At 62.3% G+C, this 53888-nt stretch carries 61 protein-coding genes, 1 tRNA gene and 3 pseudogenes (1 of these 65 only partly in view); 36 read left to right on the top strand and 29 right to left on the bottom strand.

The window, feature by feature from the left end; genetic code table 11:
- Positions 1-302 precede the first annotated feature (302 nt).
- Positions 303-935 carry a dihydrofolate reductase family protein gene (locus J3R84_RS09685; RefSeq protein WP_025427532.1) on the top strand — a complete coding sequence of 211 codons (633 nt, stop codon included), beginning with the start codon at positions 303-305 and terminating at the stop codon, positions 933-935.
- Between the two features lie 217 nt (positions 936-1152).
- On the opposite strand, the gene J3R84_RS09680 is transcribed toward J3R84_RS09685, so the two are convergent.
- From J3R84_RS09680 to J3R84_RS09670, 3 genes are all read right to left on the bottom strand, one after another.
- Positions 1153-2010: a sigma-70 family RNA polymerase sigma factor gene (locus J3R84_RS09680; RefSeq protein ID WP_025427531.1), complete on the bottom strand. Its 858-nt coding sequence runs from the start codon at positions 2008-2010 to the stop codon at positions 1153-1155.
- The gene (locus J3R84_RS09675; RefSeq protein ID WP_025427530.1) at positions 2010-2480 is read right to left on the bottom strand and encodes a carboxymuconolactone decarboxylase family protein; all 471 of its coding nucleotides are present in this window, start codon (positions 2478-2480) and stop codon (positions 2010-2012) included. The genes J3R84_RS09680 and J3R84_RS09675 overlap by 1 nt, the downstream gene beginning before the upstream one ends.
- A 311-nt stretch (positions 2481-2791) precedes the next feature.
- A complete protein-coding gene (locus J3R84_RS09670; RefSeq protein WP_025427529.1) occupies positions 2792-3049 on the bottom strand; it encodes a hypothetical protein in 258 nt (85 codons plus the stop codon).
- A 139-nt stretch (positions 3050-3188) separates the two neighbouring features.
- Here J3R84_RS09670 and J3R84_RS09665 point away from each other — a divergent pair, with 139 nt between their 5' ends.
- From J3R84_RS09665 to J3R84_RS09655, 3 genes are read left to right on the top strand one after another with little or no spacing between them, the layout of a single operon-like run.
- Positions 3189-4169 carry an ABC transporter substrate-binding protein gene (locus J3R84_RS09665; protein ID WP_025427528.1) on the top strand — a complete coding sequence of 327 codons (981 nt, stop codon included), beginning with the start codon at positions 3189-3191 and terminating at the stop codon, positions 4167-4169.
- Positions 4170-4198: 29 nt separating this feature from the next.
- Complete coding sequence (locus tag J3R84_RS09660; RefSeq protein WP_107027167.1) at positions 4199-5980, top strand: ABC transporter permease; 1782 nt, start codon at positions 4199-4201, stop codon at positions 5978-5980.
- Complete coding sequence (locus J3R84_RS09655; RefSeq protein ID WP_203528153.1) at positions 5968-6993, top strand: ABC transporter ATP-binding protein; 1026 nt, start codon at positions 5968-5970, stop codon at positions 6991-6993. Before J3R84_RS09660 ends, J3R84_RS09655 begins: the two co-directional genes overlap by 13 nt.
- A gap of 73 nt (positions 6994-7066) precedes the next feature.
- Here J3R84_RS09655 and J3R84_RS09650 read toward each other — a convergent pair whose 3' ends face one another.
- Positions 7067-7363: a hypothetical protein gene (locus tag J3R84_RS09650; RefSeq protein ID WP_025427525.1), complete on the bottom strand. Its 297-nt coding sequence runs from the start codon at positions 7361-7363 to the stop codon at positions 7067-7069.
- A gap of 218 nt (positions 7364-7581) precedes the next feature.
- Between J3R84_RS09650 and J3R84_RS09645 the strand changes: the two genes are divergently transcribed.
- Positions 7582-8190 carry a glutathione S-transferase family protein gene (locus J3R84_RS09645; protein WP_057206215.1) on the top strand — a complete coding sequence of 203 codons (609 nt, stop codon included), beginning with the start codon at positions 7582-7584 and terminating at the stop codon, positions 8188-8190.
- A gap of 256 nt (positions 8191-8446) precedes the next feature.
- Here J3R84_RS09645 and J3R84_RS09640 read toward each other — a convergent pair whose 3' ends face one another.
- Positions 8447-9271: an IS3 family transposase gene (locus J3R84_RS09640; RefSeq protein WP_239637576.1), complete on the bottom strand. Its 825-nt coding sequence runs from the start codon at positions 9269-9271 to the stop codon at positions 8447-8449.
- 108 nt (positions 9272-9379) lie between these two features.
- Positions 9380-9628: a transposase gene (locus J3R84_RS38710; RefSeq protein ID WP_309141652.1), complete on the bottom strand. Its 249-nt coding sequence runs from the start codon at positions 9626-9628 to the stop codon at positions 9380-9382.
- 419 nt (positions 9629-10047) lie between these two features.
- On the opposite strand from J3R84_RS38710, the gene ftsZ reads away from it, so the two are divergent.
- Positions 10048-11097 carry a cell division protein FtsZ gene (gene ftsZ, locus J3R84_RS09630; RefSeq protein WP_025427522.1) on the top strand — a complete coding sequence of 350 codons (1050 nt, stop codon included), beginning with the start codon at positions 10048-10050 and terminating at the stop codon, positions 11095-11097.
- Between the two features lie 119 nt (positions 11098-11216).
- Positions 11217-12017 (top strand): nucleotidyltransferase domain-containing protein, encoded by an 801-nt coding sequence (locus tag J3R84_RS09625; RefSeq protein WP_025427521.1) that lies wholly within the window; start codon positions 11217-11219, stop codon positions 12015-12017.
- 131 nt (positions 12018-12148) lie between these two features.
- On the opposite strand, the gene J3R84_RS09620 is transcribed toward J3R84_RS09625, so the two are convergent.
- From J3R84_RS09620 to J3R84_RS09610, 3 genes are all read right to left on the bottom strand, one after another.
- The gene (locus J3R84_RS09620; RefSeq protein ID WP_203528151.1) at positions 12149-12460 is read right to left on the bottom strand and encodes a hypothetical protein; all 312 of its coding nucleotides are present in this window, start codon (positions 12458-12460) and stop codon (positions 12149-12151) included.
- 48 nt (positions 12461-12508) lie between these two features.
- On the bottom strand, positions 12509-14392 hold the full coding sequence (locus J3R84_RS09615; RefSeq protein WP_203528149.1) for a mechanosensitive ion channel family protein: 1884 nt from the start codon (positions 14390-14392) through the stop codon (positions 12509-12511).
- A gap of 161 nt (positions 14393-14553) precedes the next feature.
- Positions 14554-15327, bottom strand: a complete 774-nt coding sequence (locus tag J3R84_RS09610; protein ID WP_025427519.1) for an SDR family oxidoreductase — start codon at positions 15325-15327, stop codon at positions 14554-14556.
- 137 nt (positions 15328-15464) lie between these two features.
- Here J3R84_RS09610 and J3R84_RS09605 point away from each other — a divergent pair.
- The 8 genes and pseudogenes from J3R84_RS09605 to J3R84_RS09570 all read left to right on the top strand — a co-directional run bounded on the left by J3R84_RS09605 (position 15465) and on the right by J3R84_RS09570 (position 24341).
- Positions 15465-16365 (top strand): annotated as a pseudogene (locus J3R84_RS09605) (LysR family transcriptional regulator).
- 336 nt (positions 16366-16701) lie between these two features.
- Positions 16702-17184 carry a transcription elongation factor GreA gene (gene greA, locus J3R84_RS09600; protein ID WP_025427518.1) on the top strand — a complete coding sequence of 161 codons (483 nt, stop codon included), beginning with the start codon at positions 16702-16704 and terminating at the stop codon, positions 17182-17184.
- 199 nt (positions 17185-17383) lie between these two features.
- Positions 17384-17680, top strand: a complete 297-nt coding sequence (locus J3R84_RS09595) for a hypothetical protein (protein ID WP_225906314.1) — start codon at positions 17384-17386, stop codon at positions 17678-17680.
- 476 nt (positions 17681-18156) lie between these two features.
- A complete protein-coding gene (locus tag J3R84_RS09590) occupies positions 18157-20547 on the top strand; it encodes an arylsulfatase (protein WP_203528226.1) in 2391 nt (796 codons plus the stop codon).
- Between the two features lie 69 nt (positions 20548-20616).
- Entirely contained in the window at positions 20617-22050 is a 1434-nt protein-coding gene (locus J3R84_RS09585; RefSeq protein ID WP_025427516.1) for an FAD-binding oxidoreductase, read from the top strand.
- Between the two features lie 152 nt (positions 22051-22202).
- On the top strand, positions 22203-22529 hold the full coding sequence (locus J3R84_RS09580) for a hypothetical protein (RefSeq protein WP_144239152.1): 327 nt from the start codon (positions 22203-22205) through the stop codon (positions 22527-22529).
- Complete coding sequence (locus J3R84_RS09575; protein WP_025427515.1) at positions 22498-23604, top strand: endonuclease/exonuclease/phosphatase family protein; 1107 nt, start codon at positions 22498-22500, stop codon at positions 23602-23604. The genes J3R84_RS09580 and J3R84_RS09575 overlap by 32 nt, the downstream gene beginning before the upstream one ends.
- A 2-nt stretch (positions 23605-23606) precedes the next feature.
- On the top strand, positions 23607-24341 hold the full coding sequence (locus tag J3R84_RS09570) for an NUDIX hydrolase (RefSeq protein WP_025427514.1): 735 nt from the start codon (positions 23607-23609) through the stop codon (positions 24339-24341).
- Positions 24342-24582: 241 nt separating this feature from the next.
- Here the strand turns inward: J3R84_RS09570 and J3R84_RS09565 are convergent, their stop codons facing one another.
- Positions 24583-25113, bottom strand: coding sequence for a GNAT family N-acetyltransferase (locus tag J3R84_RS09565; RefSeq protein WP_025427513.1), 531 nt, complete (start codon positions 25111-25113; stop codon positions 24583-24585).
- Positions 25114-25205: 92 nt separating this feature from the next.
- Positions 25206-25538 (bottom strand): hypothetical protein, encoded by a 333-nt coding sequence (locus J3R84_RS09560; RefSeq protein WP_025427512.1) that lies wholly within the window; start codon positions 25536-25538, stop codon positions 25206-25208.
- Between the two features lie 173 nt (positions 25539-25711).
- Here J3R84_RS09560 and J3R84_RS09555 point away from each other — a divergent pair, with 173 nt between their 5' ends.
- Positions 25712-25960: a hypothetical protein gene (locus J3R84_RS09555; RefSeq protein WP_025427511.1), complete on the top strand. Its 249-nt coding sequence runs from the start codon at positions 25712-25714 to the stop codon at positions 25958-25960.
- Positions 25961-26113: 153 nt separating this feature from the next.
- Here J3R84_RS09555 and J3R84_RS09550 read toward each other — a convergent pair whose 3' ends face one another.
- From J3R84_RS09550 to J3R84_RS09540, 3 genes are read right to left on the bottom strand one after another with little or no spacing between them, the layout of a single operon-like run.
- On the bottom strand, positions 26114-26650 hold the full coding sequence (locus J3R84_RS09550) for a GFA family protein (protein ID WP_025427510.1): 537 nt from the start codon (positions 26648-26650) through the stop codon (positions 26114-26116).
- A gap of 12 nt (positions 26651-26662) precedes the next feature.
- Entirely contained in the window at positions 26663-27283 is a 621-nt protein-coding gene (locus tag J3R84_RS09545; protein WP_038576209.1) for a TetR/AcrR family transcriptional regulator, read from the bottom strand.
- 48 nt (positions 27284-27331) lie between these two features.
- The gene (locus J3R84_RS09540) at positions 27332-28036 is read right to left on the bottom strand and encodes a DUF930 domain-containing protein (protein ID WP_025427509.1); all 705 of its coding nucleotides are present in this window, start codon (positions 28034-28036) and stop codon (positions 27332-27334) included.
- Between the two features lie 564 nt (positions 28037-28600).
- Here J3R84_RS09540 and J3R84_RS09535 point away from each other — a divergent pair.
- Both J3R84_RS09535 and J3R84_RS09530 read left to right on the top strand, forming a co-directional pair.
- Positions 28601-29518 (top strand): PhzF family phenazine biosynthesis protein, encoded by a 918-nt coding sequence (locus J3R84_RS09535; protein WP_025427508.1) that lies wholly within the window; start codon positions 28601-28603, stop codon positions 29516-29518.
- Between the two features lie 444 nt (positions 29519-29962).
- Positions 29963-30038: transfer RNA gene (locus J3R84_RS09530), tRNA-Lys, on the top strand.
- 87 nt (positions 30039-30125) lie between these two features.
- On the opposite strand, the pseudogene J3R84_RS09525 reads toward J3R84_RS09530, so the two are convergent.
- From J3R84_RS09525 to J3R84_RS09510, 4 genes and pseudogenes are all read right to left on the bottom strand, one after another.
- A pseudogene (locus J3R84_RS09525) lies at positions 30126-30440 on the bottom strand (site-specific integrase); the annotation flags it as partial.
- A gap of 55 nt (positions 30441-30495) precedes the next feature.
- The gene (locus tag J3R84_RS09520) at positions 30496-30690 is read right to left on the bottom strand and encodes a hypothetical protein (protein WP_025427506.1); all 195 of its coding nucleotides are present in this window, start codon (positions 30688-30690) and stop codon (positions 30496-30498) included.
- 145 nt (positions 30691-30835) lie between these two features.
- Positions 30836-31117 (bottom strand): hypothetical protein, encoded by a 282-nt coding sequence (locus tag J3R84_RS09515; protein WP_025427505.1) that lies wholly within the window; start codon positions 31115-31117, stop codon positions 30836-30838.
- Between the two features lie 55 nt (positions 31118-31172).
- Entirely contained in the window at positions 31173-31370 is a 198-nt protein-coding gene (locus J3R84_RS09510) for a hypothetical protein (RefSeq protein WP_025427504.1), read from the bottom strand.
- Between the two features lie 348 nt (positions 31371-31718).
- Between J3R84_RS09510 and J3R84_RS09505 the strand changes: the two genes are divergently transcribed.
- The 5 genes from J3R84_RS09505 to J3R84_RS09485 all read left to right on the top strand — a co-directional run bounded on the left by J3R84_RS09505 (position 31719) and on the right by J3R84_RS09485 (position 36728).
- Positions 31719-32330 (top strand): hypothetical protein, encoded by a 612-nt coding sequence (locus J3R84_RS09505; RefSeq protein ID WP_025427503.1) that lies wholly within the window; start codon positions 31719-31721, stop codon positions 32328-32330.
- Between the two features lie 878 nt (positions 32331-33208).
- Positions 33209-34726, top strand: a complete 1518-nt coding sequence (locus J3R84_RS09500; RefSeq protein ID WP_057206224.1) for a DUF1254 domain-containing protein — start codon at positions 33209-33211, stop codon at positions 34724-34726.
- A gap of 174 nt (positions 34727-34900) precedes the next feature.
- Complete coding sequence (locus tag J3R84_RS09495; protein ID WP_025427500.1) at positions 34901-35221, top strand: hypothetical protein; 321 nt, start codon at positions 34901-34903, stop codon at positions 35219-35221.
- Between the two features lie 459 nt (positions 35222-35680).
- Positions 35681-36271 (top strand): DUF6596 domain-containing protein, encoded by a 591-nt coding sequence (locus J3R84_RS09490; protein WP_354006114.1) that lies wholly within the window; start codon positions 35681-35683, stop codon positions 36269-36271.
- 94 nt (positions 36272-36365) lie between these two features.
- Positions 36366-36728, top strand: coding sequence for an SPW repeat protein (locus tag J3R84_RS09485; RefSeq protein ID WP_025427498.1), 363 nt, complete (start codon positions 36366-36368; stop codon positions 36726-36728).
- Between the two features lie 445 nt (positions 36729-37173).
- Here the strand turns inward: J3R84_RS09485 and J3R84_RS09480 are convergent, their stop codons facing one another.
- Complete coding sequence (locus J3R84_RS09480; RefSeq protein WP_025427497.1) at positions 37174-37836, bottom strand: hypothetical protein; 663 nt, start codon at positions 37834-37836, stop codon at positions 37174-37176.
- Between the two features lie 237 nt (positions 37837-38073).
- On the opposite strand from J3R84_RS09480, the gene J3R84_RS09475 reads away from it, so the two are divergent.
- Together J3R84_RS09475 and J3R84_RS09470 are read left to right on the top strand one after the other, a co-directional pair.
- On the top strand, positions 38074-38247 hold the full coding sequence (locus J3R84_RS09475; RefSeq protein ID WP_025427496.1) for a DUF1328 domain-containing protein: 174 nt from the start codon (positions 38074-38076) through the stop codon (positions 38245-38247).
- 83 nt (positions 38248-38330) lie between these two features.
- Positions 38331-38732 carry a hypothetical protein gene (locus tag J3R84_RS09470; protein ID WP_025427495.1) on the top strand — a complete coding sequence of 134 codons (402 nt, stop codon included), beginning with the start codon at positions 38331-38333 and terminating at the stop codon, positions 38730-38732.
- 375 nt (positions 38733-39107) lie between these two features.
- On the opposite strand, the gene J3R84_RS09465 is transcribed toward J3R84_RS09470, so the two are convergent.
- On the bottom strand, positions 39108-39596 hold the full coding sequence (locus J3R84_RS09465) for a hypothetical protein (protein WP_128090504.1): 489 nt from the start codon (positions 39594-39596) through the stop codon (positions 39108-39110).
- A 168-nt stretch (positions 39597-39764) separates the two neighbouring features.
- On the opposite strand from J3R84_RS09465, the gene J3R84_RS09460 reads away from it, so the two are divergent.
- Complete coding sequence (locus tag J3R84_RS09460) at positions 39765-39917, top strand: hypothetical protein (RefSeq protein WP_025427493.1); 153 nt, start codon at positions 39765-39767, stop codon at positions 39915-39917.
- A gap of 129 nt (positions 39918-40046) precedes the next feature.
- On the opposite strand, the gene J3R84_RS09455 is transcribed toward J3R84_RS09460, so the two are convergent.
- The 6 genes from J3R84_RS09455 to J3R84_RS09430 all read right to left on the bottom strand — a co-directional run bounded on the left by J3R84_RS09455 (position 40047) and on the right by J3R84_RS09430 (position 43280).
- Positions 40047-40451, bottom strand: a complete 405-nt coding sequence (locus tag J3R84_RS09455; RefSeq protein ID WP_025427492.1) for a heme-copper oxidase family protein — start codon at positions 40449-40451, stop codon at positions 40047-40049.
- 100 nt (positions 40452-40551) lie between these two features.
- Positions 40552-41172, bottom strand: coding sequence for a cysteine peptidase family C39 domain-containing protein (locus tag J3R84_RS09450; protein ID WP_025427491.1), 621 nt, complete (start codon positions 41170-41172; stop codon positions 40552-40554).
- 34 nt (positions 41173-41206) lie between these two features.
- Positions 41207-41845: a putative immunity protein gene (locus J3R84_RS09445; protein WP_200951447.1), complete on the bottom strand. Its 639-nt coding sequence runs from the start codon at positions 41843-41845 to the stop codon at positions 41207-41209.
- Positions 41846-41960: 115 nt separating this feature from the next.
- Entirely contained in the window at positions 41961-42380 is a 420-nt protein-coding gene (locus J3R84_RS09440; protein ID WP_025427489.1) for a GNAT family N-acetyltransferase, read from the bottom strand.
- Positions 42381-42636: 256 nt separating this feature from the next.
- Positions 42637-42843 carry a hypothetical protein gene (locus J3R84_RS09435; protein ID WP_025427488.1) on the bottom strand — a complete coding sequence of 69 codons (207 nt, stop codon included), beginning with the start codon at positions 42841-42843 and terminating at the stop codon, positions 42637-42639.
- Positions 42843-43280, bottom strand: a complete 438-nt coding sequence (locus J3R84_RS09430) for a hypothetical protein (protein ID WP_025427487.1) — start codon at positions 43278-43280, stop codon at positions 42843-42845. The genes J3R84_RS09435 and J3R84_RS09430 overlap by 1 nt, the downstream gene beginning before the upstream one ends.
- A gap of 248 nt (positions 43281-43528) precedes the next feature.
- On the opposite strand from J3R84_RS09430, the gene J3R84_RS09425 reads away from it, so the two are divergent.
- Positions 43529-43777, top strand: a complete 249-nt coding sequence (locus J3R84_RS09425) for a hypothetical protein (protein ID WP_025427486.1) — start codon at positions 43529-43531, stop codon at positions 43775-43777.
- A gap of 455 nt (positions 43778-44232) precedes the next feature.
- Here the strand turns inward: J3R84_RS09425 and J3R84_RS09420 are convergent, their stop codons facing one another.
- Entirely contained in the window at positions 44233-44922 is a 690-nt protein-coding gene (locus tag J3R84_RS09420; protein ID WP_025427485.1) for a S24 family peptidase, read from the bottom strand.
- Positions 44923-45165: 243 nt separating this feature from the next.
- Between J3R84_RS09420 and J3R84_RS09415 the strand changes: the two are divergent.
- The 7 genes and pseudogenes from J3R84_RS09415 to J3R84_RS09385 form a co-directional block, all read left to right on the top strand.
- Positions 45166-45432 (top strand): annotated as a pseudogene (locus J3R84_RS09415) (LexA family protein); the annotation flags it as partial.
- A 4-nt stretch (positions 45433-45436) separates the two neighbouring features.
- Entirely contained in the window at positions 45437-45814 is a 378-nt protein-coding gene (locus tag J3R84_RS09410) for a hypothetical protein (protein ID WP_025427482.1), read from the top strand.
- A 1193-nt stretch (positions 45815-47007) separates the two neighbouring features.
- Positions 47008-47661, top strand: a complete 654-nt coding sequence (locus J3R84_RS09405; protein WP_025427481.1) for a hypothetical protein — start codon at positions 47008-47010, stop codon at positions 47659-47661.
- Positions 47600-48268, top strand: coding sequence for a hypothetical protein (locus tag J3R84_RS09400; protein WP_225906313.1), 669 nt, complete (start codon positions 47600-47602; stop codon positions 48266-48268). The genes J3R84_RS09405 and J3R84_RS09400 overlap by 62 nt, the downstream gene beginning before the upstream one ends.
- Positions 48258-48842, top strand: coding sequence for a helix-turn-helix domain-containing protein (locus J3R84_RS09395; RefSeq protein ID WP_025427479.1), 585 nt, complete (start codon positions 48258-48260; stop codon positions 48840-48842). The genes J3R84_RS09400 and J3R84_RS09395 overlap by 11 nt, the downstream gene beginning before the upstream one ends.
- Positions 48843-49137: 295 nt before the next feature.
- Entirely contained in the window at positions 49138-49671 is a 534-nt protein-coding gene (locus J3R84_RS09390) for a hypothetical protein (RefSeq protein ID WP_371412248.1), read from the top strand.
- A gap of 525 nt (positions 49672-50196) precedes the next feature.
- Positions 50197-51528: a metal-dependent hydrolase family protein gene (locus J3R84_RS09385; protein WP_038577126.1), complete on the top strand. Its 1332-nt coding sequence runs from the start codon at positions 50197-50199 to the stop codon at positions 51526-51528.
- A 220-nt stretch (positions 51529-51748) separates the two neighbouring features.
- Here J3R84_RS09385 and J3R84_RS09380 read toward each other — a convergent pair whose 3' ends face one another.
- Positions 51749-52171: a YciI family protein gene (locus J3R84_RS09380; protein ID WP_025427476.1), complete on the bottom strand. Its 423-nt coding sequence runs from the start codon at positions 52169-52171 to the stop codon at positions 51749-51751.
- Between the two features lie 410 nt (positions 52172-52581).
- Between J3R84_RS09380 and J3R84_RS09375 the strand changes: the two genes are divergently transcribed.
- Both J3R84_RS09375 and J3R84_RS09370 read left to right on the top strand, forming a co-directional pair.
- Positions 52582-53130: a BA14K family protein gene (locus J3R84_RS09375; protein ID WP_025427475.1), complete on the top strand. Its 549-nt coding sequence runs from the start codon at positions 52582-52584 to the stop codon at positions 53128-53130.
- Between the two features lie 307 nt (positions 53131-53437).
- Positions 53438-53758 (top strand): DUF4440 domain-containing protein, encoded by a 321-nt coding sequence (locus J3R84_RS09370; RefSeq protein ID WP_025427474.1) that lies wholly within the window; start codon positions 53438-53440, stop codon positions 53756-53758.
- A gap of 120 nt (positions 53759-53878) precedes the next feature.
- Here J3R84_RS09370 and J3R84_RS38475 read toward each other — a convergent pair whose 3' ends face one another.
- On the bottom strand, positions 53879-53888 hold the end of the coding sequence (locus J3R84_RS38475; protein WP_255569852.1) for a hypothetical protein. It continues 125 nt past the right edge of the window; the window shows 10 of its 135 coding nt (coding positions 126-135); its start codon lies beyond the right edge, outside the window; the stop codon is at positions 53879-53881.

Genomic DNA, 53888 nt, shown 5'->3' with positions numbered 1-53888 from the left:
GTCGCGATCTTTCAGATTCGCCTTCTGCGCTTTAAGCCCTTGTTTTTACGCATTTCCTGACGGGAAATCGTTTCGCCCTTCCTGGGAGCCGCTAACGGGCCACGGGACAATGGCGGCGTGGGTGACCGAGGCGCGGCAACAGGAACCATACCGGTTGCGCTCAACCGGTAATTCCGATCGTCCTGCGCAGGCCGAAGAAGCGACACGGAGTTGGTCGAGATTTTTTCGGCTTGGCGAATGCGAATTGTCGGAACCGATTGATCTCGCCCGTCCTTGGGTCGGACCAGCGTGAGGAAGAAGCAATGAGAGAGTTGATCCTGAAGATGTCCGTGTCGCTCGATGGCTTTGTCGGCGGGCCCGAGGGCGAAATCGAATGGGTGTTCAGCGGCGATCAAGAGGCCATTGCCTGGTCGGTGGAGACGGTGGGGAACGCCAGCCTACACATCATGGGCAGCCGCACCTTTAAGGACATGGCGGCATTTTGGCCGACCTCCACACAGGTATTCGCGCCGCCGATGAACCGGATTCCGAAGGCCGTCTTCTCAAAACAAGGGCCGGCGGTCCTGAAAGCGGCTGAAGCGACCAGGGCGCTCGAAGATGCCCGGACCGACGCGGGAAGCACGCATTCGGGGAAGCTGCAGCCCGGCGCGGACAGTTGGAGTGAGGCCTATGTGGCGAGCGGCGATCTGGCCGACGAGATCGCCAGGTTGAAGTCCCGGGACGGCAAGCCGATCCTCGCCCACGGCGGCGCCGCCTTCGCGCGCAGTCTCATCGCGAAAGGTCTGGTCGATCAATACGCCCTGCTGGTGCATCCGGTGGTGCTCGGCAGGGGTTTGCCGATCTTCTCTGACGTCGCCCCGCCAAAGCGCCTCAAGCTGATCAGCTCAACAGCGTTTCCGGGGGGCTCGGTGGCGCAGATTTATCGGCCGGCGTGACCACGTCCGAGCATGCGATCCACAACTCCTACTGCATGTTTTTATCCTTAGATCCTATTCGATTTAAGGACAAAAACATGCAGCAATTCAAAGTGCTACAGCGACCTAAGACGCGCGGCGCTGTAGAACGTTTCCGATTTAGACGAAAACGCTCTATCTCTCTGTTTTTTAGCATTTCCTGACGGAAAGCCGCTTCGCGCTTTTCCTGGAAATGCTCTTAGTGCAGATGCCCCAGCTTGTCGGGATTGCGCACGATGTAGATCGCCACGACCTTACCGTCCTCGATCTCTAGTGCTGTCGACTGCAGTTCGCCGTCGGCTTCGCGAGTGACGAAGCCGGGCAGGCCGTTGATGAAGCCGGAGCGCACGAGCGTCGAGATCTGCGTGCGGAAGGCGACCGCCAGTTTTTCGTGCACGCCGAGAACCGCCTCGAAGCCGAGGATGGGGCGCATCGCTGCGGGGCGCTTGCCGCCGCCGTCGGCGTGGATGCTGACATCGGAGGCGAGCATGGCGCCGAGCGTCTTCAGGTCGCCGCTGCGCGAGGCGGTGAAGAAGGCTTCGGCAAGTTCGACGCCGCGCGCCTGCTCGACATGGAAGCGGGGCCGCGCCTCGCGGACATGGGTGCGGGCGCGGGCGGCGAGCTGGCGGCAGGCGGCCGGGTCGCGCTCGATCGTCGCGGCGACTTCCTCGAAGCTGAGGCCGAAGACGTCGTGCAGCAGGAAGGCGGCGCGCTCGAGCGGCGACAGGCGCTCCAGAGCGAGCATCAGGGGCAGGGTGACGTCCTCTTCCGGTTCCTCCTCGACGACGGGGTCGGGAAGCCAGGGGCCGACATAAGTCTCGCGCTGGCGCCGCGCCGACTTCAGCTGGTCGAGACAGAGCCGGGTGACGGTGCTTCGCAGGAACGCTTCGGGCTCGCGCACCGCGGAGCGGTCGGCCCCCATCCAGCGGATGAAGGCCTCCTGCACTATGTCCTCGGCGTCGGCGACCGAGCCGAGCATGCGATAGGCAACGCGCATGAGTTTCGGACGCAGCGGGTCGAAACCGGCCGCTGCGTCGAGCTGGGCGTTGCCCGTCATCAGGCGGCGACCTCGGCGACTGCCTTTGCCGCTGCCGGCTCGATCCAGAGGCCGAAGCCGACGGCCAGGCGGTTCCAGCCGTTGATGACGTTGATCATGAGCGTGAGCTTCACCTGCTCCTCCTCGGTGAAATGGTTCTGCAGAGCCTGACGAGCGCTTTCGTGGGTATGGCCCTCCGACAGGCGAGTGAGCGCCTCGGTCCAGCCTAGCGCGGCGCGCTCGCGTTCGGAATAGCAGGGGGCTTCGCGCCAGGCCGACAGCAGGTAGATACGCTGCTCGGTCTCGCCCTTGGCGCGCGCTTCCTGGGTGTGCATGTTGATGCAGTTGGCGCAGCCGTTGATCTGGGATGCGCGGATCTTGACGAGTTCGATGAGATCAGACTCGAGGCTGGCGGCGACGGACATAGAGACGCTGGTCCAGCTCTTCATCAGTTGCGGAGCGGCGGCGAAAAGGTCGATCTTGGCAGTCATGGTTCCGTTTCCTTTCGTTGGTTCCGACTACATGACGAGCCAGGATTGGCCCCTGTGACATCGACGCAGATTTTTTCGCGAATTTTTTCTGGCAGGCCCGCAGGCGGGGTGCGTGCTGCACCTTTGAAGGGTGGTGAGCAGATGGTTGCGCTTGAGCCTTGCCGCCATCTTCGCCGCGGCCAAGCTGGAAACGTGTTTGCCTGTCTATGGGCGTGACGTGTTTCCCGCACGTCGAAGAGACCTGCGGCGAGAGCCCACGGTCTCACCCGATGGCTGCGGGATAGGGTCGTCGCCGATCGCAAGCGGTACCGTTATTTCGCGGGCTGACGGCGTTCCAGAATGGATTGGAACAGATCGGCCTGGCGCTCGGCGGCAAGGCGAATGCGCTTCAATTGGCCGAGCATCGAGCCGAAGGCGGCAAGGGCGATGCCGATGCCGATGCCCGGAAGCGCCCATTGCAGCGCCCACATCACCGCCGGTGCGCCGAAGGACGGCAGGGTTACGGCAACGGCCGCGCCAGCCGATACCAGGATGACCAGAGCGCCGGCCACTTTCAGCAAAGTATCCATCACAATTCTCCATCCGTTTGGGGCGCACGATTTCGCGGCTTGCCGGTGCTGTCAAGGGTGTGTCAGCCGGCGGCCCTGTCACACCCCTGTAAAACACCGGCTCTAAGGCTCGGCGCCATCTTGAACCGAGGATATGCCGATGAAATCGTTTGTTTCCGTCGTTGCCGGCGCGCTTGTCGCTTCGCTGCTTTCCACCGCCGCCTTTGCCGAGAGCCTGGTGCTTTACACCAGCCAGCCGAACGAGGATGCGCAGGCGACGGTCGACGCCTTCAAGGCGGCCAATCCCAGTGTCGAGGTGGAGTGGGTGCGCGAAGGCACGACGAAGCTGATGGCCAAGCTGATGGCCGAGATCGAGGCCGGCAACCCGGTTGCCGACGTGCTTCTGATCGCCGACACCGTGACGATGCAGCGCCTGAAGGAAGCCGGCCAGCTGCTCGCCTACAAGTCGCCGGAAGCGGCCAACTACGACGCGGCGCTCTATGACGCCGACGGCGCCTATTACTCCACCAAGATGATCACCACCGGCATCATCTACAACACCTCGGCCTCGACGAAGCCTCAGGGTTGGCAGGATCTGGCGAAGGCCGACGCCAAAGGCCTGGTGACGATGCCGAGCCCGCTGACCTCGGGTGCGGCCCTCATCCACGCCCAGACGCTTGCCGGCATCGACGGCCTCGGCTGGGATTATTACAAGGCGCTGGCCGAAAACGGTGCCACGGCTGCCGGCGGCAATGGCGGCGTGCTGAAGGCGGTCGCCACCGGCGAGAAGGCCTACGGCATGATCGTCGACTTCATGGCGATCCGCGAGAAGGCCAAGGGCGCGCCGGTCGAGTTCGTCTTCCCGGCCGAGGGCGTTTCCGCCGTCACCGAGCCGGTCGGCATCCTGAAGACCGCCAAGAACCCTGACGCCGCCAAAAAATTCGTCGACTTCCTGATCTCGGTGGAGGGCCAGAAGACGGCGGTGAAGATGGGCTATATCCCGGCACGCAACGGCGTGGCGCTGCCCGAAGGTTATCCGGCGCGCGAGACGATCAAGGTTCTGCCGATCAATGCTGCTTCGGCCGTGAAGAATTCCGACGCCGACCTCAAGACCTTCTCCGGCATCTTCGGTACGAACTGATCGCCTGAATGTCCGAACAGGGTGAAACCATGCGCAGCCGGCACCGCTGGCTGCGCTTTCCCATTGCGGGGCTGCAGCGTCCGGGGCGGGTGAGGTCAAGCGAGCCAGGGTCGGGTCGCGCGAGACCGGGTGCTTCGCCCGCCGGCGAGCCGCGCTGGCTGGTGCCCTTCGTGCTCGCCTGCCTTTTCTTCCTCTGCGCGCTGCCGCTCATCAGCCTCGCCAAAGCCGGCTTTGCGGGAGTGATCAATGGCAATTCCATCGCTGTCTTGACCGAGCCTGCGACCTATGCGGCCATCCGCAACACTCTGGTGACGGCGACAGGCGGCATGCTGATCTCGCTTGTGATCGGCGCGCTCTTTGCCTTTGCCGTGGCGCTCACCGATGTCAGGGGCAAACTGTTTTTGAGTTTTGCCTTCATGTTGCCGATGATGATCCCGCCGCAGGTGACGGCCCTTGCCTGGGTGGAGATGACCGGGCCGGCAAGCCCGCTCCTGAAAACGCTGGGGATCGCACCGCCGCTCGGCAGCCCGCAGCCGCTCTATTCGCTGTTTGGCATCTCTCTGCTTCTCGGGGTGCAGCACGCGCCGCTGGTGTTCCTGGCGCTGAAGGCGGGGCTGGCTGCGTCGCCGCGCGACGGGGTGGAGGCGGCAAGACTTTCCGGCGCGTCGCCGTTTCGCGTCTTTCTCGATATCGTTGCGCCACTGGCCGCCCCCGGGCTGATCGCCGGTGCCGCAATCGCCTTCGTCTCCGGCGTCGGCAATTTCGGCATTCCGGCGATCCTCGGCATTCCCGCCGGGATTTCGGTGCTGCCGACGCTGATCTACACGCGGCTCGCGAGCTTCGGCACCGGCACCTTCGGCGAGATCGCGCTGCTCTCCAGCCTGATCGCTGTGATCGCGGCCGCCGGGCTGATCCTTCAACAGCGCGCGCTGGCGGGCAGGGACTACCGCATCATCGGCCTTTCCGGCGCCAGCGCCGCCTTTTCGCTCGGGCGCTTTCGTGTGGCTGTCGAACTGGCGCTTTCGGCGATCCTGTTTCTGGTGTTGGTAGCGCCGCTGGCGGCGCTGATCGCCAGCTCGCTGGTTCCGGCCTATGGCGTGCCGCTCAACCTTCAGACCGTCTCGCTGCGCGCCTATGAAGAAATTCTCTTTCGCCAGACGATGACGCTGAGCGCCTTTGGCAATTCGCTGTTCCTGGCGAGCACGGCGGCGCTCGGGCTGCTCGTCGTCGCGGTGCCGGCCGCCTATCTCATGAACCGGCGCAAGGGTGCGCTTTCAAGCACGATCGGCATCCTGATCGAGATTCCCTATGCGCTGCCCGGCATTGTTTTGGCGGTTGCTTTCATCCTCACCTTTGCAGCGCCGCTGCCGATCCTCAAGGTATCGCTCTACGGCACCATCTGGATCATCCTGATTGCGTATTTCTCCTCGTTCCTTGCCGTCAGCCTGAAGCCGGTTATGAGCGCCTTCCTGCAGATGGACCCATCGCTGGAGGAGGCGGCGCGGCTGTCGGGCGCCGGTTTCTTCCGACGCATGCGCGACGTCATCCTGCCGCTGGTGGCGCCGGCGGCGGGCGCTTCGATCATCCTCGTCTTTCTGATAGCCGCCAATGAGCTGACGGTTTCAGCCCTGCTGTGGTCGGCGGGTACGCAGACGCTGGGGGTGGCGATCTTCAACCTCGACGACAGCGGCTCATCCGATCTGGCGTCGGCGCTCTCGGTGCTGGTCGTCATCATGGTGATGGTACTGATGGCGGCGCTCGAGGCCCTTGCAAACTATCTACCGGAAGGCGTGCTGCCGTGGCGCAACTGATCCTCAATCACCTGACCAAGGATTTCGGCGGCGGTCGTCCTGCCGTCTCCGACGTGTCGCTGACGGTGCGCGAAGGCGGGTTTCTGGCGCTGCTTGGGCCATCTGGCTGCGGCAAGACCACGGTGCTGCGCATGATCGCCGGCTTCGAGCAGCCGACCGACGGCTCGATCGACTATGGCGAGCGCCGGCTATCGGATGCCTCGCGGGCGCTGCCGCCGGAAAAGCGCAACATGGCGATGGTGTTCCAGTCCTATGCGCTCTGGCCGCATATGACCGTGGCGGAAAATGTCGGCTATCCCCTGAAGGTGCGCGGCATTTCCGGCGAGACCTGGCGCAGCCGCGTCGGCGAGGCGCTGGCGCTGGTAAAACTCACCGATTATGCCGAGCGCCGACCTGCGGCCCTTTCCGGCGGAGAGCGGCAGCGGGTGGCGCTGGCGCGCTGCCTGGTGACGTCGCCCGATGTGGTGCTGCTCGACGAGCCGCTCGCCAATCTCGACCAGCACCTGCGTAAATCGATGGAGGAGACCTTCCGCATCTTCCATGAGCGCTCCGGCGCAACGATGGTCTATGTTACGCACGACCAGTCGGAAGCGATGGCGCTGGCGACCGATGTTGCCGTGATGTCGGAGGGGCGGCTGGTGCAACTGGCGCCGCCGGCGGAAATCTATACCCGCCCGGAAGGCAGTGTTGTCGGCGGGCTGATCGGCCGCGGCTCGATCCTCAGGCTACCACTACCAGAGGGCGCGCCGAGGGCGCTGGAGTGGCCGATGCTCCGCCAGGCAATCGGCTCCACCGACAGCGGCCTTCGTCGCGACGTGCTGGTGCGGCCCGAGCATGTGCGGCTCACCGCCGACGGCATCGCGCTCGAGGTCAAGGCTTGCGTCTACGAGGGCGAACGCTTTGCGCTGACGCTGGCGCTGCCGGACGGGCAGGCACTGAAGGCCTATGGCGGCACGGCCATTCCTGTTGGACAGAAAGCGACCTTCGCGATTGCCAGCAGCTGGCGGCTTTGAGGGCATAGGATAAGCGCCGATCGCGACCGACGGTAGGCAGCATCTGCGCCGGGTCGACAGGCAGGCAGAAACATCAATCGCAACGCGGTCTGTCGAGCTCCACCTTGAACTGTCTTGGTCCGACCAGCCCCGGCTCTGCCGGCAGGCCGACGATGTGGGCGATGACGGTGCATTTGCCGGCGACCACCGTATAGCGGTCGCGCCCCTGGCTGATGATCTTGTCGATCGGATATTTCGGCACTGCTGCGGCAACGGCGCTGATGATCGCGGTCAGTTCGTTGGCGCGCTGATAGTTCGGCGCAAGGGCGGCATGGGAAGCGCCGGCGCCGAGAAGCGCGACAGCCGAAAGGGCCAGGGCTCTGATCTGCATGCGCGGCTCCTGTTGCAGCAGCAGTCCACGGAGCCCGGCGGTGTTCAAGTCGGGTTACCTTTGCGCCTGGCGACTTTGACGCAGTCGGCTTGCGCAACCGCGGCTCGAAATAAACTATATAGTTAAATAAAACTGGTTGCTAAAAACAACTGGTATGGCATAGTGGCTGCATCACGACGGGGCGGCAATCATGCCGTGCGAGCCGATGGGAGGAAGCGATGAAACTTTATCAGGGCATGGGACCGAATTCGTACCGGGTGCGTATCTTCATGGCGGAGAAGGGCATCGAATTGCCGATGGTGGACGTCGATTTCGCCAAGGCGGAGCACAGGGGGCCCGAGTTCCTCGCGCTCAATTCGCTTGGCCAGATCCCGGTGCTGGAACTGGATGACGGCACCGTCATCACCGAGAGCGTCGCCATCTGCCGCTATCTCGAGGAGACGCACCGCGAACCGCAGCTTTTCGGCAGCGACGCCGTCAGCGGTGCCAAAGTGGAAATGTGGAACCGGCGGGCCGAGCTGGTGATTTTTGGCACCATCGGCAATGTCGCGCTGCATTCCGATGCTTTCTTCAAGGACCGCCTGAGGCAGTTTCCCGCCTTCGCCGAGACCGAGCGGCAGGCGGTGCCGAGGAAATGGGGTTGGCTCGACCGGGAGCTTGCCGATGGCCGGCCGTTCCTTGCCGGCGACAAGTTCTCGATCGCGGACATCACCGCCGGCGTCTGCGCCTGGCTTGGCGACGTCTTCGGCATGGAGGTGCCGGGAGATCTCAGGAATGTCCAGCGCTGGCTGGAAAGGGTGCGGGCGCGGCCGAGCTTTGAGGCTTAGACCGCCCGTCGAGGGACGGGGTTATCGCGGTGATCCGCCCCTCATCCCCCTGCCGGGACCTTCTCCCCGCTGGCGGGGAGAAGGGACTTTGCGGCACCCGCCGAGACGCATTCCGCAAGAGGGATGGAATTGGACGTGCGGAGAATTGGAGGGGGCCGCACGCTCGGTTCTCCCTCTCCCCGCACGCGGGGAGAGGGCTGGGGTGAGGGGCAAATCTGGCCGCCATTTGGAGTGCGCCCCTGAGGGTGGACAGTGATCAGGCCGCTGTTTTGCCAGTCTGCCGGATGTGTTGATCCTCGAACTGCTGCGGGCTCAGATAGCCGAGCGCTGAATGAAGTCTGCGTGTGTTGTAAACCTCCTCGATGAAGTGGGGAAGGTGTTCGGTCACCTCTTCGAAAGTTTCATAGGCCATCGGGTACACCGCTTCGACCTTCAGCGTCTTCATGAAGCTTTCGGCTTTGGCATTGTCATAGGGATTCCCCCTGCGGCCCATTGAGCCGACGAGACCACCGCCAGCCAGTGCATCCCTGTAGACCTGAGCTGCGTATTGGGAACCGCGGTCGGAATGATGTATGCAGCCCGATGGCGGCCGCCGACGCTCTATCGCTGCCTTTAATGCTGCAACCGTCAGACGCGCGTCGATACTCCGATTGACGGCGTAACCGACGATCAACCGTGACCAGGCATCGAGGATGACCGCGACATAGATGAAGCGGGTTGGCAGCGCGACGTAAGTGATGTCGGAAACCCAGAGCTGGTTGGGGCCGGTCGGCACGATGTCCTTCGCCAGGTTCGGGAAGATCAGGCCATCATGATTGCTGTCGGTGGTGGCGACGAACCTGCGGCGAATCTTCGGATGCAGATCGTGTTGACGCATTAACCGTCTGATCTTCTTGTGGTTGATGACCCAACCCTGCTGGCGTAGCGCGGCACCAACGCGACGGTAGCCGTAGAATTCAAATTCATCGCAGATGGCAAACATCGCCTCGACGATAGAGGTATCGTCGACAGGCATTTCCGGGCGGTCATAATAGGTCGAGCGTGCGATACCCATCAGCTCGCATCCTTCGGCGACGGAGATACCAGCGGGCCGGTGATGGCGGATGTAGCTCCGCTTCTCGGCCGCGGTGCGTTTTTCAGAGCCCCCTTTAGAAACTCCAGTTCCAGCGCCTGTTTGCCAACGAGGCGTTCAAGCGCTGCAATCCGGGCCGTATTCCTGAATAAGGTCGGCGGCCTGAGCGTCGTCGTCGAACGCACCTTGCTCATACTTGCTCACCCAAATCCGGATCAAGTTGCGCGACACGTCGTGGCGCTTTGACAGGCCATGCAAGGTCTCGCCCGCGACAAACTCCTGCGCGACCTGCCGTTTGAATTCCATACTGTGAATGCGATGTTTTGCCATGGGTTCCACTTTCGGAAACCCGGCCAGCCCGGTCAATTCATCATGCCTATCTGTCCACCCTCAGGGGCGCACTCCAATTTGCAGTTCACGTTTGCCCCCGATTGGCACTTGTATTGGCCGATCCGCCCTGTCGACATAGAGTGGGAAGAGATGCGCCGCGCCGTTTCGGTCCATTGAAGCAAGAAGAGGGTGGCGCCGGCTCGATCCGAGGCAAATGGCGGTTGCCTATGTGGAAATGTAGCAAGTCATTGATAAAAAGAATTAATTTGGTCGCCACGACGAACTGGGCGAAGGACTGAAATCCCACTCGAACGGCAAATGACAAATCATGTGTGGAAAGTGGCATCAGCCTTTTCTCTTGCCTTCTCCGTGGCTTTTTTCAATTCCTAAAATAACAGCTGCCCGATTCGCCCCGATCCGTTGTTTTGGCGGCGTTCGCCCTAGGAGACAAAGCCATGAACGATTTCAAGAAGCCCACGATCACCGAAATGCGCCCGAAGATCACCGTCATCGGTGTCGGCGGCGGCGGCGGCAATGCCATCAACAACATGATCACCGAAGGGCTCCAGGGGGTCGATTTCATCGTGGCGAATACGGACGCCCAGGCACTGGCGATGTCGAAGGCGTCGCGGTTGATCCAGCTCGGTGCGCATGTGACCGAGGGCCTTGGTGCAGGTTCGCTGCCGGAAGTCGGGCGCGCGGCGGCGGAAGAATCGATCGACGAGATCATGGATCACCTCGGCGGCACGCATATGTGTTTCGTCACCGCCGGCATGGGCGGCGGCACCGGCACCGGTGCTGCGCCGGTGATCGCGGCGGCAGCCCGCAAGGCCGGCATCCTGACGGTCGGCGTCGTCACCAAGCCGTTCAGCTTCGAAGGCAAGCGCCGCATGCAGATGGCTGAAGAGGGTGTCGAGCGCCTGCGCGAAGCGGCCGACACCGTTATCGTCATCCCCAACCAGAACCTCTTCCGCATCGCCGACGCCAAGACCACCTTTGCCGATGCCTTCGTGATCGCCGACCGCGTGCTCTATTCCGGCGTCGGCTGCATCACCGACCTGATCGTCAAGGAAGGCCTGATCAACCTCGACTTCGCCGACGTGAAATCCGTCATGAAGGGCATGGGCCGGGCGATGATGGGTACCGGCGAGGCGACCGGCGAGGGCCGCGCGCTGATGGCGGCGGAAGCGGCGATCGCCAACCCGCTGCTCGACGAAGTGTCGATGCGCGGCGCCAAGGGCGTGCTGATCTCGATCTCCGGCGGCATGGACATGACGTTGTTCGAAGTCGACGAAGCGGCCACCCGCATTCGCGAGGAAGTCTATGACGAGGCCGACATCGTCGTCGGCTCGATCTTCGACCGCACGCTCGACGGCACCTTCCGCGTGTCGGTGGTGGCAACCGGCCTCGACAGCCAGCGCAACGCGGCAGACCCGGCAAGTGCTGCGGCGAACGCCGGCCAGCCCGGCCAGCCCGGCCAGGCGCCGACCCGCACGCTGCAGTAACGGCTCGGCCTCACGCGCTGCCAGGTTCCTGGCGGCATCGAAGCCTTCTGCCTTTCTTTGAAAATCCTCCCGTGCGATGACAGCCGCCCGGGGGGATTTTTCGTATGGACGAGAGGGGCATGATGGACGCGGAACGAGACGGTCAGGCGGGTTTGCCCGACAACGACGCCACGGCCGCCCAGCGCGTGCGGGCGGTTCGCACGGCCGAAACGATCCTGAACGAGCGCTATCCAGGCGCGCTGTTTGCCATCGTTGCCGGCTCGATCCTGCGCGGCGAGGGCACGCCATCCTCCGATATCGATCTGGTGGTGCTGCACGAACACTTGAGCAATGCCTGGCGCGAGAGCTTCATCGCCGGCGGATTTCCGGTCGAGGCTTTCGTCCACGATTTCGAGACGCTGAACTGGTTTGTCGATCAGGATCTTGCCAGCGGCTATCCCGTGCTGCTCGACATGGTCGCAGGCGGAACAGTTGTCGGCCGGGACATCGATCGCGGCCTGGCCCTCCAGAACGAGGCAAAGGCCAGGCTTTCATGCGGGCCGGGTCCGCTCAAGGCGGAGCGGCGGGACATGCTTCGCTACCAGATCACCGACCTGCTTGACGACCTCAGGGATAGGCGGCCGACGGCGGAAATGCGGGCGATCGCCGCGGCCCTCCACCAGCCGCTATGCGACCTGGCGCTGCTCGGGCGCGGCCACTGGTCGGGCAAGGGCAAATGGCTGCCGCGGCTCCTCCAGCGTCTTGACCCCGCGCTGGCGCAGCGCTTCGACGACGCTTTCCGGTTGGCTGGCGAGGCGCAGCCAGATGTGCTGGTGACTCTGGCGCAGGACGAGCTCGAGCGCCAGGGTGGGCCGCTGTTTGACGGTGATCGCCGCGATGCGCCGCAGACTGCACGGCGGCAGGGTGGGCTTTCGGGCTAGAGCATCTCCAGGAAAAGTGCGAAGCGGTTTTCCGCCAGGAAATGCCGTGGCACGGCGCGCCGCGATTTCCAGGGTGCGCTTCAAGCTCGTGTATTAGCAGCATGTCGCTGCGCACGTTTGCGCGACAAGCGTTATGTCTCGGCGGCGGCCGCTTCGGGATCGATCGGCTTTTTCGCCAGCCTCGCATTCGCCGCAGCCACATCGGCGTCGCTCAGGCCACCGGGGCCGGAGCGCACGGTGACGGCATTGGAGGCGAGGCTGAGGCCGGCCTCGCGCAGCGCGGGCAGCAGCCGTTTCATCGCCTCGCGCTGCAGGATGCTGGGGTTGCCCGGCCGGGCGGTGAATTTCAGCCGCACGACCAGCGAGTTTTCGGTGACGTCCTGGATGCCCTGCATCTTCAAGGGTACCAGGAACTCCGGCCCGAACTCCTCGTCCTCCAGCATGGCAAGGCCAACCTTCTTGATGGTCTTGCGGATTATTTCCGGATCGTCCTAGCGCTCGAATTTCAGCTCGAACTTCACCGTGCTCCAGTCGCGGCTGTAGTTGGTGACGGCCTGAAGCTGGCCATAGGGAATGGTGTGGATCTGGCCGTTCTGGTGGCGCAGGCGCAGCGAGCGGAGCGAAATGCGCTCGACCGTTCCCTTGAGCTTGCCGGTGTCGACATATTCGCCGACGCGAAATGCGTCGTCGGCGATGAAGAAGATGCCGGATACCACATCCTTGACCAGCGTCTGCGAGCCGAAGGAAAGCGCCAGGCCAAGCACGCCGAAGCCGGCAAGCAGCGGCGCGATGTTAATGCCGAGCGCCGAAAGCACGACGAGGCTGGTGACGGCGAAGATACCGCCGAAGACGAGATTGCGGATCAGCGGCAGGATGGTCGAAAGCCGGCTTGTCTGATGGATCTGCGCCTCCTCCTCGGTCTCGCCGGGCATGGAGACGCGGGCGGTGGGCGCAAAGGCCTCAAAACTGCGCCAGAGGAAGCTGCAGATCACCCAGCTGGCGACGACGGCAAGGCTGACGCGCTCTAGAATGACGATCCAGTCGACGGCGGCGGTGGTATCGCCCTGGATCATGATCGGCCTCCACAGCACGATGATGATATGCAGCCCGATCAGCCACACGGCGCCGGCAAGGGCGGTCTGCACGCTGCCGGCGATGGCCAGGTGCAGCGGCGAGGAGGCGGGCGTGCGCCGGCGATCGGCGGCCGCACCCGCCAGCGAATGGATGCCGAAGGCGAGGATGGGAAGGCCGAGCAGGATGACCTGCGTCGTGCCGCCGGCAAAGCTCCACTGAGCGCTGTTGGGGCTGCCGGCGACGATGCAGCCCATGAGCCAGAGCGTCAGCGCACTCAGCGCATAGAACTCGGGAACGACGAATGCGATGGCGCGGCGGACGGCGCCGGGCGCTTCGCCGGCAAAGAGATTGCGGATATCGGTGCGGCCGGCGATGAACCAGTAGAGCTTCAGGAACGTCACTGCGGTGACGCCGATCAGAAACCAGCCCTCGATGGCGGCGGGCTCCAGGGCACGCTCGTTGGCGAAGCGCACGCTGGCGCCGACGACGGCACCGATGGCGCCATAGGCAACCAGCATGGCGAAATGGAAGCGTGGCCGGGCGATGGGCAGCAACCGCGTCTGCGGCCGCGACGGGGCGAAGAGAAAGCGGCCGCAGACCGCATAGGCGGCCGTGGTGACGGCGACGGTTACCAGCGCGCGGGCCAGCTCTTGCGAGGCAGTGCCGGCGGTGAGGAAGAACCTTAGCATCGCATGCGCGACGCCTGCGAAGATGACGAGATGGATGATGTCGAGACCCAGCCGCACCAGCGAAGCGCGCACGCGGTGCAGCACGTCGACGATGGCGAAATGGCTGCCGATGAGGCGGTGGAAGACAAAGCCGAGCAGGCCGGCGGCGGCGAGGCCGGCAAGAATGGCCGCCAGCGCCACCGAGGTGACCGAAAGGATAGACCGTCCCTCGGCGCGCACGCTGGCTGCGACATCGCCCATGACGGCAGCGATGGCCGAGGTGCCATTCAGGCCCATCTGCAGGCCATTGACGAAGCGAGCCGATAGTCCCTCGAGCGCGTCGTCGGCCGCGGGCGACTGGGGCTGAGGCGTTGTGGCGGCGGCTGTGGTGGCGTCGATCGGTGCCTTTGGTGCGGTGTCCGGCGCATCGCGCCATTCGACGGTGACCGGCCGGCCGGAAGCGGCTGCTGCCCGCAGCGTGCTTTCGATCTCCTCGCTTGGCTGACCATGGGTGAGAACGACGGTCACGGGGGCCGGCGGCGTCTGCGCCCGGGCGTAGAGCGGCGGAAGGAGCATGACGAGAAGGGCGAGCAGCGCAGGCAGGCGAGACGACGTGGGCAGGAAAGACGCCATGAAATCCATCCGTGAAGCGCCGGGGCGTTGGATGCCGCAGCAGGTCGAACGGCCGCCCGCTCCGGTCGATCTTCCGTCGGCGGAGCAGGGCGGCTCGTTTATGAGGCTATTGTGAAATTTCTGTCCTGTCGACGGGCGGCGCCAGCACCGCCCTTTGCCGGTCACTTCGTGGTGTAGCCGCCATTGACGAGGATGGTCTGGCCGGTCATCCACCAGCCGTCGGAGACGAGGAAGCGGATGAAAGGCACGATGTCCTCGATATCGGTAAGGCCTGTGGTCGAGAACTTCGACAGCGCGGAAGCAGTCTTGTGATAGGCAACGGCATCGGCGCCTTCGGCAGGATAGAAGAAGGGCGTATCCATCGGCCCCGCGCCGATCGCCGTCACCGAGATGCCGCGATCGCCGAATTCCTTGGCGGCGGCGCGGGTGAAGTGTTCAACCGGCGCCTTGGTGCCGGCATAGGCGGCGTAAAACGGCGTGAAGGCGCCGAGCAGCGAGGTGACCAGCGTGCAGACCTTGCCGTTGTCGCTGACATTTTTGCCGGCTTCCTTCAGGAAGAAGAAGGCGGACTTGGAATTGACCGCGGTCATCTCGTCATACTCGGCCTCGGTGATGTCGACGAGCGGCTTCTTCACCACCTTGCCGACCGTGTTGACGGCGATATCGATGCCACCGAGCGCGGCCTTGGCATCGGCAAACAGCTTTTCCACCGCGCTGGCGCCGGTCAGGTCGGCCTGGAAGGCGAAGGCATTGGCACCAGCCGCCTTGATCGCAGCCACGGTCTCCTCGGAGGGGGCCTTAGTTGCGGCGCTGTTGTAATGGATGGCGACGGCGCGGGCGCCCTGTTCGGCAAAATCGCGCGCCAACAAACCGCCGAGGTTTTTCGCGCCGCCGGCGATGAGAACGGATTTACCTCTGATGCTGTGATCGGTCATGGCCAGAACCTTTTCGGTGCTTGAAGGCCGCCCGCTGCGGCCGTCTTTCCACCCGAAGCATATCGTCGGCATCTCTGTTATAAAGCCGCCGTCCGTGACATAACCTGTCAGGAATCTCGAACAATAAGCGGCTGACCATGGACCGGATCGAGCTTTTTCGCATTTTCACACGCGTCGTCGACTGCGCCAGCTTCACTCGCGCCGCCGACACGCTGGATATGCCGCGCTCGTCGGTGTCGGCGGCGGTGCAGGCGCTGGAAACCCGGGTGGGCACGCGGCTCCTGCATCGCACCACCCGCAAGGTTTCGCCGACCCAGGATGGGGCGGCCTTCTACGAGCGCTGCATGCGGCTGATCGCCGATGTCGACGAGACGGAAAACCTGTTTCGCCAGGGAGAGGACTGGCCGACCGGCCGGCTGCGCGTCGAGCTGCCGAGCCGGATCGGCCGGCTGATCGTCGCCCTGAACTCGCCAGCTTCCTCGAGCGATATCCCGGTATCGACGTCGACCTTGGCATGACCGACCGGGCGGTGAACCTGATCGAGGAAAGCGTCGATTGCGCGCTGCGGGTCGGGCCGCGCAGTGATTCCGCCCTGATCGCCCGGCCGATCGGTAACCTCAAGCTCGTCAATGTCGCAAGCCCGGCTATCTCACGCGCTATGGCACGCCCGAAAAACCGGAAGACCTGGCCCGGCATTTCGCCGTCAACTACGCGTCGCCCTCAACCGGCCGGGTGGAGGAGTGGGAGTGGATCGAAGGTGGCGAGACACGGACCGTGGCGATGGCCGGCCGCGTTACCGTCAACAGCGCCGAGGGCAGCATCGCCTGCTGCCTGGCGGATCTCGGCCTCATCCAGATCCCGGCCTATGACGTCAAGGCGCATCTGCAGGCCGGAGACCTCGTCGAGGTCATGCCCGGCCATTGCGCCGAGCCGATGCCGCTGGCGCTGCTCTACCCGCACCGCCAGCATCTTTCCCGTCGCTTCCAGGTGTTTGCCGAGTGGCTGGAGGGATTGATGCGGCCGTTGCTCGCCACCTGATGGGGTGCGTGGCGGCGAAGGCGGGCAGCCGCTGATTGCAAGGGTGGCGAGGCGCGTCGCGGGTTTTGCGGACAAGAGGAGGCGTCCGGTGCGGCGATGGCCCTTACTCATTCGGGCTTCGGACTGTCATGGATGGCCGATCCGCGCCTCTGCCTGGTGCCGGTTTCCAAGTGCCTCATGCCAGCGGATGACGTCAGATAATGCGGGGTGACCGCCGCCCGCGGATGGGGCAATATCAGCGATTACTCTTGTCATCCCCAGCGCGGTGCCTCACCGACAGTGGGCTTTCGCGCGGAGGCATTGTAAGAGCCTGCCGCGTCCAAACGGAGTTCGATCGTGAGCGTTGCCTTCACCAAGGAAGAAAGTGCCGAAACCGCGGCGGAAACCCTTTTGCCCGACCGCCCGGTTTCGCCGCATCCCAACCTTGTCACCGAAGCGGGCCTCAAGGTGCTGGAGCAGCAGCAGCGCGAAGCGCGCGCGGCCTATGATGCGACCAGCGGGATCGAAGACGTCAACGAGCGCCGGCGGCAGGCGGCCGGCCCCTTGCGCGACCTGCGCTATCTTGCCGAACGGCTGCGCACCGCCCAGCTCGTCGCCGCCCCGACCTCGACTGACATCGTCGCCTTCGGCAGCACCGTCACCTTCAGCCGCGACGACGGCCGGGTGCAGACCTATCGCATCGTCGGCGAGGACGAGGCGGACCCGAAGGCCGGATCGATTTCCTACGTTTCCCCGGTGGCCCGGATCCTCATGGGCAAGGGGGTCGGCGATGTGGCTGCCATGGGCGGACACGAGCTGGATATTACGGGGATTTCATAGGGCGGGCGTTTTGTCCGACGGCCATTTCCTCTCGATGCAACGGCGTCAGTCGGGCATTCTTGTGAATGTTCATTCGGTGCGATCCTGGAAAACTGAGGTGTGGTAACTCCAGTCTCCTAAATCTGCTCCAAATGGACAACCTCCTGAAAGTTCACAGCTAGAGGCGCTGGCTTGGCTGCTACTGGCCCGGGATGGGACGATGGCTATCAATCACGGCTATCGTGGAAAGAGAATTCGATATTATATTCAATCAACAAAGGCCTCGAAACAAACTGGTTTTGCCATGGCGCAAGAAAAACCTACAGTCATGCGGCGCACGGTCGTGCTCATCAAGATCGTATGGTCAGTGTCGATCATCGTCGCAGCGACAGCGGTGGGAGCTTCGACTGGCTGGGAGAACCATGGACTTGTCGGAGCGCTAGCTCTTGGATTCGTTGGCCTCTTTGTTGGCGGCTTCCTAAGTTCGCCTTCGCTGCTTTTGCAACTGATAACTTAATATCTCGCCGACGTTGAGCCACTTCACATCGGGGGTGTTTTTCAACGGTATCGGCCAAAAGCTGCCGCTGCCTTTCACCCGGCTACTCGACGGTCGGGGGCGAGCCACGCCGGGTCGTGAGCGGTTGAGTCAGTATCAAGAGCGCAATCTGTGTGGTAGTATTCCGCCACATCCGGAAGACTGATCCAAGCGGCGCATCAATGACGCCGTCCGGTTGCTCGCATTCGCTGCAATCACTGCCGTCACGTCGTCCTGCTCAGAAGCGTCATCGCTGAAATAATCAAGGTGCCGATTCTGAAAGCTCCGCCGATGTTGCCGGCCGTGCCCAAGGCGACCAAGGGCACAGTCCTACGTCTCTACAGTCCGATCGAACCTTTCTTCAGTATGGAATGGCCGCCGAGCGAGATCGAAATGGTGCAGTGCGCGTCCGCCCTCGGACGGAGCTGCCACGAGGGGAGGGTGTTGACATGCGTAGCATGAAATCGACCGCGATTGCATCGACCGCCATCATCACAATCCTGATGGGGTTTGGTGCGGCGAGCGCACAACAGATCACCGGCACACCGGGCAACCCGGATGCCACGACGACGGTCGACGGGCGATATCTCCCCAACCCCCCGCCGACATTCGGTGGTGCGATCGGGCTCAGCGCGAAAGACTCGAAGCCCTATTGGCCGCCGCAGATCGTGCCCCCAAAAGGCGCGCCGAACATCCTTTTGATCATGACCGACGACGCGGGCTACGGTGTCCCTGGTACCTTCGGCGGTGTTGTCCCCACGCCTGCATTGGACCGGATCGCGCAGGCGGGGCTCCGCTACACCCAGTTCAACTCGACGGCGCTCTGCTCGCCCTCGCGCGCGGCTCTGATTACCGGCCGCAATCATCACTCCGTGGGTTTCGGTGTGATCTCCGAGCAGGCCACCGGTTATCCAGGTTATGATTCCATCCTCGGTCTCGATAACGCCAGCGTCGGTGAAATCCTGAAAGACAACGGCTATGCGACGTCCTGGTTCGGCAAGAACCACAACACGCCGAGCTATCAGTACAGCTTGGCGGGCCCCTACGACCAATGGCCCTCTGGGATGGGTTTCGAATACTTCTATGGCTTCATGGGCGGCGAGACCGACCAGTGGACACCCTACCTGTTCCGCGATCACACACAGATTTTTCCATGGATCGGAAAGCCCGGCTACAACCTCACGACTGACATGGCGGATGAGGCGATCGGCTACATGCGACAACTCAGCGTCGTTGCGCCTGATAAGCCGTTCTTCCTCTATTACGTGCCGGGCGGCACCCACGCCCCCCATCATCCAACCCAGGAATGGGTCGATAAGTTCAAGGGCAAGTTCGACATGGGCTGGAATGCCATGCGCGACCAGATATTCGCCAATCAGAAGAAGCTGGGCGTCATTCCGGCGAACGCCCAACTGACGCCGTGGCCCAACGATCTGCCCAAGTGGGATACGCTCGACGCCGACAGCAAGAAGCTCTTCGCGCGCCAGGCGGAAGTCTATGCCGCCTATGTGGCCTACACCGACAATGAGATCGGACGGGTGATCCAGGCGGTGGACGATTTGGGCAAGCTCGACAATACGCTCGTCATCTACATCGAAGGCGACAATGGTACCAGTGCCGAAGGTTCCACCGTTGGCACGCCGTTCGACCTGGCCGCGATCGAAGGCATCAATGTTCCGGTCAAGGAACAGTTGAAATATTACGATGTCTGGGGTTCGGACAAGACCCAGCCGCACATGTCGGTGGCGTGGTCCTGGGCCTTCGACACCCCATTCAAGTGGACGAAGCAGGTGGCATCGCACTTTGGCGGCACCCGGCAAGGCATGGCCATGGCCTGGCCGGCCCGTATCAAGGATGCCGGTGGAATCCGCACACAATTCCACCATTTGATCGACATCGTCCCGACGATCCTCGAGGCGACCGGCATTCAGGCTCCCGTGATGGTCAACGGCGTGGCGCAGAAGCGGATTGAAGGCGTTTCCATGGCCTATAGCTGGGACAAGGAGAACGCCAATACTGCGTCTCGGCGTACGACGCAGTATTTCGAAATGCTGGCCAACCGCGCCATCTACCACGACGGCTGGATGGCATCCACAACGCCGCCGCTTGCGCCGTGGTTGCTCGGTTTGGGTAAGATGCCCGAAGTGGTCAATGGCTACACCTGGGAACTCTACAATCTCAACGAGGACTATTCGCAGAACAACGACCTCGCGGCCAAGATGCCTGACAAGCTTCAGGAGTTGAAGGAACTGTTCCTCGTCGAGGCGGCGAAGTATGGTGTGTTTCCGCTCGACAACGACTTTCTCCAGCGCGTTCTCGCACCCCGCCCGAGTGCCACGGCCGGAAAAACCTTGTTTACGTACTCAGGCGAAATATCCGGTCTTCCATCCGGAAACGCGCCCGACATCGTCAATAAAAGCTACACTGTCACGGCTGAGGTAGACGTGCCGCAAGGCGGCGGCGATGGCATGCTGGTCACCCAAGGCGGTCGCTTCGGCGGGTACGGGCTCTACCTGCTGAAGGGCAAGCCGGTCTTCCTTTACAACCTTCTGGCACTGGAAAAATTCCGTTGGGAAGGCCAGGACGCGCTCACTCCGGGCAAGCATACCATCGTCTTTACCTTCAAATACGATGGTGGCGGCCCCGGCAAGGGCGGCAGCGGAGTCCTGAACGTCGACGGCAAAGAAGTCGCCAGTCAAAAGGTCGCAAACACCGTGCCCTTCCTCATGACGATTGACGAGACCTTCGATGTCGGCGTCGATACCCGCACTGGCGTCGAGGACGGGGATTACCAGGTGCCATTTCAGTTCACGGGAACCATCGACAAGCTGTCGGTGCAACTGAACTAAGCAAGGGCCGGTTCGTCCGTCTGCGCCCCAAGAGGCGTCTCGTACATCCGTGCCGGCAGGGAGGATGAAATGACAGATGTTCAATTTAGTGGGCTTCAGGGCGAAACGGTCACCCTTTCAACCGACCTTTTGGAGATGTTGGGAACTCGGTGTCGCGGGAACGTGTGTTTGGCCGGCCAGGCTGGTTACGACGAGGCCAGGACAATCTGGAACGCCATGATCGATCGGCGGCCTGGGGCTGTGGTGCGCTGCCATGGCGCAGGAGATGTCGTAAAGGCGGTGCAGTTTGCCCGCGACAACGGATTGCTCCTCTCTGTACGCGGTGGCGGTCACAACATATCCGGCAATGCCGTCTGCGAAGGCGGACTTTTGATCGATCTTTCGCCGATGCGTTCTGTCCGGGTCGATGACAAGGCACGCACCGCGAGGGTCGAGCCTGGCGCGACGCTCGGAGAGTTCGACAAAGAGGCGCAGGCGTTCGGTCTTGCCACCCCGCTCGGTATCAACTCAACCACAGGGGTGGCCGGTCTCACGCTTGGGGGTGGTTTCGGGTGGCTCAGTCGCAAATACGGATTCACGGTAGACAATCTGATTTCGGCCGATGTGGTGACCGCCGACGGCGAGCTTGTCCATGCAAACACAACGGAAAATCCGGACCTATTCTGGGCTCTTCGCGGCGGCGGTGGAAATTTTGGCGTGGTCACGTCGTTCGAGTTCAAGCTGCATCCGGTCGGTCCCGATCTGGTATCCGGGCTGATCGTTCATCCGTTTGCCCACGCCCGTGAACTTCTTGCGGGGTATCGCCGCGTGGCGGCCGCTGCGTCCGACGATCTTACCATTTGGGTGGTCCTGCGTAAGGCGCCGCCATTGCCGTTCCTGCCCGAAGAGGTGCACGGCAAGGAAATCCTCGTCTTCGCCGTCTGCTATGCCGGTGAGCCGAGCAGAGCCGAGGAGGCACTTGAACCACTGCGTTCGCTTGGCGAACCGATCGCCGACGTCGTCGGCGTGCAGCCATATTCCGCATGGCAGACGGCATTCGATCCGCTTCTCACGCCAGGGGCATTCAACTATTGGAAGTCGCACAATTTCACGGCCCTGAGCGACGGGTTGTTTGAGATCCTGAGCGAACATATAGGGACGTTGCCGACTGATGAATGTGAAATCTTCATCGGGCAGCTCGGTGGTGCCAGCAGCCGCGTGGCACCCGACGCGACCGCCTATCCGCATCGCGAGGCCAAGTTTGTCATGAACGTTCACACCAGGTGGCGTGACCAGGCCGACGAACAACCCTCCATCGATTGGGCGCGGGCAATCTTTGCCGCGGCTGCGCCACATGCGACAGGTGGCGTCTACGTCAACTTCATGCCGGAGGATGAAACCGAAAGGGTCGCCCAGGCCTATGGTGGCAACCATGCACGGCTGGCGGCGCTTAAAGCCAAGTACGATCCTGGCAATCTCTTCCGGCTCAACCAGAATATCCAGCCAGAACGAAAATCGGGCTAACGCGGCAAAAGCTTTCATGCAGCGAGGAATTCGCGCGGTGCCTAGGAACGCCAACGTGCCGGCGCTCGGCACGTTGGCCATGCGCCCACCGCCGTCAGGCTTGGGACCGCGAATAGACCAGCTCGACACCGGCGCGGAAACAACGCTGGGCCATGGCTGCTGCATCAAGCAGCGGGCAGAAATCCATCCGCTTCATTTGCTGTATTCCGGCGGTTTCTCATGCGGTCGCCTTTGTCGGCACGAAAAAACTCTTGGTTTTCGCCTTCACGGTGGTCTTCGGTTGTTTCGAAGACACGCAGGCGTGTGCTTTCCACATCACTGACCGTTCGCTGGACAACAAGCGTTGGGGGCCACTCAGGAGAGGCTCCCGCACCTGCCGGGAAATCGCCCTCGACATTTGCGCTTCAATGCCTAATCTCCGCGGCAATTCAGTTATGGAATTGCTTGATGTCCCTTCGACTTGCCACCTTCAATATTGAAAATCTCATGAGCCGCTTCGATTTTTCCGGCTTCCGCAATCAGCTCAAGCAGGACCGGGTGCTCAGACTCTTCGAGGTGAAGAGCGAGGCGGAGTATCAGCGGCTGGAGGAGGCGCGGACGATCGCGCATACGGATGATACGCGGCAGATGTCGGCGCTGGCGATTGCCGATTGCGATGCGGATATTCTGTGTTTGCAGGAGGCCGACAACATGGCGTCGCTGCAGGCGTTTGAGTACAACTATCTCTTCCGCATGGTCGGCAACGGCTATCGCCAGAAATACCTGATCGAGGGCAATGATTCGCGCGGGATCGACGTGGCGGTGCTGATGCGCGAGGAAACGCGCGATGGCCAGCCGATCGAGTGCCTCGAGGTGAAGAGCCATGCGGGGCTGACCTATGCGGATCTCGATATCTTCAACGATGCGCTCGCTGCCTCCAGCCGGCCGAACGACCGGATCTTCAAGCGTGATTGCCTGGAACTGGACCTGCGGATCGGCGGGCGGCCGCTGACGCTTTATGTCGTGCATTTCAAATCCATGGGGCCGGCACGCGACGGGCTCGACGGGCGCCAGGCGACGATGCCGGTGCGGGTGGCCGAGGCCAAGGCCGTGCGCCATATCATCGAAAGCCGCTTTGGTCGCGGGCATACGGCTGACAAGATGTTCGCGATCTGCGGCGACATGAATGATTATCAGGAGAAGGTCGACATCCTTGGCGACCGGCGCAACGGCTACGAGTTCGTGCCGCGCGAGGAGGAGGAAAGCGCGCTCGATGTGCTGACTGCAGACGGTTTTGTCGAAAACCCGATGCTGCGCCGGCCGGTGCTCGACCGCTGGACGCTGTTTCACAGCCGCGGGCCGCAGGAGCGGCACCTCTGCCAGCTCGACTATATCTGGCTGTCGCCGGCGCTCGCGCAGCGCAATGCAGCCCAAGTGCCGGAAATCATCCGCGGCGGCCAGCCCTTCCGCACGATCTTTCCGCCGGGGCAGGAGGTGGAGCGCTATCCGCGCACCGGCTGGGACCGGCCGAAGGCATCGGACCATTGCCCCGTGGCCATGACACTGGACGTGTGACGATGGATACTCTCGAAAGCAACCTTGCCCACTGGCCCGAAGAAGGCGAGATCCTGCCGATCTCAGGCGTCGATATCCGGGTGAAGGAGGGCCCGCATCCCTTCCATCTCGATCAGGTGGATACCGCGCAGGAAAACTGGCGGGCGGAGATCGCCGCTAACCCGCATCTCTTCGACGGGCAGATGGTGCTGCAGCGGGCGCTCCGGATCGAGGACGGCCGCGTGGTCGGCGAGGGGCATGTGGTGCCCTATTCGACCTTTCTGTGGTGGCGCAAGACCCGCGCGGACGCCGCCTTCCACCTGTTCGCCATGCCGGTGATCGTGTCGTCCGATGGTGCCCTGATCCTGGTGCGCATGGGATCGCACACGGCCAATCCGGCCCGGGTCTACAGCCCCTCGGGCTCGCTGGAGCCTGATGACGTGGTCGACGGCCGCTGCGACATTCCAGGCAATATCCGCCGCGAGGCGCTGGAGGAAACCGGCATCGACCTCGATGCCGCGACTGCCGAACCCGGCTATCACGTGCTGCACATGGGGCGGGCGGTGACGGTGTTCCGGCTCTACCGGGTGGCGGAAACGGCGGAAGCGCTGGTTGCAAGGGTGGCCGCCCATATCGCCGGCGATCCCGAGCCGGAGATCGACGAGGCGATCGCCATCTGGGGGCCGGATCCGGGTGCGCACAACTATCCGCCGTTCATTTTGCCGATCCTCACCTGGCTGTTTGACGGAAAGCGGTGACGATGTCTCGGGGGCATGGCCATTGCGCTGTGCGGCGGCGGAGCGCGTCGTCTTTGAGATGTGGTCAACCGGTGCGCGGAGCGGCCCTGTTCGTCGGCAGGCGGCGAACGGCGGCCCTATCCATGGGCGGCGCGCGGCTGCTTGGCGTATGCCGGAAAATGGCAGGGGCTGATTCAAACGGTCGGCGTTGGCTTTTCGGCGAACGATCGGCGCAACCGTCAACCGTGCGGAATTGAGACGCTCACAGCGATCGACCCAAGACTTCCATTCTGTGCTGCTTTGTCCCGATGGGGACCGGCCCTGCGGTGCGCACCATCTCGAAGCCCTGGCCTTCCCAGAAGCGAAGGCCCTGTTCATTCTCTGCGAAGACGGCGAGCTCCACGCGGTCCGCGCCTTGTGTCTTCAGCCAGCTGAAGAAGTCGTCGCAGAGTGTTTTCGCCGCGCCGTGCCGGCGAAAGGCCGGATCGATCATCAGCAAGGCGATCCACCAGGACTTCTCCTGCGGATAATTGCGGTCGCAGGCGAGCATGCCGATGAGGTTCCCGGCGCCCGATTTCAATCCGAAGACGAACTTGTCGGCCTCGGTTCTGCCCGGCGGAAAGCTTTGAAATTCTTCGATCGCCACGGTTGCATCCGGTGGATGGCCGCGCTCCAAAACCACATAGTCCTGACAGTTCTGGTAAAGCGGCATCAGTCGCGGTGCATCCGCTTCAATCAGCCCTTCGATCTCAAAACCGGAGAGCGAGATCGGGAATGTCGTGGTCTTATCCATGGCCGGCACATTACATGGCAAAGCTATCGGTACAATCCGCATTGTGGCGGTGCGGCGGCGCCTGCACATCGGTCGTCAGGGAGGACACGGCGTCACGGTCGATAATGTCGATCGTGCCTCTTTTTGGCGTTTCGGACCCAATGCCGAAGAATGATCGTGGCTAGGCAGGCGGCTGCGGCCGGATAGATCGCGGGCCACTGGAACAGCAGTGCGACGATGGCACCCACGTAGCTGGCGAATGCACAATAGATGACGATGGAAAACGACCCGGCATAAAACGAGGTGATGCGGCGATAGTCCTGCAGGAATTCCGCCAATCCCCTGGCGAACGGCGACAAAAGCCCCCGAGACGGTGGGCGTTCGACGCCGCGCCGCGCCTCCATCTCCCTGAGCTTGTTGAGTAGCCGCTTTGTTGTGCTGGGCATTTGTCGATGTTGATGGGCGTCGTGACAGGATTTCATCCGAGATTATCGCAAGAGCAGTTTCGGCAAGGTAAAGGCAACTCTTCCGCGTAGCCGCATTCAATGCGTATCCGACCCCGATGGTGCCCAATGGTCGGGCGTTGGCTCGGATCACCAAAATCCTATAGCCGTAAAGCATGAAGACACTCGCTTGCCTCATCCTATCCGCCGCATTGGCGTTTGCTTCCAGCCTGATCATCGCGGGGTTGTTTCTACCCGTCTACGGCATTTTCGAGGGCGGGACGCACAACTGCCTGAATGACGGTTTGCGGGCGTGTGTCTCCATCATCCCGCTGAGCGCGCTGATTTACGGACCGTTGTTTGTCTTCGCCGGCGTCGTGGTCGGGACGCCCATTTTCATGACGATGCTCGCATCGCGCGGTTGATTGCTGTGGTTGGGTGCGCAGATATGCAGTCAGCAGCGCTCGCCAGATGCGGGGTCCGGGCTGGTGGGCATGATGTCGCGTTGCTGGTGCAGCGCCGCTGGCAGGGGCGCGAGACGGAAGGCCGACATGTGCCGACCCATCCGCACGCCGGCGTCAGGCCTCGATCTTGCGCGCTATTGCGATCTTCGGGTTGCGGAAGCCCATGGCGATCCAGGCCCAGAGAAGCTTGGCGTAGAAGGATACGGTGTGGGTCTTCAGGTTGGGGATGTCCTTGGGCAGCCAGGAAGCGTCGGGCAGGTCGCCGACCATGGTGCGCAGCTCGGCCTTCGGCCGCGTCTCGGCCGGCCAGAGGTGCAGATAGAGGCTGAGCCAGTGCGCGCCCTTCATTTCCAAAAACATCGGCGTGTTGCAGCAGGTGGCGACGACGCGGCGTGAGCCCGCACCCTCTGACAGCCGGAATTCGCTGAGGTTCTCCTCGCCGGAGACAATCGTGATCCGGTCCTTGCGGTATTCGGCGCTGGGGGTGGCCTCATAGGAAGTCAGGATGTTGCGGGCGCCGGGCAGGGCGCCAAGGCGGGCGGCGGCCGCCCTGCAGCTGTCGCAAAGGCATTCGGAAACAAGGATCGGCGCTCCCTGCACTTTCAGCCGTGTCTGTCCGCAGGCGCATCCGATATGGGTGGTATCGCTCATGTCGCATCCTCCTCAAGTGACGTGAAACAGGTGCCGGATGTACCGGTCGAGATGGTCGAGGCTTTCGCGCGCAAGCTCGGGGTCGTTGCCGGCCTTGGCGAGCACGAAGCCGCCCTGGATGACGGCCTGCGTGTGCCGGGCCAGGCTTTCGGCCGTCCAGGCGTCGACAATGCCGCGGTCGCTGCGTGCGGCCTCGATGTCGGCTTCGAGCGTGGCGGTATGACCGAAGATGCTGCGGGCGCAAGCCTCGCGAATGTCGGGCGCGCTGGCATAGACCTCCTGCGCCAGCGTGCCGACCAGACAGGTGAACTCGGTGATTTCACCGAGGATGATCGCCTTGCGGAAGGCGACGTAGGCGAGAACGCGCGCCAGCGGATCGGGCGGTCCGTGATAGGGGGCGGCGGCGAAAAAGTCGGTCGTCGTTTCCGCCCAGTAATCGGCCGCAGCGACGCCGAGCGCGTCCTTGCTGGCGAAATGGTGGAAGAACGCGCCCTTGGTGACGTCAGCCGCACGGCAGAGGTCGTCGACGCTGGTGGCCGCAAAGCCTTTTGCGCGAATGACATCGCGCGCCGCATCGAGAAGCCGGATCCGTGCGTTGCCGCGTTCGGGTGATTGCTTTGTTGGTCTGGGCATTTAACCAACATACCATACGGTCGGTATGTGTCAGATGGTTCGCGACCATCAGTCGGCGGCAGTGTCGGCGATGGGAAGCCCAAGGTCCTGCCATTGCTCGCGCGGGATGGCATCGCCGACCTTGAAGTCGAAGCCGACCACTGTCGTTCGATCCGGCGTGACCGAGCAGGAATAGGCGATGCGCCACCATTGCCGTTTGCTGCGAAACGCTCCGCCATTGGTCTTCAGCGTTTCCCCGGAGAACTTCACGCCCGACAGGGCATAGGCGACGAGGTAATCCGGATCGAGGTCGGCCTTCCAGCGGTGGACCTGTTCCATCGCTTCGAGATTGCAGAGCTGCACCACGCGCTCTTCGGGCGCCAGCTGCGCCAGACCCTTACGCGCCTGGCGGCTACGCGGCGAGGCGAGGATGCCGGCGGAATAGAGGTTTTGGGCGTGCACCATGCCTGGGGCCTGCGGCGCGGGCTGGTTGCCGCGGGGGCGCTCGTCGGTCGTCTTGGCCGGCGTCTTCAGATTTTCGCGCTGCGGTTCTGGCACCGGCAGGCTCGCTTCCGACGCGGGCACGGCAGGTTTCGGCTTTTCCGGCACGCCGGCCAGGATTTCGACCTCGATGCTGTCTACGGCGCCCGGCGGGGGCATCAGCTTCGGCGGCAGGCGCGAGAATGCGGCGAAGGCGAAGGCATGCAGCACCAGCGCAAGCGCCAAGGCCCACCAGATCGTCGTGTCATCCGCCCGTCGCATCGTTTGCTGCATGCGCTACTGCCCGCTCCTTAAATCCTATTCGATTTAAGGATAAAAACATGCAGCCATTCAAAGTGCTACAGCGACCTTTGCGCGTCTAATAGATGCGCGGCGCTGTAGATCACGTCGTTCAAGATCGGTTTGCTGCGTTGTGTTTTGAAGTGTTGCCCGTTTCGACGGGGTCGCAGAAGCGCTCTACCTCTTTGTTCTTAGCTTTTCCTGACGGAAATCCGCTTCGCACTTTTCCTGGAAGTGCTTTGGCTTCTCGCCCTATGCACGTCGTGACGCGGAAGCGCGGGACATTTTCGGGCGCCATGCATGAGATCAGCACCAAATCCGCGGCACGGTCGCGCATTGGCGGCCGCGGCGATCACTTTTCCGGCACCGGCAGGGGCGTTCTTGCGCAGTCGTGCCGCTGACGGGTGTCCCATGCGGTCAACGGCGGCCTTGTTTTCGGCCCAGTGGCGAGGGGGATCGGATAACGATGGGTGTGGTGCACGATGGCGTTTTTGCGCTTGCCGCCCGGGCGATGACATTGCAAGTTCGTGGCCGGACTATATTCGCAAGGGGGAATAAATGCCGCTCAGCTACGCGATCTACGATGTCTTCACGCAGAACCGGCTGGAGGGCAATCCGCTGGCCGTCGTCTTCGGGGCGGATGCACTCGACGATCAGGCGATGCAGACGATCGCGCAGGAGTTCAACCTTTCGGAGACGGTGTTCATCCGCCGGCCGGGCGGGGCGGCGCATACGGCGCGGCTGCGCATCTTCACGCCGGGGCGCGAGCTTCCCTTTGCCGGGCATCCGACCGTAGGTGCTGCGGTGGCGATCGCCGAAAGAGCCCACGGCATGGCTGAGGAGAGCGCCGATCTCGTGCAGGTACTGGAGGAGAAGGTGGGGCCGGTGCGCTGCGCCGTGCGCATCAAGCCGGGCGAGGCGAGCTTTGCCGAATTCGACCTGCCGCGCAGATCGACCCGGCTCGACGCCCGCTTCGACAAGCAGGCGCTTGCCGACGCGCTGAGCCTGAAGACCTCGCAGATCGGCTTCGAGAACCATGCGCCGTCCTTCTGGAGCGCCGGCGTTCCCTTCGTCATGGTGCCGCTGCACGATGTATCCGCGGCCGCTACCGTCGAATTCGACCCGCAGCGCTGGGAGCATCTGGCGCCGCTTGCCGAAGGACGCCTAGCGTCTGCCTATCTCTATTGTCGCGGCGGCATCAACCACACGGCGCGGTTCCACACCCGCATGTTCAGGCCCGAGATGGGCCTTGCCGAGGACCCGGCAACGGGTGCGGCGGCGGCAGCACTTTCCGGTGCCATCCACCACTTCGACCAGCTGGTCGATGGCCACCACCCCTTTCTGATCGAGCAAGGGGTGGAGATGGGGCGGCCGTCCTTCATCCACCTGCATCTCGATGTGGCGGGCGGCCAGATCAACACGGCGCGCATCGGCGGCCATGCAGTGAAGATCGCCGCCGGCGAGCTGCTGCTTTAAGGGAGCATGGCGCAGGGGCGGATGTCAGGGCGCTTGTAGCGTGCCGCGATCCCTGGGGTTGGCCAGTCGGACTTTAGGCGTGTCGCTACCCGCAAACCGGCTGCACGCTTTTGCGCGACATGCGCTTGGGTTCTTGTCCTCGATGTATTTAGCCTGATGCATGTCGTCGTCCCGAGGCCGCGATATGCTTTGGGAGGCATGCATTCGCCACAGACGCGGCGTTCAAGGTCGGGCAGGGGAAAAGACGGCGTGTTGTTTCAGAGGCTTATGGTGGGTGCATCCAACGCAGTTGGCGAGAAGGGCGGCAGATCCTGTGGAAAAAGCCTGTTTTCCGCCCGTCTGAAATTTTTTCCCAAGAATTTTACAAAGGACGCTAGACAAGCCGAAAGAACGCCTTTATACGCCCCTCCAGACCGCAGCGACAAACACCGAAGCGGTCCGGATGGGTGATTAGCTCAGTTGGTAGAGCAGCTGACTCTTAATCAGCGGGTCCACGGTTCGAGCCCGTGATCACCCACCAAAACTTCCTTAAGCCGCTGATTTATTTCCAAAATTCCTGCTCTGTAAGAAGTTGCCGGTTTCCAAGAATTTGGAAACGGATTCCAATTTACATTGCGTTCTTGTTCCGGAAAGCAGCCGGTTCAATCTCGCTCCAACGAGCCTCCATCAGCTTCATTGCGTCCTTCGCCAATGACCGCAGCGCGACCTCTCGGCCGTAGTGCTGAACCATCTGCGCCGACATGTTGCAGATCGCCCCGACCTGGTTCTCGGTGCACCCAACTTCCAGCAGATTGATGACCGCGTTTTTGCGCAATCCGTGAAAGTCAATCCGCTCGTCGCGGAACCGTGTGAACTCGTGCTTCTTCATCAGCTTCTGCCATTCGGTCCGGAAACCGTCGGCCGACTTATAGGAGGGGGCCTGGGGCGGCCCACTACATGTGGCTGGAGATCGAAACGGCCACGGAAAGCCCACCAGATTAGATCAACTTGGCGAGCTTGGCGCCGTAGTAGCTCAAGCCACCGCTGACGATGAGGCCGACCCAACTTACCCACATAGGAACTGTCCAGCCGTCGATGACAACCGAAAAACCTATGAGAATGCGAACCAAGTGCACCATTGCAACGATCCCGAATATTGCGGCCGCAATCGTCAAGAAGGTCTTCTCGGTCATCGGAAGTTCCTCGTCTCAGAAACAAATAGTCTCTATCACACGCGCATCAGGGTCGTCTTGCGCCGGATCGCTCTGTGACCATACCGCAGCAGCTATGGTCGCCATGTGCAAAGTTGGTATAAGCAGGGTGAGCACTTGCAGCCAGCTAATGTCCACGTGGCGTGTCCTCCTGCAGGAGAGGCGAGTGCCGCTTGCGTGCGAGCAACACGACACCGGCGCCAATCTCGAACATCTCGGCATTCGAATTCATCGCGAGGAAATTGTTGTCGGCAAGTTCCATCAGCGCCGTCGCCACTTCCTCGCGTGACCGTCCGGCCTGGAAGGCCCGATCGGCAATCGACTGAAATTCGGCTTCTATCGCCTCCTGGCAATGGAGGTCGCGATCTGGATGGCATTTGGGATGCTTCGGCGCGGCGATTTTCGGCATGGCGTGTCCTCCCGCAGAAGATGGTAGGGCGCGGGTTGCCGTTCTCAAGGCCTAGCTAATTCACTGATGCCTTCTCGAACACGATGTGCATGTCGGTCCAACCGCGCTGGTAGGCCTCTTCGAGCACGTCGCACGACACGTCGTCGTCGACCCCGTTGACCCAATTTGCATGAGCAAGGTGGAAGATGCCCACTAGGCAAAACTCACGCAAATCGTCGTCGTCAAGCTCGGTGATGAAGGGGGTTGCTTCCATGATGGTCTCCTTTGATCGGAGGCTAAGGCGCATCGGTTGCGGTTGGCTACTCTCACTAGTGATAGTGATTTTTCGGGGTAGTCGACTCGACAAGAGCACGGATCGAAGAATTGGCCGGAGGGTTTCCCCTCCGGCCCCAGGCGCTGTGATGCCGAGGGTAGCGTCGCACGGCTCACACGCAAGGCTGCCACTAGCGCGATCAACGTCAGGCGTCATTCCCGGAGGTCTGTACCGCAAAACTTGACGTCGACCTTTTGAACCTGCCTATTCAAGAAATCTTAGGCGGACTTCCGCAAAGTGGATGCACGCGCGCGCCGGAGAAAACATGAAGTGCAGGAATAGTCCGATATGAAGGCTTCAACTGCCATCCCGCTTGCTCTGCTGCTCGGCGCTGCCACGATGCCGTTCTTGGGAACAACCGACGCGCAGGCACAGAACCGCGACGTCGATCAGTCGGTATTCGCCTTCGGCGGCACGATGGTCGACGCGGACATGTTCCAGTCAGCCAATCCTTTCGGCGTCAAATACGCCGACCTCCCGATCGTCGGCCTCGGCTACCAGTACTTCCCGGTAAGGATGGGCTCCTTCAGGTTTGGACTGGAAGCGGGGCTCGCCGGAAGATTCGGCGGGCATCCGAATGCGGAATTCTGGGGCGGCGTCGTCGGTCGCTACGACGGTTTCGAGATTGGCGATGCTGTCCGTATCTCGCCAGCCCTTACGTTTGGCATCAGCTATGTCACGCATGCCCAGGAGGGACGGGAGCGCCAGAACGAGCTGGAACGCAACGGGAATGCCAGAACCCTGTTCTATCTCGGCCCCGAGTTGAACCTTTCCTTCGAAACCATGCCCGACGTTGATTTCTTCTGGCGGGTTCACCACCGGTCCGGAGCCTGGGGGACGCTCGGCGACATGCACGGAGGCTCCAATGCAAATGTCCTTGGCGTGCGGTTCAATTTCTGAAGGACCTTCTTCGTCTCCAAATCTTCCGAATGCCACGATTTATGTTCTCTATCGGTTGCGCCATCGCACTGCAGCCGATCGAATTCCTTAGTTCACCAAACGCCGAACGGCATTGGCAATGTGTGTCGGTCGTTTGTGGAATTACAGAAAATAATCTAAATAGCGATCAGAATCGGTTGCCAATTCGCGATATGTTCCGGCGTTTCTCGTGCTTTGTCCTAAGCACATTGGAAACAGCTTTACTTGGGCGGTGGCGTTTTCAGCCTAAAGTCAATTACTCTTAATCAGCGGGTCCACGGTTAGAGCCCGTGATCACCCACCAAAACTTCCTTAAGCTGCTGATTTATTTCCAAAAGTCCTGCTCTGTAAGAATCGATCGGCTGGCTTTGGTCGACCGTTTCGCGTCTCATGTTGACCATTGAGGACAGCTCCGCCGGTTCCCTTAAGTAGACATCGTGCAAAAAACTCCAGAAATAACAGAGCCCTGGCGTAAAATGAGTGGTTTCGAACTCTGTTTGCTGCTCAGTACCGTAGAAATATGAATGTCGCGCAAGCAAAGCCGTCTTGCGACGGCGTGCAACACACACGTCCTACTGCATTAGCGAGGGGCAGACCATGACGACCAGACGGAATCTCCTGCTGGCAGCCACAGCCGTCGCAGCGACGGAAGTGCCACTCAGACCGCAGCACGTCGTCCGATACGCCCGCCACTGAAGCCTCGTTGCCCCGAAGGGCGCATCGCGTTCGAGGTTTAGTTACACGCTCGTAACAGTAATTTACGTTGCTCTAAGCCCGGAAGCGACGCAGCGTAAGTGGTGCACTGAGGGAATTCTATTTCACAGATCCAACGCAATTTTAAAGGTTCGGCCATGAGAGCAATGATACGTACGACGAGACTGCTTTGCGCCGCCGCCGCGGCAGTCCTGATAGGCTTGAGTACTGCTTCTGCTGCCGATACGGCGCAGACCTACAAGATGACGACGCCCTTTGCGTCGGGCGTCGCGGTTCCGGATAAGATCGAGTCCTCGATCGGGACGCTGAATCTCAATTACGGCTACCCGTCGGCCGATACCGTCGACAAAATCTACGACAACCTCGACCGTTCGCGCGCGCTGCAGGCTTATCTGCTGGCGATTCCGATCGTAAATCAGGCCGGCATGCGCGACTCGATACGCAAGTTCGGGCCTGATAACCAGACCGACGTGATCTGGGAAAATCTGGTCGATCCGAAGTCCGTGGAGCTGACGGCCAACGATAACACGATCTACAACTACGTTTGGGTCGACACGAGCAAGGGACCGTTGGTGGCCGAGATACCGCCCAAGGTGCTGGGGATGGTCGACGACTTCTGGTACAAGTGGGTGGCCGACATCGGCATCACCGGGGCCGATAAGGGCAAAGGCGGCAAGTACCTCCTGTTGCCGCCTGGATTCAAGGGCGACATACCATCGGGGTATCACGTGGTGCGGCCGAGCACTTTCGGCAGCTACCTCGTCTTTCGCGCCTTCGTTGTAGACGGTTCCACCCAGCCCGGGGTTGACTCGGTCAAGAAGCACCTGCGGATCTATCGCCTGGACGAGGCCGCCAACCCGCCGCCGATGAAATTCGTCAATGCCTCCGGAATTCCGGCGAATTTCGTCTCGCCAGGCGACTATTCGTTCTGGAGCCTGTTGAACCAGGTCATCCAGGAAGAGCCGGCGGACGGTTCCGATCCCACCACCTTGGGCCTGTTCGCCTCGATCGGCATCGTCAAGGGCAAGCCCTTCAATCCCGATGAGCGGATGAAGAAGATCCTCACCGATGCCGCCAACATCGGCGCCGTGACGGCCCGGACGATCGCTTTCAAGGTTCGCGCGAAGGATGCGTATTTCTATCCTGACAGTACGTGGCGCCTGCCGTTTTTTGGCGGCTACAAGTTCGAGTCGGCGCCCGGTGTCAGCAACCTGGATGGTGCTGTCTTCTACTATTACTTCGCCATCGGCGTGACACCGGCGATGGAAGAGAAGATGGTGGGCGAGGGCTCGCAATATCCGTGGTCGGTTCAGGATTCGGAGGGCAATCCCTTTAATGGCGGCAAGACCTACAAGCTGCGCCTGCCGCCAAATGTCCCGGTCAAGGATTTCTGGTCGGTCATCGTCTACGACAACCAGACCCGGTCGATGGTGCAGACCGACCAGCAAGCCCCAAGCGTCAGTAGCCAGAACAAGGGCGTCAAGGCCAATGCGGATGGTTCGGTGGATGTCTATTTCGGACCGAAAGCCCCGGCGGGAATGGAGAACAACTGGGTGCAGACAATCCCGGGCAAGGGCTGGTTCATGATCCTTCGCCTGTACGGTCCGCTGGAACCTTGGTTCAACAATTCCTGGCGGCCTGGTGAGATCGAACTGGTGAAATAGGGGAAAACAGTCGAACGAGCGGATGGTTCGCCATCCGCTCGTTCGATCGTCAGGCGAAGGTTCGTCTCGCAGCGCCGATCGGAGCCGTGCGCTGGCCAAGGCCAGCCGCTCTGGAGGTAAATCCGCGCGCCACCCATCTTGAAAAATCGCAATTGTCGGATTACCGGATATCTCATGAAGATCTTCTCCGGAATTGCGTTTGCTGTTGCTACCCTCTTGCTTGTTTCGTCCTGCAGCGAAACTGGTCCGTCCGGGGATTCCCGGGCTGGCGTCGAAAATGCCCATCTGAGCGAAAAGGCCAAGGCGAAGCCTGCGAGCGGCAAGAAGGCCAAGACTGCAACTGCGGCCGAGGCGAAGGCGCTGGCTGATGCGAAGAGCCCAAGACAGTGCAAGACCCCGAGACAGCAGTGCGGCTATGGCGCAGGTCCGGCCGGCGAGCCGTGTTCGTGCTGGTCGAACGAGGGCTCGCCCGCAATGGGCGTGACCGTCAAGTAGCGAGAGGCAATCTGTCCCGGCCGCCGCGAATCTCTGCGCCTATGTGCCGAGGGCAGGGGTAAGGGCGTGGTGCATCTCGCCCTATTGTTGACCGTGCACTATCAAGTGATCTGTCTGGCTCCATCAGCCGTGTTCGGTTGATGGGGTCTTTTTTGTCGGCAGCGCTTCCGTTTCGACAGACGCAATCCACTGCATCCTCACCTTCAGGCCTTGCCGGCATGCCAACAGGCCGCCGCGCTCGAGCCTCTCTCGCCGATCCTCCAAAAATATTTCGGACGCATGTCGAAATCCGACGGCGGCTTCCGTTCTTGGGTCGTACGCAACTCAAACCGGGGATATCCCCATGATGCTGACGACCACTTCCCTCTACGCCCTCCTGCTCATCCCAATCTGGTTCGTTCTCTGGATCAGGGTGAGTAACGCCCTCCGGCGCAGGGCCGGGATCTCGCCGAGGAGGCCCTGTTTCTGTGCCGGCTGCTGAACCGGCTTCGCCCTGAAGATCCAGAGATCGAGGGGTGCCTTGCGCTTGTGCTGATCACGCATGCGCGCTGCCTGGCGCGCGTCGACGGCGATGGCGTCACCGTGCCGCTCGGCGAGCAGGACCGGACGAAATGGAACCGGGGGCAGATCGACGAGGGGCTCGGGTTGATCGATACCGCCATGCGGCGGCGCGCGCCGGGGCCATACCAGATCAAGGCCGCCATTGCCGCCTGCCACGTTCAGGGCGAGGCATCCGACTGGGCGCAGATCGTACTGCTCTATGACAGCCTGCTGCGGCTGGAGCCGACGCCTGTCGTGCGGCTCAACCGGGCGGTGGCGCTGTGCGAGGCGGGGTGGCAGGAACCGGCGATGCGCTCGCTCGACGCGCTTTCGGCCGAGCTTCGGGACTACCAGCCCTATCATGCGGCGCGAGCGGAGCTCCTGTCGCGGATGGGGCAAGCGGACGAAGCGGCAAAAGCCTATGCGATCGCCATTGCTCTCGCCGGTTCGCCTTCCGATGCGGCCTTCCTGCGGCAGCGGGCAGAACGTCCTTTGCGAACAGCCACTTGAAGTTTCACCTTGCAACAACCATCTCGAATCCAGGGCGTGCAACTGCGCGCTGGCAGTGACGCCTTGGTGAAACTTCATTCGTGGAGGTTATCAAATGGCGTACCATTTCATGGAAGGCAAAAGAGGGCAGGATTGGTGCAATCTTGCGCTGGCAGTGTGCCTTTTCCTTTCTCCCTGGGTGATCGGGTATAGCATGGAAACCGTTCCGGCTTGGAATGCCTGGATTGTTGGGCTTGCGCTTGCTGTGCTGGCCTACGCTACTCTCTCCGTCTTCGCAGAGTGGGAGGAGTGGGCCAATCTGGCGCTTGGGGCATGGCTGGTCGTGTCGCCCTGGGTGCTCGGCTATGCGGTCAATATGAGCGTGATGTGGACGCACGCCGTCCTCGGGCTGCTCGTGGCCGCCGTGTCGGCCTGGGCGGTTTGGGCGCATCGCCACGATCCGCATGCGCATGCGTGAAAGAGCATCGTCTGATAATCCATGATGGCCCCGGTAGGCGCAAGCCGAAGGGCCATCATGGACGAAGGACAGGTTTGATCGAAGGGTTCTCAAGGGACTGACGACACGTGCGTTCATTGGAACTGTTCGTTAAGTTCTCATGGCTCCGGGGCTGGGCTCCGGGTCTGGGGCGGAGCAGCGTCTTGCAATGCTGGTTGGGCCCTACAGCGCCGCGCATCCTGTTGGACGCGCAAAGGTCGCTGTAGCTTTGAATGCTGCATGTTTTTGTCCCTAAGCCGGATAGGGTTTAAGGAAACATGCGGTAGCAATGAAATCGGAAAATCGCTGGAATGATAGACCAATGGCGAGCGCCGACGCCGGCTTTCCATTGTCGGGCCGCGATCGCGGGCGGCGGCTTTCCGGACCGCGAGGCGCCGTTGCGCCCACGGCGCCGGCGTTCAGCGGTTTATGGGCAGCAACCGAGGCGTCTGCAGGCGAATGTATAGGTCCTGTCGGGCGGCTCGAAGACTTGCTGCGCGGACTGCAATGCGGACCAGACGACACTCCTGACGTTGTCGGCAAATAGGGCAAGGAACGTTCCGATCGGGCCTTCCGCCAGCGGGCCGTGGATGGCGGCATGACCGAGCCCCTCGTCGAGTTCGTACGACTGCTCGGCGGTGATGTGCAGCACCTCACCCCGCGTCAGATCTTCCGGGTTGGGGACGCCGACATAGGCGAGCACGGTGGAAGCCAGGAGCTTGCAGACCTGCTTGCAGGCGCGGCAGGACAACTCGCTGGCGGCACTGACAAAGGCGCTGCCGATGCGAGCGATGATGGCGCGAAACCGGCTGCCGGGTCGGGCGCGGATCTCCAGAAAGGCATCGTAGGCCCGCCGCGCGGGGGGTATGATATAGAGCCGCACGCGATCGGCGAAATCCCTGGCCAGGTTTGCGACATCCGGGCCCCTGAGCGTGAAGGTGACGTCGCCGGCCAGGATCTCCAGAAGCAGAACGATGTGGGAATCCTCGTCATCGAACAGGATGCGCTCGTCGATTTCGACGCTGCCTTCGCCAACGAACTCCCGCACCTCTATCGTGTGCTCGCGGATTTCGGTTCGTTGCAGAAACATTGCCGCCCCCAGGGTCGCAACCGTGGGCATATCCTACAATGCGGGGCGGAACCGGGACATTAGCCTTATCTGAGTATCGACCCCGTTTGCTGACTAAGCCTGCGGAGTAACGCAAGGGCAAGGGCCGTATCTCCGACGCTTTGCGAGGTAAAGCGCATCACCGGGAATGCCACGCGGACGGGAACTTTTTGCCGGGATTCGACTTTCCGTAGCGACAACCAAACAGGAGTATTTGCGATGCTCAAGTGGGCGCTGATCTTCTTCGTCGTTTCATTGATCGCCGGCTTTCTCGGCTTCTCCGGCGTTTCGTCGGCAACGGCGGGCATCGCCAAGATCCTGTTCTATCTTGCTTTGATCGTCTTCCTGATCTTCCTGGTGCTGGCGTTCATGGCCGGTAGCGTTGTCGTTTGAGGTGACGAGGGCTGCGGCGCCGACACTGGCGGACATATCGAATTTTCTGTCGCCGCCGTCAGCGAGATGATACGGACCCGCGCATGAACCAGACCTTCCTTGCCGATCGCGCCTGCGGCACCTGCACGCTCTGTTGCCGGCTGCCGGATATCGATGCGCTGGCAAAGCCGGCCAACGAATGGTGTGAGAATTGCGTCGAGGGCAAGGGCTGCCGGATCTATCAGCGGCGGCCGCAGCTTTGCCGCGATTTTCTCTGTCTATGGATGACGGATGAGCGGCTCGGGCCCGAATGGGATCCTGCGAATTCGCACATGATGATCTATCGGCAGGGGCCGCAGATCACCGTGCTTGTCGATCCGGACTTCCCCGATATCTGGAGACGCGAGCCCTATTGGCGGCAGCTTTCGGACTGGGCAAGCGAGCCGACGACGGAGGGGCAATATGTCATCGTCTTCGCCGGCGATGCCGTCTTCAAGGTCGATTGAAATGTTTCCGTCATCGACGGACGAAAACCGCTTCGCATTTTTCCTGGAAGGGCTCGGTCTCTTTGTTTTTCGCATTTCCTAACGGAAAACCGCTTCGCACTTTTCCTGGAAAGGTTCTGCGCCCGGTAAGAAAAAGCCCCGCGCGATGGCGGGGCAAGCAAGCACCCAAAATGGCTCAGGGTGCGGGGAAGCGCAGTTCATAAAGGAACGTACTGCGCGGTACGGTAAATACTATGCCGACCTTGGGCTGGGGAAGGTCCGATTCGGCGATTCCGGTACGCCTGATGAAATAAATACGACGGGCGAGCTGTAGCGGCGCGGTTGCGCGGGCCGGCAGTACGGCTCAGGGCCGCCGGGGCGAGACAGGTGGCGGGCCTATTCCGGCGTCGTCAATTCCTCGTCCCAGGCCTCGAGGCTGCCCAGGATCTCCCTCAGCGTCTCTCTTCCCTGAACCCAGAGGCCTTCGTCCGGGATCGGCTGCACATCACCGCCCGCCGCCGCGATCGCGCTTCTGACCTCTTCCGGGCTTTCGCGGACATATTGGCGCTTGCCGCCGATATCCAGCGCTGACCCTAGGCCAGGCACGCGGTGGTTGGGCGCAAGCGGCATTGGCCCCTTGGCCGCGTGCACATTGACCCAGACCGGCGCGCCGATGCGATGGGTGAAACGATAGAGGGATGGCAGCTCGGCCTTGACGGCAGCGGCGACGGCCGCTGCCTCCTCCTGGACGAAAAAGGTCTGGCCGGCATTGATCAGCGTGTTGCCGAGACCGTCATCGAGGCGCGGATCCGTCTTGCGGATGCGCAGCACCTGGCTTGCCTCTAGCTCCAAAGGGGTGCCACTCCTTCGCATAAGCCTGATCATGAAATCCTCTCGAACGACAGGTTTAAGAGTGCTCCAAGTTTCGGAAGGTGTCGAGTGGGCGGTGCCGGCACGAAACTGGTTTAGTCCTTGTTTTTGTTGTCGGACACGTTGATTTTACCAGCGGGCGCGTCATCTCGTCAGGCGAGGCAAATCAAGACGGAGATGAGGATGTCCAGGGCCACCATCGCGCTGGTGTGTCCGGTGCTGCTTTCGCTGACGGCCTGCGGGAACACGGTGCGCGGATTCCAGAAGGACGGCACCGAGACCGGCCTTGCTCTCGACAATGCGACGTATCGGGTGCTGAAGGCGAGCGCTCAGTAAAGAGCGCCCGGCCTTGCCACCGGGAGACGGCCGCGCGTCTTTGCGAGCCAGCGCGGTTCCGGTAAAGACGGAAACGCGCTAGCTCCTTGTTTTTTACGAAAACCGCTTCGCACTTTTCCTTGAAATGCTTTAGCGCGACGGCACCGCGGTCGGCCGCGTCACCGTCTCGCTGCTGCCAAAGATGATGGCCGCAAACAGGAGCACGCCGATGAAGGTGATGACCGACGCGATGGCGACCACCGGCTCCAGTTGCGGGCTGCCGGTCAGCATCAGGTACAGCGACGGCACCAGCAGCGCGACGCCGGCGGTGTAGACGCAGTACTGGATCATCGCCAGACGCTTCTGCGCCTTGGCCGGGTTCAGCGCGTGGTAACCACCGAAGATCGCCATCGTCACCCATCCCAAAAGGTTTGCATGGGCGTGGGCGCCGATCGCGCTGTGATCCTGGCCGATGGCCATGTGCAGGCCCATCGATATGCCGATGATCAGAAAGATGATCGCTGTCTTGAAATACAATTGTGCTAGGCGTGGCATAAAGTAATTCCCCTCTGTTCCTGCCCCACCTGATTATTAGCATTTTCGCAGATGATTGCTGCCTGCCTTTATTGGGTAGTTCTTTGGGCTGGGTGCGAGATCAGAAGCTGACGGCGATACCGCGATTGGCGAAGAAACGGTCGAAGGTGGAAAGCGGCACGACGACATCGGCTTGATTGGCCCGGTCATGGCCGGAAGGATTGTGAAACCGGACGCTCTCGCGCGAGGCGGCCGTTACCAGCACGAGGTGTCCGCCTTTTGAAGGCGGCTCGCGCTGCGGCCACCGTATGGCGCTGCTGACCGAAGCGATGAAGAAGCGGCCTTCGGAAAGCACCTCCGGAATGTCCGTCGTCGGGATGTTGGTCAGCGTTTCGGCGGCAAGCCCGAAGCGCTCGCCGACGAAAGACACGAAGGGAGCGTAGATCAGTCCCTTGATCGAGGCATCGGCCTCGTTGACGACATAGCCGCCATAGTCGGTGCAGCCGCGCGCAAGCGACAGGATCGGGTGCAACTCGCCGCGTGCGGCCAGGATCATCTTCAGGCAGGCCATGCCGCAGACATTCACCGCCCAGCGCGCATATTCCTCAATCGTCTCAGCGCCCGAGTTGCGCCAGAGCGGATCGCGGTGAAGGGCCGCCGCACCCTCCGACAGAACCGCCAATGTCATCTCCGGGCTTTCCCATTGGCTGAAATAGGGGACCTTGTGTTCTACTGTTTCCATACCGCTTACTCCGTCGGGCGCGACGCAACTTTTGTCATTGGCGCAAGCCCCTATCAAGCCGGTAGAGCAGCGCGTGGAACTGGCCCTTGCTTGGTGCGCGCGCCGGCATTCGCTGCACGATGTGCCGGACTTCGGGTGGTGCCTGCGCGATCGCCCAGCGGACTTCCGCTTCGATGATGCCGGCCGGATCGACGGCGGCGAGCGCTGCGGCTTGCGCGCCGTAGGCTGCCGGGCCAAGGATGTGGTTGACCTGGTGAGGGGTGGCGATCGGATGGGCGTAGGCGGATCCGGCGGCAGCCATTGCGGCGCGGGCGGCGGCGGAGGCTGCGGGATCGCCGGCCTCGCGTGCAGCGGAATTGGCCGCCCAGGCTAGCTTGCGCAGCGCTGCAGTCCGCGCACCGCCTTGCGCAAAGGCGCGGATGGCCGAGAGAGCTGCGCGCGGGCGGGTATCATCAGGGGCCTCCGTCTCGAAAATGGGGAGGGCGCGTTCGGCGCAAACGGCAGCCCAGAGCGCAATATTGCGCAGGTCTTCTTCGTTCAGCAGTGGCGGATTCGTTTCGATGGGCATCATCTGCGGTCCCGGCGCGATGGGCGTGTCGATGTCTGTTTCGATGAAGCGGGGGATTTCGGCAATATCAGGGCGTGGCGTGGAGCGTCCCCCAAAGGCTGTCACGTTCAACGCCTCTCTACGGCCGGCCAAGGGTGTTTCTAGTCTCAGAACCGCTGCAGCGCTTTGTTTTCACGCATTTCCTGACGGAAAACCGCTTCGCACATTTCCTGGAAATGCTCTATGCGGCGCGGAAACAGAACACGATTTCGGGGTCGTTTTCATCGAGGTTGTCGATGTACCCGCTTGTGTGAAAACCGGCGCCGCTCAGGAGCTGCTGCATTTGCCTGTTGGACTGGTTCGTCGATGTGAAGATCTTCGGCGTTGCGCATATGCTCTTGAAATGTTCGACGAGCGCCATTCCGAGGCCCTGGCGACGAAACTGCGCGCCGACCATGACCATTTCAATGAAGCCGTTGCCGAAGAAATGGTAGGCCAGGACACCATAGGCTCCGACGGATTTGTCCGTCTCGGCCACGTAGCAGCAGCCTGTCTCTATCCACGCCCTGATATGATCACGGCGCTCGGGGTCGCCAGCCGCAATCGTATCGAGGGCGACCAGGCTGTCGTAGTCGGCGATGGTGGCGCTTCTGATTTTCATCAACGAATCCGGATGTGGTCGAGTCAGGGCGTAAAGAATCCGCCGAGCGAGATGCGGGCACGACGCCTAGCTTTAGGCGGCCAGCGCATCTTTTTCCATGGCGGATTTTCAGAAGCGTACAGCGGGACGAATGTCTGAGACGGGAATGAAGAGCGATCGCACGGGCAGCCAAGATCGGTATTTGAGCTGGCATTTTGGGTGATGAGGGCGGGTCGTTGCTCGACCCTCAAGTGGTGGAACAGATGCGAACGAGTGATCAGCGCCGCGCCGCATCAGGCTGGCGAGCAGTGGCGGCGGCAAGGGTGGCGCGCTTGCGGGTGGCCATCTCGTTGAATGGGGCAAGGCCCATGCGCTCGATATAGGCTGTTACGGCTGCCTCGACGCCCTTGTCGTTGCCGTCTTCCGTTTGCCAGAAGGCTTCCATGGCGGCGAAGAGGGCCGATTTGTCGAGTGCGATATCCATCAGGGCTGGGGTCCGAACTGCTGGCGGTGATTGAGCGTGCCGTGGCCCGGCTGGCAGAAGGGAGCGGCCTGGCGGAGGCCACCACCCGGCGCCTCGAAATCCGCGCACCAGCGTTCCCACGCCTCAGACGTGCGCACGAAGGCGGGCAGGAGGTGTTCATCGTCAGGGGTGCGATCGAAATCGTCGAGCCAGGCGTCGGCGACGGTCTCGGAGATGTCTTCGCCGGAGAGCGCTTCGAGATCGAAGCGGATGAGCTTGGTGGCGTGCTCGCCGTCATGGGCCCTCAGCCAATCGGCGGCAGTCGCAAAGATGGTGCCGATGCAATCGCTTTCCTCGATGAAATGGCCGCGCCCGAGCATGGTGACCGCGAGGATGATCTCGCGGCTCTGGGTGAAGGGGCTGACAAGCTTACCTTCTCGTACTGATGTCACTGTCATGCCTTCTCCCTGGCGAAACAGCAGGAAGGGCCGGCACGAGCCTTGAGGCGCGCTGCCGGATCCGGCTTTCCTCGTTTTCAATTGATGGTCACATAATAGGGAAAATCCTATTTATCCATCAATAGGAAAAATATATTCGGCAGGATTTTTCTGACTGGCCTGTCGATATCCTTCTGTTTGTTCTTGTTTTGTTCGGAAGATTGAGTCAGCTTAGGGCTGCCATTGCAGGTGGCAGAGAGGAGCATGACATGGTCACAAACTTCGTCGTTCAGAGCTTTACGCGGGGAAATCGGGGTGCCTTGCTCGCCGACACTCCGGTGCAGGCGACAGGGGCCGATCACGCGCTCCGGCTGGCCGAAAGGCTGGCATCGACCAAGGTGGGCGTTGTCGCATTCAGCCGGGCAGGGGATCTGTCGACCGGCGAATTCGAAGACGCGACCATCCTTTTTATCGGCGGCGACCTGCCGTCCGAGATGCAGGAGATCATGGCCGCATAGACGGATCGGCAATTGCGTGAGACGGGCCTGTCCGTCGGTCTCGCGTTCTTTTCCGGTGTCCCAGGCGGCGGGGTGCGTTGTGTGGGCGGGCGCTTGGGCGCCGGTGGGCCGCTTAAGGCTTCCCAACTGTCATGCGAGCCGGCGCCGTGTCTGCCGGCGGCCACGTTGCACGCGCCGGTTCCCGGGATTTTTACTGCGTGCCGGCTTCCTCTCGGCGGCGTGCCATTTCGGCTGCGTGCTCCGCTGCTGACAGTGCACTCCAGCGCCGCGCGTCTTATTAGACGCGCAAAGGTCGCTGTAGCGCTTTGAATTGCTGCATGTTTTTATCCTTATCGCCGGCTGCTCTCGCGCATGACGTAGCGTCAAGCAGGCGCCATTTTCGAAAAGCTATTACTTTTGAAGCTGTTGCGGAGCGGTGTTCCGGGCGGCGGCTGGCGGGCGATGCCTGCGCAGCGTCAGCGGGCGCTGTATTTGCCCACGACCCGGTGGCAGAAGGACCATTCCACCCGGCTCTCGGTGAATTCCAGATAGGGATTGTACTGCTTCAGCGTCCATTCCCGGTCGTTGAACGACACCAGGCGCTTGATGATCGCCTCGGCGTCGTTGGCGGGTGGCACGTGGTAGAGCACGACATCCTTGTCGCGCGCCGGCGGCAGGTGCGGATGCACCAGCGCCATGTCGCCGGGCTCATAGGCCGGAATCATCGAGGTGCCGGTGAGGTAGATGCCATAGGCGCCCTTGACGCCTTCGAGCACCGAGGGGCGCTTGACGTATTCGACCGCATCGAAGGTGACGATCACATGGCCGTCGCCGCCCTGGGCGGCAACGAAAATCGGCAGGTCGCGATGGCCGACGAGCTGCTCGCCGGGCACGATCTGCGGATTGAAACCGGTGGCGTTGCGGGGTTGGCCGGTTTCGCCCGCGTCCGGCGTCGCGCTGATCAGGTCGGTGATGGTGCGCACGTCACGTTCGCGCAGTTCGCGCGGGCTCTCGCGCTCGACGAACTGCTGGATATAGGCGTGGTTCTTCCCGATCGCGATGGACAGATCCTTGTAGGTCGTCCTCTTCGCGTCGACTGCTTCCCGGATAAGGCGCCGCAATTGATCCATGGCAATGGCATCCCAGATTCCGCTTCCTACGTCCAATAGGATTTTTCCTCTTGATAAAACGATACGATCCTATTATTGATAGGATATGAACGGAAACGAACAGTCAATCGAACTTTACGAGGCCGACATTTTCGGTCGCGGCTCCAGCCTGGAGCGGGCCGGCTGGCACTTTGCCGGGCATGCCAGGCGCGACGCCTCGTGCTTCGCGGGCGGGTGTGACCGACGAGGTAACGCGGCGGGCCGCATCGACGATGACTGCCTGCTTGCTGGAGTGAGCCGATGACTGCCACCAGAATCGCATCAAGGACAACCAGGCGCGCCACGCGCCAGCCGCTCGGCCTGACGCTGCGGCAGAACGAGCTGCTCAGATTCATTCGCTGCTACAGCGCCGACAAGGGCGGGGTCTCGCCGACGTTCGACGAGATGAAGGACCATCTGGGTCTGTCATCGAAATCCGGCATCTCGCGGATGGTGGCGGCGATGGAGGAGCGCGGCGTTATCCGCCGGCTGAAAAACCGGGCAAGGGCAATCGTCGTGGTGGAGGTGGCACATGCTTGAGCACGTGACGGACACGCTTCTCGGCAATCCTGTTTTCGCCGGGCTTGCAGCCTTTTCCGCCACCTCGGTGACGCTCGCCGCCTTCAGCTGGGCTGCCAGCCCGGCGCTTGGCTGCGGCAGGCAGCGCACGGGCAGGAGGAGGGCGGTCGGTGAGGCCGGGCTGGCCGGCCGGCTTAGGCGGTGGGGCATGGCGCTTCTCGCGGGCCGGATGAAGCTGGCGCCGGGGCTCGAGCTGATCGGCAAGGGGGACGCACCGGGCAAGAGGGACCTGCCGGGCAAGGAGGACCTGCCGGGTCTCGACTTCGAGGCATTGCAACGCGAGCTCGACGAGGCGTTCGCGCCGGTCTGGCGAGACAGGAGGAAATCGTGATGTCCGGTCCGACAGTCGTCATCGCCTTTGTCGGTGGCTCTGTCGCCGGCTGAAGGCGAGGTGGGGAATGGCTCCCTCCCTCAGGTGAACGGGAAGAGGCCAGGGAATTGTAGGCCATTGGTTCGTCGGCAACGACGGGTGAGGCCCTACTGCATGTTCCTTAAATCGTATTCGATTAGGGACGAAAACATGCAGCAATTCAAAGGGATACAGCGACATTTGCGCGTCTAACAAGACGCGCGGCGCTGTGGAAGAGACTGATCGTCGTCCTGCTGCTGCCCCCGATCTTTTCGGTGCCATGCGGCGCGGCTGCAGCGTCCCTTGCGTGCCGATCCGGCGCGCGGGCGCAGCCGCAGCGGCGATCACAGCGAGGGGCTGCTGCCCACCTCCTCCCCGGTGGCCCCTCGCTTCCATTTCGGCGCCGGCAAACCGTTTCTGACGCATGCCCCCGACGATCGGATGCGATCTCGGTGCGTGATCATGCGCGGGTTCGAAAGGCTGGAGCGGTTTGTGCGTCATGGGGGGTGCCAGGGCATCGTGGATGCCGGGGCATACCGGACGCGCAGCGCTCCAGCGCCACGGTCACGTGGCCGAACCCAGTCCCGCCCAGCAGGCTGCAGGCGGGGTTTCAGACGGCTTGCCGGCGAGGGCGCGGAGGAAAGTCAGACCAGGTGCAGGGCACGAAGAGCGATCGTCGGTTTGGGCGACGCGAACCTGTGCCGACAATCATGAGGAGCGACGTGATGCGAGAAGTGAGTTTGCAGAGATTTCTTTGTGCGTCGGTCCTGTCGGCGGAGAAATGGCCGCGGAGATGGGTGGCGGGTGCGAGCGTTTGGTCGAGCCGGCGCGTGCACGACCGTAGCGCCATGGCGGACCGGTCGTTGCGGCGAGGCGGCGTGCCTGCCGTTGTCGTGCCGGTGGATGGTCGTGTCCTTTCGTCTGCGAGCGGGATCTTGGCGACGCTTGCCCAGCCTGTTCGACCGCGCGCCATCGCCGGCCGGATCAACAGGTTTGTGCAGCGGCCTTTGCCGCAGCGGCATCGCGGTGTTTTCGTCCGCGTGGCGCTAGAGCGTTTCCGATTTAAACGGAACCGAACAAACGCTCTATCTCTTTGTTTTTACGCATTTCCTGACGGAAAACCGCTTCGTACTTTTCCTGGAAATTCTCTAGCCCTTGCGAGCGAGGACTAGGCGATGCGCATCACATCGATCGTCGAGGCTCTGGTCCAGTGCGGCGCGACGCCGGAGATGATCCTGTGTGCGGTGCGTGCGGCGGAGGCCGGCCAGCAATCGGACATCGACAAACGCCGGGCCAGCGATCGCGAACGGCAACAGCGCCGCCGCGCTCACGTGACGTCACAGGTCGTCACGGCGACGGACGGCGTCCCCCTCTCTGATAAAGAAAGATCCCCCGCACCCCCTAAAGAAATTAACTCTCCCGACAACACCCAAACCCTTGCGCCGCGGCGTCCTGTGCCAGGTGGCAGGCGCGCCACGCGCCTTCCCGAGCAATTCGAGCCGGACCGGGATTTTGCCGCCCGGCTGGGCTTCGGCGCGGCCCAGGTGGAGCTGGAGCTTGAAAAATTCCGCGATTACTGGACGGCGAAATCCGGTCGGGACGCGGCCAAGCTCGACTGGCTCGCCACCTGGCGCAACCGGATGCGCAATGCCGCAAGGCCGCGCAAGGATCACAGGCCACAGGCGCCGCCGCGCGAAAGCGCCTTTGCCCGCCACCAGCGGGAATGCCGACAAGCGATAGAGCGAGAACTCAATGGAAACCTTGGAAATGACGACCTTATCAACAAACCGATATTCGACCTTGAGCCGGGAGATTACCGCGCTCACTGAACGGCTGGCGCCGGCAAGCGACGATGCGATCCTGCGCAGCCTCAACGTGATGCAGACGGCCGGCATGACCATGCCGCAGGGCATCGATCCCCGAAAACTTCTGCCTGTCTACCAATATGCGCTGGCGGGGGTGCCCGCTTGCGGGCTTTCGGTAGCGACGCAGAAGCTGATCCGCGGCGACTATGCCGCCAACGCCAACGTGCTTCTGGGCACGATTCCGAAGCCGCCAGTGCTGGCGGCGCTGGCCAAGAGCGAGGCAGCAGCGACGCGCGCCGAACTGGCGCGCAGACGCGACCTCGCCGTGGCGCTGAACCCGACAGGGCCAGTGCCTGAGCGCTCGCCCGAGATCCGCGAGCGGGTGAGGGTGCGGCTTCGCCAGTTTCGTGCCGAGCAGGCGGCGGTCAAGGCGGCCAAGGCCATGCCAAGCGAGGCGCCAGCGGTCTCGCGGGCCGGGGTGCTGGCTGAGATGATCGGGCTTCCCGATGCAGCCACCATTACGACCGAACAGCGCGCCTATCGAGTGAGGCTGGAACGCGAGATGGCCCATCCCGCAGGGCGTGGGGCGGCGATGGATTTGACCATGGAGGTGGCGAGCGATGCAGCCTGAAACGAGATATTCGACGATGCCGACGGGCGAGCAGCTCGCCCAGAAGGGGTCCGGCAGCGTCGGCACCGCGCGCGGCAGGAGGGGCGGGCCGGATGCCGAGCCGCATTCTTTGGAAACGCGGACGGCGGACTGCACGACCAGCGGAAATGCCGGCGAAAGCGAGCCGCCGCAGGCGCCAACGCCCGACGCGTTGCTCGGCGCGCTCAGCGCCCATGTGAAGGCGCAGCGGCTGCGGGTGCTGGAGCTGGAGCTTGCGCTTGCCGACGCTGAAGCGCGGATCCTGTCGCAAGCGCAGCTGCTCTGCGGCACGAATGCCGACGGCGAGGGCGGCCTCTTCAGCCGCCGACCGGTGCGCGAGATCGTCGAGGAGGTGCTCATTGCCTATCCCGGCATCGGCTGGGCCGATGTGATCGGGGTTCGCCGGGAGCGCCGGCTGGTGGAGCCGCGCCACCGCTGCATGGCGGCGGTTTATGACGAGCGGGAGGACCTTTCGCTTCCGGCGCTCGGCCGCATCTTCCGGCGCGACCACACCTCGGTGCTGCACGCGGTCAACAAGGGCAGGGCGAAGCGATGAGCCGCTCTCTGAGCGGTCGGCCTGACGGATCGTGGCCCGGTCCACGGGCGATCGCGATCGGCGGCGACGGGACGGGGTGGCTTGGGCGGCGGACTATCGCCAGCTTCGGCTGGTGGGTCGCCGGCTATCGCCGGTGGCGGGCTGCAGTCTCTGCTCGCCGTCGCCATCGGGCGGGTGTGGCGGTGCCAGGCCCGGTGCACGATGGACGCACTGACGAACACGTATTTTCGAGGCGAGCACCCGCATTGCCGCGGCCAAGCGGGCAGGCAAGGCGGGCCGGCCGCGCAAGGCCGATGTGGCGCGCTATCCCGGCGGGCAGATCAAGCATGGCGAAACCGAAAGAGAGGTGCGCTCGGTCGCCATCGCCGCACGGCAAAGTCACCACTTTTCAGGAGCGAAGGGCGTCGATGTCGGCAGTCCCTTTGCCGGCTACACACTCGGCCGGATGTTTCTCGACGGCAAGCTGACCGCACACGAACGCGCGGCTGGCGACGAGTATGCCCGGCAGATGGCGCGCTATTACAGCCTGACCGGCATTCCCTTCCCAAGCGTGCGGGCGCAGTCGCTGTTCAGCGTCAAGGGTTTCGAAGGCGAGACGACCGAGCGCACCCGGGCCGCAATGGCTGCGACCAACCGGATGATGGAGCTCGAGGGCGTGCTTCTGAAGCTGCCGGAAGGGCCGCGGGTGAAGACCACGGTCTTCAACGTCTGCGTCATGGACTACGAGGTGCTGCGCACCATGCCGGAACCGCAACTGGCCTGGCTGAAGCGCGGCCTGACCGAACTGCACTGGCATCTCGGGCTTTCCAGGGAGAGGGAGGCGGTTTGAGTGGCGCGCGCCTGTTGCCGAGGGAGCGGTCTCAGGCAGGCCCCCTAGGCTCCGGGCAATTGCTGATAATGCCTGGGAGTGACCCCGTTGACCTTATCCTCGTCCCTGTGGCCGGGATCCAGCGACCTTTGCGCGTCTGATAAGGCGCGCTGGGCTGTAGGGTGAGGCGGAATCGCGCCGCGATGGCCTTGGTGCAACCATGATCCATGGCGACGCTTCGGCTTGCGTCATCAACGTCTGCTTGTACCTAAAAGCAGACGTTGATATTGTTTGGTGCCGAATGGCGATCGGCCTGACTGCGAACATGGCCTTGCAAGTGCATGGACGAGCGGTGGCTCGCGCCTCGGCCCATCGCAATGGATGCTGCAACTTTCTCTCGTGTGCCACGACCCATCCCTTCCTCAAGGTTGGAGAATCGCCGTGTGTATCAATTCTTTCGAATCGCAGGAGTTGATGAAAGCCACGTTTGTGACGCGTGCCTTGTCCCACGCCGTAGCCGTGTACGCTTGTGTCCGCACAGCTTTCATGGTGCTGCTGTCCCGCAGGCGGTGGATTGCGGCAGTTCTCGTGCTCGGAGCCTGCCCGGCTGCGTGGGCGGATGATGTGCTTTTCGAGAACGTCCGCATTTTCGATGGAAAAGGAGCGACCTCGCTTTCGGCTCCGTCGAATGTACTGGTCAAAGGCAATGTGATCACTCGGATCTCGACAAGCCCTGTCGAAGCGGAGGGTGCCCAGCGCATTGCCGGGAACGGCCGAACGCTGATGCCGGGTCTTATCGATGCGCATTGGCACGCAATGCTGGCCCGGTCCACTCCTGCAGAATCGTTCGGCGACGTCGGCTTCAACAATCTTGTGGCCGGCGACGAGGCGACGGACACACTGATGCGTGGCTTCACCACCGTCCGCGATGTTGGAGGGCCGGTGTTCGGTCTGAAGCGCGCGATAGACGCCGGTATTGTCGAGGGCCCGCGCATCTACCCCTCCGGCGCCATGATCACCGTGACCAGCGGGCATGGAGACTTCCGCCAGATGACCGACCTGCCGCGGGTGATCGGCGGCCCGCTCACCCGCATGGAGCAGATCGGCGGGAGCATCGTCGTCGACAGCCCCGACGAGGTGCGCATGCGGGTCCGTGAGCAACTGATGCAGGGCGCGGCGCTGGTCAAGATGACGGCAGGTGGCGGCGTGTCGTCACCCCACAGCCCGCTGGATGTAACTACCTTTACCGAGGCTGAGCTGCGGGCCGCGGTCGAAATAGCCGACAATTGGGGCACCTACGTTGCGGCACACGCCTTCACGTCGCATGCGATCAAGACAGCGATTGCCGCCGGCGTGAAGTGCATCGAACACGGCTTCCTCATGGATGAGGAAACCGCCAAGCTGATTGCCGACAAGGGCATCTGGCTAAGCCTGCAACCGCTTCCCGAGTTGTTGCGGCAAGGCTTTCCTGAGGGATCGGTCGAGCGGGCCAAGGCAGATGAGGTGTGGCCCGGCATCGGCAGAACCTACGAGCTGGCGAAGAAGTACAAGATCAAGACGGCGTGGGGCACCGATGTCTTGTTCTCCCGCGCATTGGCGCAGCAGCAGGGGGCGATCCTCGCCTCCCTCGTTCGCTGGTACACGCCTGCCGAAGCGCTCTCCATGGCGACTGGGACTAATGCGGAGTTGCTGGCGCTATCCGGCCCGCGCAATCCCTATCCGGGAAAGCTCGGCGTGATCGAGGAGGGCGCGCTTGCCGATCTCCTGCTCGTCGACGGCGACCCGTTGGGCAACATCGACCTGGTGGCCGATCCCGCCAACAACTTCAAGATCATCATGAAGGACGGCATCATCTACAAGAACACGTTGGTGAAATAAGGAACAACTAAAACGGCTTGTTGCCTGGCACACGATTGTGAGAAACGGTACAGCAGGCTGACGGCGCAGGCCCGAGCGGCGGCGGATTTGCCGTCAGATGATAGCCAGGCACAGGCGGCAAAGACGTACCCGGGAAGATGGCGTGCTCAATGCTGGTGTCGACAGCCGGGATTCGTTAGAACCCCAGCTCTCCGCAATGCATTGCCGGTCTAAGACGCTCTCAATTGCCGCCGATGCGTTCGCGCAGGCGGTCGTCGCGCTCGGCGATCTCCGGGGTGATCAGGTCGCCGAAATCGGCGGCCTCGAAGACTGGGCGGATTTCGATTTCGCTCGGGCCCGGCATCGGGTTGGGGCAGCGCTTCACCCAGGCGATCGCCTCGTCCATGTCCTTGACCTGCCAGATCCAGAAGCCGGCGACCAGCTCCTTGGTCTCGGTGAAGGGGCCGTCGATGACGAGGCGGCTTGCGCCGTCGAAGGCGACGCGCTTGCCCCTGGACGAGGGATGCAGGCCTTCGCCCGCCTGCATGATGCCGGCGTTGACCAGTTCTTCGTTGAACTTGCCCATGGCATCGAGCAACTCGGTCGAAGGCATCTTGCCCGCTTCGCTATCCTCGGTCGCCTTCACCATAACTATCACGCGCATGGTCTTTTCTCCTTTGATCGACGAAGCCACAACGACCTCTCTGCCTGAATGACGATCGGCCGACGACGGGGCCGACATTTCGCCGAAACTTTTTTCCGCACACCGTCGCGGCACTGCGTGAACCCCACGCAGAGAGGGAGCGCAGCGTTTCCGCAACGCCTGGCCGAGTGCTCAGGTGGTGTCGTCGACCAGCGCAGGGAAGACATCTTCGTAAAGATATGGCGATTGCCGCGGATGGCGAGATGCGCTGGCGACGAGATCGGCTGCGCTGTCGCGCTGGTTTCCGAGTGTGATGACCTGTCGTTCATATCTCTATGTTTTTAAATGATAATATGACGAAGGACGCATTCACCATGGGTTCACGTCAGGGGGACATAGCTTGCGCCTGTTCGAAACGGATAGGTATCGAGATGAAGAAGATAGGCATTGTGATCCTTGCGGCGGTGACGGCTCTGACGAGCTACACGCCTGCGAATGCCATGCCGGTTGCAGCCGTTCAGCTGACGCAGCAGAGTGACATGGACAGGGTACAGAATCGCGAATGGGGCGGCGACAGACATCGTCCGCGGCCGGGTTGGAACCATGGCGGATATCGGCCGCGCCCAGGTTGGCACGGCGGCTACCGTCCGCGTCCGCACTGGGATGGCGGCTACCGCCCGCGGCCGGGCTGGCATGGCGGCGGATACCGCTATGGCTGGTACAATGGTCACCGCGGCTACCGAGGCTATCGCGACGGCTATCGTCGCCACAATGACGGCTGGTGGTATCCGCTGGCAGCCTTCGGCGCCGGCGCCATCATCGGCGGTGCGATCGCTGCTCCGCCACGCCGCGTCGAGTCCGGTGTGAACCAGCGTCATGCCAGCTGGTGCTATGACCGCTACCGCTCCTACCGCGCCTGGGACAACTCGTTCCAGCCCTATGGCGGACCGCGGCAGCAGTGCTACTCGCCGTATTATTGAGCTGAAAGAGAACCCGCCGATCGGCTGCGATCGGCGGGTTTCCTCGGGACCTGCCAGACGCTTCGTTCGGTCGCGGCGCGCGCTTTTACTTGAGCTGCCAGGCCGAACCGAGCCCCACAGACGATGGACGCGCCTCCTCGCTGGATTGCCGGTGACCTACTGCATGTTTCCTTAAATCCTATTCGATTTAAGGATAAAAACATGCAGTAACTCAAAGTGTTACAGCGACCTTTGCGCGTCTGATAATACGCGCGGCGCTGTAGAGTGCATGGTGTCCCCGATGACCCCTGATGGAAGCGCGTGAGACATGGCCGATTTTGCCGTTCATATTGACGAGATCCGGGCACTCGAGGAGGCGCTTCATCGTCCGGAGCTGCGTCGCTCAAGAGCGGCCGTCGAGGTGCTGCTGGCCGAGGGCTTTGTCGAGTTCGGAGCGTCCGGGACGAAATATCACCGCGCGGAAATGATCGACCTTCTCTCAGAGGAAGACGACGACCCAGCGGGTGATGAGCTTCGAGCGACGGACTTTTCGCTGACGCGCATTTCCGCCCGGGGCGACGACACGATGTCGACCGAAGCAGGTGCTGATGCTCGCGCACAATGCTGCCTGGTTGATGGCCGCGGCTAATTCATCCGGGCGGGCGCGGCTTTTGCGTCATGTGGACCGACGTTGCGGTCAACTCCGGTTTCAGCGTTGTTTTTGCGCATGTCGTTATCGCAAAACCGCTTCACACTTTTGCGCAAGCGCCTAGAATTTC

Origin of the sequence: Ensifer canadensis (genome assembly GCF_017488845.2) — a bacterium.
Lineage (GTDB): Bacteria > Pseudomonadota > Alphaproteobacteria > Rhizobiales > Rhizobiaceae > Ensifer > Ensifer canadensis.
This window is presented reverse-complemented; position numbering and strand designations above follow the sequence as displayed.

What these genes read in the sequence shown, in the direction of transcription:
- J3R84_RS09685 (WP_025427532.1), top strand. Translation starts at nt 303, where the DNA reads ATGAGAGAGTTGATCCTGAAGATGTCCGTGTCGCTCGATGGCTTTGTC.
- J3R84_RS09680 (WP_025427531.1), bottom strand. Translation starts at nt 2,010, where the DNA reads ATGACGGGCAACGCCCAGCTCGACGCAGCGGCCGGTTTCGACCCGCTG.
- J3R84_RS09675 (WP_025427530.1), bottom strand. Translation starts at nt 2,480, where the DNA reads ATGACTGCCAAGATCGACCTTTTCGCCGCCGCTCCGCAACTGATGAAG.
- J3R84_RS09670 (WP_025427529.1), bottom strand. Translation starts at nt 3,049, where the DNA reads ATGGATACTTTGCTGAAAGTGGCCGGCGCTCTGGTCATCCTGGTATCG.
- J3R84_RS09665 (WP_025427528.1), top strand. Translation starts at nt 3,189, where the DNA reads ATGAAATCGTTTGTTTCCGTCGTTGCCGGCGCGCTTGTCGCTTCGCTG.
- J3R84_RS09660 (WP_107027167.1), top strand. Translation starts at nt 4,199, where the DNA reads ATGCGCAGCCGGCACCGCTGGCTGCGCTTTCCCATTGCGGGGCTGCAG.
- J3R84_RS09650 (WP_025427525.1), bottom strand. Translation starts at nt 7,363, where the DNA reads ATGCAGATCAGAGCCCTGGCCCTTTCGGCTGTCGCGCTTCTCGGCGCC.
- J3R84_RS09645 (WP_057206215.1), top strand. Translation starts at nt 7,582, where the DNA reads ATGAAACTTTATCAGGGCATGGGACCGAATTCGTACCGGGTGCGTATC.
- ftsZ (WP_025427522.1), top strand. Translation starts at nt 10,048, where the DNA reads ATGAACGATTTCAAGAAGCCCACGATCACCGAAATGCGCCCGAAGATC.
- J3R84_RS09625 (WP_025427521.1), top strand. Translation starts at nt 11,217, where the DNA reads ATGATGGACGCGGAACGAGACGGTCAGGCGGGTTTGCCCGACAACGAC.
- J3R84_RS09620 (WP_203528151.1), bottom strand. Translation starts at nt 12,460, where the DNA reads ATGCTGGAGGACGAGGAGTTCGGGCCGGAGTTCCTGGTACCCTTGAAG.
- J3R84_RS09615 (WP_203528149.1), bottom strand. Translation starts at nt 14,392, where the DNA reads ATGGCGTCTTTCCTGCCCACGTCGTCTCGCCTGCCTGCGCTGCTCGCC.
- J3R84_RS09610 (WP_025427519.1), bottom strand. Translation starts at nt 15,327, where the DNA reads ATGACCGATCACAGCATCAGAGGTAAATCCGTTCTCATCGCCGGCGGC.
- J3R84_RS09595 (WP_225906314.1), top strand. Translation starts at nt 17,384, where the DNA reads ATGGCTATCAATCACGGCTATCGTGGAAAGAGAATTCGATATTATATT.
- J3R84_RS09590 (WP_203528226.1), top strand. Translation starts at nt 18,157, where the DNA reads ATGAAATCGACCGCGATTGCATCGACCGCCATCATCACAATCCTGATG.
- J3R84_RS09585 (WP_025427516.1), top strand. Translation starts at nt 20,617, where the DNA reads ATGACAGATGTTCAATTTAGTGGGCTTCAGGGCGAAACGGTCACCCTT.
- J3R84_RS09580 (WP_144239152.1), top strand. Translation starts at nt 22,203, where the DNA reads ATGGCTGCTGCATCAAGCAGCGGGCAGAAATCCATCCGCTTCATTTGC.
- J3R84_RS09575 (WP_025427515.1), top strand. Translation starts at nt 22,498, where the DNA reads ATGTCCCTTCGACTTGCCACCTTCAATATTGAAAATCTCATGAGCCGC.
- J3R84_RS09570 (WP_025427514.1), top strand. Translation starts at nt 23,607, where the DNA reads ATGGATACTCTCGAAAGCAACCTTGCCCACTGGCCCGAAGAAGGCGAG.
- J3R84_RS09565 (WP_025427513.1), bottom strand. Translation starts at nt 25,113, where the DNA reads ATGGATAAGACCACGACATTCCCGATCTCGCTCTCCGGTTTTGAGATC.
- J3R84_RS09560 (WP_025427512.1), bottom strand. Translation starts at nt 25,538, where the DNA reads ATGCCCAGCACAACAAAGCGGCTACTCAACAAGCTCAGGGAGATGGAG.
- J3R84_RS09555 (WP_025427511.1), top strand. Translation starts at nt 25,712, where the DNA reads ATGAAGACACTCGCTTGCCTCATCCTATCCGCCGCATTGGCGTTTGCT.
- J3R84_RS09550 (WP_025427510.1), bottom strand. Translation starts at nt 26,650, where the DNA reads ATGAGCGATACCACCCATATCGGATGCGCCTGCGGACAGACACGGCTG.
- J3R84_RS09545 (WP_038576209.1), bottom strand. Translation starts at nt 27,283, where the DNA reads ATGCCCAGACCAACAAAGCAATCACCCGAACGCGGCAACGCACGGATC.
- J3R84_RS09540 (WP_025427509.1), bottom strand. Translation starts at nt 28,036, where the DNA reads ATGCAGCAAACGATGCGACGGGCGGATGACACGACGATCTGGTGGGCC.
- J3R84_RS09535 (WP_025427508.1), top strand. Translation starts at nt 28,601, where the DNA reads ATGCCGCTCAGCTACGCGATCTACGATGTCTTCACGCAGAACCGGCTG.
- J3R84_RS09520 (WP_025427506.1), bottom strand. Translation starts at nt 30,690, where the DNA reads ATGACCGAGAAGACCTTCTTGACGATTGCGGCCGCAATATTCGGGATC.
- J3R84_RS09515 (WP_025427505.1), bottom strand. Translation starts at nt 31,117, where the DNA reads ATGCCGAAAATCGCCGCGCCGAAGCATCCCAAATGCCATCCAGATCGC.
- J3R84_RS09510 (WP_025427504.1), bottom strand. Translation starts at nt 31,370, where the DNA reads ATGGAAGCAACCCCCTTCATCACCGAGCTTGACGACGACGATTTGCGT.
- J3R84_RS09505 (WP_025427503.1), top strand. Translation starts at nt 31,719, where the DNA reads ATGAAGGCTTCAACTGCCATCCCGCTTGCTCTGCTGCTCGGCGCTGCC.
- J3R84_RS09500 (WP_057206224.1), top strand. Translation starts at nt 33,209, where the DNA reads ATGATACGTACGACGAGACTGCTTTGCGCCGCCGCCGCGGCAGTCCTG.
- J3R84_RS09495 (WP_025427500.1), top strand. Translation starts at nt 34,901, where the DNA reads ATGAAGATCTTCTCCGGAATTGCGTTTGCTGTTGCTACCCTCTTGCTT.
- J3R84_RS09485 (WP_025427498.1), top strand. Translation starts at nt 36,366, where the DNA reads ATGGCGTACCATTTCATGGAAGGCAAAAGAGGGCAGGATTGGTGCAAT.
- J3R84_RS09480 (WP_025427497.1), bottom strand. Translation starts at nt 37,836, where the DNA reads ATGTTTCTGCAACGAACCGAAATCCGCGAGCACACGATAGAGGTGCGG.
- J3R84_RS09475 (WP_025427496.1), top strand. Translation starts at nt 38,074, where the DNA reads ATGCTCAAGTGGGCGCTGATCTTCTTCGTCGTTTCATTGATCGCCGGC.
- J3R84_RS09470 (WP_025427495.1), top strand. Translation starts at nt 38,331, where the DNA reads ATGAACCAGACCTTCCTTGCCGATCGCGCCTGCGGCACCTGCACGCTC.
- J3R84_RS09465 (WP_128090504.1), bottom strand. Translation starts at nt 39,596, where the DNA reads ATGATCAGGCTTATGCGAAGGAGTGGCACCCCTTTGGAGCTAGAGGCA.
- J3R84_RS09460 (WP_025427493.1), top strand. Translation starts at nt 39,765, where the DNA reads ATGTCCAGGGCCACCATCGCGCTGGTGTGTCCGGTGCTGCTTTCGCTG.
- J3R84_RS09455 (WP_025427492.1), bottom strand. Translation starts at nt 40,451, where the DNA reads ATGCCACGCCTAGCACAATTGTATTTCAAGACAGCGATCATCTTTCTG.
- J3R84_RS09450 (WP_025427491.1), bottom strand. Translation starts at nt 41,172, where the DNA reads ATGGAAACAGTAGAACACAAGGTCCCCTATTTCAGCCAATGGGAAAGC.
- J3R84_RS09440 (WP_025427489.1), bottom strand. Translation starts at nt 42,380, where the DNA reads ATGAAAATCAGAAGCGCCACCATCGCCGACTACGACAGCCTGGTCGCC.
- J3R84_RS09435 (WP_025427488.1), bottom strand. Translation starts at nt 42,843, where the DNA reads ATGGATATCGCACTCGACAAATCGGCCCTCTTCGCCGCCATGGAAGCC.
- J3R84_RS09430 (WP_025427487.1), bottom strand. Translation starts at nt 43,280, where the DNA reads ATGACAGTGACATCAGTACGAGAAGGTAAGCTTGTCAGCCCCTTCACC.
- J3R84_RS09425 (WP_025427486.1), top strand. Translation starts at nt 43,529, where the DNA reads ATGGTCACAAACTTCGTCGTTCAGAGCTTTACGCGGGGAAATCGGGGT.
- J3R84_RS09410 (WP_025427482.1), top strand. Translation starts at nt 45,437, where the DNA reads ATGCTTGAGCACGTGACGGACACGCTTCTCGGCAATCCTGTTTTCGCC.
- J3R84_RS09405 (WP_025427481.1), top strand. Translation starts at nt 47,008, where the DNA reads ATGCGCATCACATCGATCGTCGAGGCTCTGGTCCAGTGCGGCGCGACG.
- J3R84_RS09400 (WP_225906313.1), top strand. Translation starts at nt 47,600, where the DNA reads ATGACGACCTTATCAACAAACCGATATTCGACCTTGAGCCGGGAGATT.
- J3R84_RS09395 (WP_025427479.1), top strand. Translation starts at nt 48,258, where the DNA reads ATGCAGCCTGAAACGAGATATTCGACGATGCCGACGGGCGAGCAGCTC.
- J3R84_RS09385 (WP_038577126.1), top strand. Translation starts at nt 50,197, where the DNA reads ATGGTGCTGCTGTCCCGCAGGCGGTGGATTGCGGCAGTTCTCGTGCTC.
- J3R84_RS09380 (WP_025427476.1), bottom strand. Translation starts at nt 52,171, where the DNA reads ATGCGCGTGATAGTTATGGTGAAGGCGACCGAGGATAGCGAAGCGGGC.
- J3R84_RS09375 (WP_025427475.1), top strand. Translation starts at nt 52,582, where the DNA reads ATGAAGAAGATAGGCATTGTGATCCTTGCGGCGGTGACGGCTCTGACG.
- J3R84_RS09370 (WP_025427474.1), top strand. Translation starts at nt 53,438, where the DNA reads ATGGCCGATTTTGCCGTTCATATTGACGAGATCCGGGCACTCGAGGAG.